This is a genomic window from Stenotrophomonas acidaminiphila (assembly GCF_001431595.1).
Classification (GTDB): domain Bacteria; phylum Pseudomonadota; class Gammaproteobacteria; order Xanthomonadales; family Xanthomonadaceae; genus Stenotrophomonas; species Stenotrophomonas acidaminiphila.
In genome coordinates this window covers 56274-98144 of sequence record NZ_LDJO01000007.1, presented here as the reverse complement: position 1 = coordinate 98144, position 41871 = coordinate 56274, and the positions used below count along the sequence as shown (strand labels likewise).

Annotated in this window: 40 protein-coding genes (1 of these 40 cut by a window edge); 15 read left to right on the top strand and 25 right to left on the bottom strand. The window is 69.9% G+C overall.

From position 1 onward, the window contains the following. Positions 1 to 188: 188 nt before the first annotated feature. A complete protein-coding gene (gene ubiE, locus ABB33_RS01710; RefSeq protein ID WP_054662867.1) occupies positions 189 to 953 on the bottom strand; it encodes a bifunctional demethylmenaquinone methyltransferase/2-methoxy-6-polyprenyl-1,4-benzoquinol methylase UbiE in 765 nt (254 codons plus the stop codon). 92 nt (positions 954 to 1045) lie between these two features. On the opposite strand from ubiE, the gene ABB33_RS01705 reads away from it, so the two are divergent. Then, the gene (locus ABB33_RS01705; RefSeq protein ID WP_054662863.1) at positions 1046 to 1498 is read left to right on the top strand and encodes a nucleoside deaminase; all 453 of its coding nucleotides are present in this window, start codon (positions 1046 to 1048) and stop codon (positions 1496 to 1498) included. Positions 1499 to 1627: 129 nt separating this feature from the next. Continuing rightward, positions 1628 to 1879, top strand: a complete 252-nt coding sequence (locus tag ABB33_RS01700) for a hypothetical protein (protein ID WP_054662860.1) — start codon at positions 1628 to 1630, stop codon at positions 1877 to 1879. A gap of 94 nt (positions 1880 to 1973) precedes the next feature. Here the strand turns inward: ABB33_RS01700 and smeE are convergent, their stop codons facing one another. Both smeE and ABB33_RS01690 read right to left on the bottom strand, forming a co-directional pair. Then, positions 1974 to 5120, bottom strand: coding sequence for a multidrug efflux RND transporter permease subunit SmeE (gene smeE, locus ABB33_RS01695; RefSeq protein WP_056930908.1), 3147 nt, complete (start codon positions 5118 to 5120; stop codon positions 1974 to 1976). A 12-nt stretch (positions 5121 to 5132) separates the two neighbouring features. Then, positions 5133 to 6305 (bottom strand): efflux RND transporter periplasmic adaptor subunit, encoded by a 1173-nt coding sequence (locus ABB33_RS01690; protein WP_056930907.1) that lies wholly within the window; start codon positions 6303 to 6305, stop codon positions 5133 to 5135. Positions 6306 to 6492: 187 nt separating this feature from the next. Between ABB33_RS01690 and ABB33_RS01685 the strand changes: the two genes are divergently transcribed. Next, entirely contained in the window at positions 6493 to 7191 is a 699-nt protein-coding gene (locus ABB33_RS01685) for a TetR family transcriptional regulator (RefSeq protein WP_269464880.1), read from the top strand. A gap of 65 nt (positions 7192 to 7256) precedes the next feature. On the opposite strand, the gene hslU is transcribed toward ABB33_RS01685, so the two are convergent. Beyond that, positions 7257 to 8633, bottom strand: coding sequence for an ATP-dependent protease ATPase subunit HslU (gene hslU / locus ABB33_RS01680; RefSeq protein ID WP_056930906.1), 1377 nt, complete (start codon positions 8631 to 8633; stop codon positions 7257 to 7259). A 129-nt stretch (positions 8634 to 8762) separates the two neighbouring features. Further along, positions 8763 to 9314, bottom strand: a complete 552-nt coding sequence (hslV, locus tag ABB33_RS01675) for an ATP-dependent protease subunit HslV (protein ID WP_054662847.1) — start codon at positions 9312 to 9314, stop codon at positions 8763 to 8765. Positions 9315 to 9431: 117 nt separating this feature from the next. On the opposite strand from hslV, the gene ABB33_RS01670 reads away from it, so the two are divergent. Then, the gene (locus ABB33_RS01670; protein ID WP_198421461.1) at positions 9432 to 9905 is read left to right on the top strand and encodes a CopD family copper resistance protein; all 474 of its coding nucleotides are present in this window, start codon (positions 9432 to 9434) and stop codon (positions 9903 to 9905) included. Here ABB33_RS01670 and ABB33_RS01665 read toward each other — a convergent pair. The 7 genes from ABB33_RS01665 to ABB33_RS01635 all read right to left on the bottom strand — a co-directional run bounded on the left by ABB33_RS01665 (position 9898) and on the right by ABB33_RS01635 (position 15683). Beyond that, positions 9898 to 10374: a DUF1203 domain-containing protein gene (locus ABB33_RS01665; protein WP_054662844.1), complete on the bottom strand. Its 477-nt coding sequence runs from the start codon at positions 10372 to 10374 to the stop codon at positions 9898 to 9900. The two genes, ABB33_RS01670 and ABB33_RS01665, sit on opposite strands and share 8 nt — an antisense overlap. 103 nt (positions 10375 to 10477) lie before the next feature. After that, entirely contained in the window at positions 10478 to 11368 is an 891-nt protein-coding gene (xerC, locus tag ABB33_RS01660) for a tyrosine recombinase XerC (protein ID WP_082594933.1), read from the bottom strand. 13 nt (positions 11369 to 11381) lie between these two features. Beyond that, positions 11382 to 12059 carry a DUF484 family protein gene (locus tag ABB33_RS01655; RefSeq protein ID WP_056930905.1) on the bottom strand — a complete coding sequence of 226 codons (678 nt, stop codon included), beginning with the start codon at positions 12057 to 12059 and terminating at the stop codon, positions 11382 to 11384. Then, a complete protein-coding gene (dapF, locus tag ABB33_RS01650) occupies positions 12056 to 12892 on the bottom strand; it encodes a diaminopimelate epimerase (RefSeq protein WP_380611232.1) in 837 nt (278 codons plus the stop codon). Before dapF ends, ABB33_RS01655 begins: the two co-directional genes overlap by 4 nt. A gap of 7 nt (positions 12893 to 12899) precedes the next feature. Continuing rightward, positions 12900 to 13100, bottom strand: coding sequence for an LPS translocon maturation chaperone LptM (gene lptM / locus ABB33_RS01645; RefSeq protein ID WP_054662835.1), 201 nt, complete (start codon positions 13098 to 13100; stop codon positions 12900 to 12902). Positions 13101 to 13155: 55 nt separating this feature from the next. Next, a complete protein-coding gene (locus ABB33_RS01640; protein WP_380611234.1) occupies positions 13156 to 13566 on the bottom strand; it encodes a YbaN family protein in 411 nt (136 codons plus the stop codon). An 8-nt stretch (positions 13567 to 13574) separates the two neighbouring features. Further along, positions 13575 to 15683: a S9 family peptidase gene (locus ABB33_RS01635; protein WP_056930903.1), complete on the bottom strand. Its 2109-nt coding sequence runs from the start codon at positions 15681 to 15683 to the stop codon at positions 13575 to 13577. 108 nt (positions 15684 to 15791) lie between these two features. Here ABB33_RS01635 and ABB33_RS01630 point away from each other — a divergent pair, with 108 nt between their 5' ends. Next, complete coding sequence (locus ABB33_RS01630; protein ID WP_192301417.1) at positions 15792 to 16985, top strand: pyridoxal phosphate-dependent aminotransferase; 1194 nt, start codon at positions 15792 to 15794, stop codon at positions 16983 to 16985. Positions 16986 to 17106: 121 nt separating this feature from the next. Here the strand turns inward: ABB33_RS01630 and ABB33_RS01625 are convergent, their stop codons facing one another. Together ABB33_RS01625 and ABB33_RS01620 are read right to left on the bottom strand one after the other, a co-directional pair. Then, positions 17107 to 19206: a prolyl oligopeptidase family serine peptidase gene (locus ABB33_RS01625; RefSeq protein ID WP_056930902.1), complete on the bottom strand. Its 2100-nt coding sequence runs from the start codon at positions 19204 to 19206 to the stop codon at positions 17107 to 17109. Between the two features lie 68 nt (positions 19207 to 19274). Continuing rightward, on the bottom strand, positions 19275 to 19583 hold the full coding sequence (locus ABB33_RS01620; protein ID WP_054662827.1) for a hypothetical protein: 309 nt from the start codon (positions 19581 to 19583) through the stop codon (positions 19275 to 19277). A gap of 131 nt (positions 19584 to 19714) precedes the next feature. Between ABB33_RS01620 and ABB33_RS01615 the strand changes: the two genes are divergently transcribed. From ABB33_RS01615 to ABB33_RS01595, 5 genes are all read left to right on the top strand, one after another. Further along, positions 19715 to 20314 carry a lipocalin family protein gene (locus ABB33_RS01615; RefSeq protein WP_056930901.1) on the top strand — a complete coding sequence of 200 codons (600 nt, stop codon included), beginning with the start codon at positions 19715 to 19717 and terminating at the stop codon, positions 20312 to 20314. A gap of 99 nt (positions 20315 to 20413) precedes the next feature. Further along, positions 20414 to 20902 carry a putative zinc-binding protein gene (locus ABB33_RS01610; RefSeq protein ID WP_269150100.1) on the top strand — a complete coding sequence of 163 codons (489 nt, stop codon included), beginning with the start codon at positions 20414 to 20416 and terminating at the stop codon, positions 20900 to 20902. Then, positions 20895 to 21746 (top strand): ubiquinone anaerobic biosynthesis accessory factor UbiT, encoded by an 852-nt coding sequence (gene ubiT, locus ABB33_RS01605; RefSeq protein WP_054662820.1) that lies wholly within the window; start codon positions 20895 to 20897, stop codon positions 21744 to 21746. The genes ABB33_RS01610 and ubiT overlap by 8 nt, the downstream gene beginning before the upstream one ends. 67 nt (positions 21747 to 21813) lie before the next feature. Continuing rightward, positions 21814 to 22842 (top strand): quinolinate synthase NadA, encoded by a 1029-nt coding sequence (nadA, locus tag ABB33_RS01600; protein WP_056930900.1) that lies wholly within the window; start codon positions 21814 to 21816, stop codon positions 22840 to 22842. Then, positions 22839 to 24257 (top strand): L-aspartate oxidase, encoded by a 1419-nt coding sequence (locus ABB33_RS01595; protein WP_056930899.1) that lies wholly within the window; start codon positions 22839 to 22841, stop codon positions 24255 to 24257. Before nadA ends, ABB33_RS01595 begins: the two co-directional genes overlap by 4 nt. 213 nt (positions 24258 to 24470) lie before the next feature. Here ABB33_RS01595 and ABB33_RS01590 read toward each other — a convergent pair whose 3' ends face one another. After that, positions 24471 to 25343: a U32 family peptidase gene (locus ABB33_RS01590; RefSeq protein WP_056930898.1), complete on the bottom strand. Its 873-nt coding sequence runs from the start codon at positions 25341 to 25343 to the stop codon at positions 24471 to 24473. Positions 25344 to 25353: 10 nt separating this feature from the next. Next, on the bottom strand, positions 25354 to 26352 hold the full coding sequence (gene ubiU / locus ABB33_RS01585; RefSeq protein WP_054662808.1) for a ubiquinone anaerobic biosynthesis protein UbiU: 999 nt from the start codon (positions 26350 to 26352) through the stop codon (positions 25354 to 25356). Positions 26353 to 26524: 172 nt separating this feature from the next. Between ubiU and ABB33_RS01580 the strand changes: the two genes are divergently transcribed. After that, the gene (locus ABB33_RS01580; protein ID WP_056930897.1) at positions 26525 to 27004 is read left to right on the top strand and encodes a hypothetical protein; all 480 of its coding nucleotides are present in this window, start codon (positions 26525 to 26527) and stop codon (positions 27002 to 27004) included. Here ABB33_RS01580 and ABB33_RS01575 read toward each other — a convergent pair whose 3' ends face one another. Beyond that, entirely contained in the window at positions 27005 to 28471 is a 1467-nt protein-coding gene (locus tag ABB33_RS01575; RefSeq protein ID WP_054668574.1) for a UbiD family decarboxylase, read from the bottom strand. A 99-nt stretch (positions 28472 to 28570) separates the two neighbouring features. Further along, positions 28571 to 29536, bottom strand: coding sequence for a helix-turn-helix transcriptional regulator (locus tag ABB33_RS01570; RefSeq protein WP_054662802.1), 966 nt, complete (start codon positions 29534 to 29536; stop codon positions 28571 to 28573). A gap of 161 nt (positions 29537 to 29697) precedes the next feature. On the opposite strand from ABB33_RS01570, the gene ABB33_RS01565 reads away from it, so the two are divergent. Continuing rightward, positions 29698 to 30474: a DUF481 domain-containing protein gene (locus tag ABB33_RS01565; RefSeq protein ID WP_054662799.1), complete on the top strand. Its 777-nt coding sequence runs from the start codon at positions 29698 to 29700 to the stop codon at positions 30472 to 30474. Positions 30475 to 30552: 78 nt separating this feature from the next. Here the strand turns inward: ABB33_RS01565 and hemC are convergent, their stop codons facing one another. The 5 genes from hemC to ABB33_RS01540 form a co-directional block, all read right to left on the bottom strand. Next, a complete protein-coding gene (gene hemC, locus ABB33_RS01560; RefSeq protein WP_054662796.1) occupies positions 30553 to 31461 on the bottom strand; it encodes a hydroxymethylbilane synthase in 909 nt (302 codons plus the stop codon). 22 nt (positions 31462 to 31483) lie between these two features. Next, the gene (locus tag ABB33_RS01555) at positions 31484 to 32209 is read right to left on the bottom strand and encodes a LytR/AlgR family response regulator transcription factor (RefSeq protein WP_056930896.1); all 726 of its coding nucleotides are present in this window, start codon (positions 32207 to 32209) and stop codon (positions 31484 to 31486) included. A 95-nt stretch (positions 32210 to 32304) separates the two neighbouring features. Further along, the gene (locus tag ABB33_RS01550) at positions 32305 to 32970 is read right to left on the bottom strand and encodes an alpha/beta hydrolase (RefSeq protein WP_056930895.1); all 666 of its coding nucleotides are present in this window, start codon (positions 32968 to 32970) and stop codon (positions 32305 to 32307) included. Positions 32971 to 33926: 956 nt separating this feature from the next. Beyond that, entirely contained in the window at positions 33927 to 35837 is a 1911-nt protein-coding gene (gene mdoH / locus ABB33_RS01545) for a glucans biosynthesis glucosyltransferase MdoH (RefSeq protein WP_056930915.1), read from the bottom strand. A 294-nt stretch (positions 35838 to 36131) separates the two neighbouring features. Beyond that, entirely contained in the window at positions 36132 to 36437 is a 306-nt protein-coding gene (locus tag ABB33_RS01540) for a DUF3817 domain-containing protein (RefSeq protein ID WP_056930894.1), read from the bottom strand. A gap of 210 nt (positions 36438 to 36647) precedes the next feature. Here ABB33_RS01540 and ABB33_RS01535 point away from each other — a divergent pair, with 210 nt between their 5' ends. Then, entirely contained in the window at positions 36648 to 38717 is a 2070-nt protein-coding gene (locus tag ABB33_RS01535) for a glycoside hydrolase family 99-like domain-containing protein (RefSeq protein WP_056930893.1), read from the top strand. A gap of 35 nt (positions 38718 to 38752) precedes the next feature. Here ABB33_RS01535 and ABB33_RS01530 read toward each other — a convergent pair whose 3' ends face one another. Next, positions 38753 to 39385 (bottom strand): CoA transferase subunit B, encoded by a 633-nt coding sequence (locus ABB33_RS01530; protein WP_056930892.1) that lies wholly within the window; start codon positions 39383 to 39385, stop codon positions 38753 to 38755. A gap of 1 nt (position 39386) precedes the next feature. Beyond that, on the bottom strand, positions 39387 to 40121 hold the full coding sequence (locus ABB33_RS01525) for a CoA transferase subunit A (protein ID WP_054662778.1): 735 nt from the start codon (positions 40119 to 40121) through the stop codon (positions 39387 to 39389). Positions 40122 to 40267: 146 nt separating this feature from the next. On the opposite strand from ABB33_RS01525, the gene ABB33_RS01520 reads away from it, so the two are divergent. Then, complete coding sequence (locus ABB33_RS01520) at positions 40268 to 41614, top strand: phosphohexomutase domain-containing protein (protein WP_056930891.1); 1347 nt, start codon at positions 40268 to 40270, stop codon at positions 41612 to 41614. Between the two features lie 9 nt (positions 41615 to 41623). After that, positions 41624 to 41871, top strand: the 5' end (the start) of a protein-coding gene (locus ABB33_RS01515; protein WP_056930890.1) for a mannose-1-phosphate guanylyltransferase/mannose-6-phosphate isomerase. The gene runs 1156 nt beyond the window's last position; only the first 248 of its 1404 coding nucleotides appear in the window; its start codon is at positions 41624 to 41626; its stop codon lies beyond the right edge, outside the window.

The following is a 41871-nucleotide window of genomic DNA, read 5'->3' as shown; positions in this document are numbered from 1 at the left end:
TTTCATCGTGGCTGCGGCTGACGGTGTTCACGGCGGCGAGCGCGACGGCCAGGGGCAGCATCAGGAAGGGTGAACGCATGGGATTACCTTTGCAGCGAAGGAGTGGGTGCAGCAGGCGAGGCGCGGAAGAAGGCGGGAACGCGGACCCGGGCAGCGCCCGTCCCCGGTACCCGGCCCCTCCCCCATGCCTAGATCTTGTAGCCGGAGTGGATGGCGACGATGCCGCCGCTGAGGTTCTTGTAATGGCAGCGGGCGAAGCCGGCCTCGGCCATCATCGCCTTGAGCTCTTCCTGCGGCGGATGCTTGCGGATGCTCTCGGCCAGGTACTGGTAGCTGTCGCCGTCGCCGCGCGCGAACAGCTTGCCGAGCCGCGGCAGCACCTTGAACGAATGGAAGTCGTAGATCGGCTTGAACCAGTCGGCGGTGACCTCGGAGAACTCCAGCACGCGGGCCTGGCCGCCGACCTTTAGCACGCGGTACATCTCGCGCAGCGCGGCGTCCTTGTCGGTGACGTTGCGCAGGCCGAAGGAAATGGTCACCAGGTCGAAGCTCTGGTCCGGGAACGGCAGCGCCTCGGCGTTGAGCTGCACCCACTCGAAGCCGGACACGTGGCCGCGGTTGGTCAGGCGGTCGCGGCCCACCGACAGCATGCCGGCGTTGATGTCGCCCAGCACCACGCTGCCTTCGGCGCCCAGCCGCTCCTTGAGCAGCACGGCGATGTCGCCGGTGCCGCCGGCCAGGTCGAGCACGCGGTCGCCCGGCTTCACCTGGGCGGTGGCCACGAAGTAACGCTTCCACAACCGATGGATGCCCAGGCTCATCAGGTCGTTCATCAGGTCGTAGTTGTCGGCCACCGACGTGAACACCTGGCCGACAAGCTTCTGCTTGTCCTTGGCCGGCACGTCGCGGAAGCCGAAGTGGGTGGTGCCGCTCTTGTAGGGGGATTCGCTCATGCGCCCGATTATCGCACTCCCGCGGCGGCGGCGTGCCGGGGCCCGGGAACGGGCCGTTATCATGGCCGGCCACCCGACGGATGCCCGCCCCGATGATCGCCACGCCCGACTACCGCGCCCTGCTCGACACCGCCATCGCCGAGGCCCGCCAGGGCCTGGCCGAGGGCGGCATCCCGATCGGCGCGGCGCTGTACCACAACGACGGCCGCCTGCTCGGCTGCGGCCACAACCGCCGGGTGCAGGAGGGCGACCCCTCCATCCACGGCGAAACCGACGCCTTCCGCAAGGCCGGCCGCCAGCGCGGCTACCGCGACACCATCATGGTCACCACCCTGGCCCCGTGCTGGTACTGCTCCGGGCTGGTGCGCCAGTTCAACATCGGCACCGTCGTGGTCGGCGAATCGGTCACCTTCGCCGGCGGCATCGACTGGCTGCGCGAGAACGGGGTCAGGGTCATCGACCTGAACGATGCCGGCTGCATCGAGATGATGCGCGGCTTCATCGCCGGCAATCCGGAAGTCTGGAACGAGGACATCGGCGAATAGGCCCGGCGCGCTGCCACCGGATGTGACGCGCTCCACATCCGCGCGATTCCGCCATCGCGCCGCCACCCCGGTGTCATCGGCACCGGCTATGCTCGGTCGTGCAGGGGGCACTGCCATCAAGGTGACGCGATGCAATTTTCGCCCGTACACGGACGCCATCGGGACTCGCTGCGCCAGGCCGGAGAACGCCTGCGCGCCCACTACGCCCGCCATCGCCGCTCCGCCGCCTTCTGGGACGCCTACCAGCAGATCCAGAACGAGCTGGCCGAGGCCTTCCCAGAACACCGCGCCGAACTGTGCAACCGCATGGCCGCCTTCGCCCAGCGCCTGGGTGCGGTGGAGGAGGCGCAGCTGGTGGATGCGGCGGTCCGCCCGGGCTGACCGCCAGGGCACATGACGACGACGCTGGGGCATGCCCCGGCGTCGCCATGCTGGCGGGGCGGCCGGCGCCACGCCGGCCCCCGCGGCACAGGGGTCACGCCTGCGGCGGTTCCCCATTCGCGGCCAGACGGCGGCGATTGAACAGGCGCTGCACCACCACGAAGAACAGCGGGATGAAGAACAGGCCGAGCACCGTGCCGGCGATCATGCCGCCCAGCACGCCGGTGCCGATGGCGCGCTGCGCACCGGAACCGGCGCCCGAGGCGATGGCCAGCGGCAGCACGCCCAGGCCGAACGCCAGCGAGGTCATCACGATCGGGCGCAGGCGGTCGCGTACCGCATGCATCGTCGCCTCGATCACGCCCGCGCCCTTCTCCAGGTGCTCCTTGGCGAACTCGACGATCAGGATCGCGTTCTTCGAGGTCAGGCCCACTGTGGTCAGCATCGCCACCTGGAAGTAGACGTCGCGTTCCATGCCGCGGAAGGTGTTGGCCAGCACCGCGCCGAGGATGCCCAGCGGCGCCACCAGCAGCACCGCGGTCGGCACGCTCCAGCTTTCGTACAGCGCGGCCAGGCACAGGAACACGATCAGCAGCGACAGGGTGTACAGCAGCGGCGTCTGCGAACCGGCCTCGCGCTCCTGGTAGGACACCGCGGTCCATTCGATGCTGAACCCCGGCGGCAACTGGCTGGCCAGCTTCTCCACCTCGGCCATGGCGTCGCCCGAGGCCACGCCCGGCGCCGCCTCGCCCTGGATCTCCAGCGCCGAAACGCCGTTGTAGCGCTCCAGGCGCGGCGAACCGTAGTCCCAGCGCTGGCTGGCGAAGGCCGAGAACGGCACCATCTGCCCGGCGCTGTTCTTCACCGTCCACAGGTTGAAGTCCTCCGGGTTCATGCGGAACCCGTCGTCGGCCTGCATGTACACGCGCTTGACCCGGCCGCGGTCGATGAAGTCATCGACGTAGCTCGAGCCCCATGCGGTGGCCAGGGTGCTGTTGATCGCATCCAGCGACAGCCCGTGCGCGCCGGCCTTGGCCACGTCGATGTCCAGCCGCAGCTGCGGGGTATCGTCCAGGCCGTTGGGACGGACGTTGGCCAGCTTGTCGCTGTTGCCGGCCATGCCCAGCAGCTGGTTGCGCGCGTTGACCAGCGCATCGTGGCCCTGCCCGGTGTTGTCCTTCAGGAAGAAGGTATAGCCCGAGGCGGTGCCCAGCTCCGGCATCGCCGGCGGCGGGAAGGCGAAGATGAACGCGTCCTTGATCTGCCCCAGCGCGGCCATCGCGCGCCCGGTGATCGGGCCCACGCCCTGGTCGGGGGTGCGCTCGTGCCAGTCCTTGAGCTTGACGAAGGCCATGCCCGAGTTCTGGCCCATGCCGGAGAAGCTGAAGCCCTGCACCGAGAACACCGATTCCACGGCGTCCTTCTCGTTCTGCAGGAAGTGGTCCTCCAGCTTGTAGATCGACTCCAGGGTGCGCTCCTGGGTGGCGCCCACCGGGGCCTGCACCAGCGCCATCAGGATGCCCTGGTCCTCGTTGGGCAGGAACGAGCTGGGCAGGCGCATGAACAGCACGCCCATGGCCACCGCCAGCGCCGCGAACACCGCCATGAAGCGCCACGGCCGCGCCAGGATGCCGCGCACGCCGCGCTGGTAGGTGCTGCTGGTGCGGTCGAAGCCGTTGTTGAAGCCATTGAAGAAGCGCCCGGCCAGGCCGCGGTGGGCGACGTGGTGCTCGCCCTTCTTCAGCGGCTTGAGCATGGTCGCGCACAGCGCCGGGGTCAGCACGATCGCCACCAGCACCGACAGCGCCATCGCCGAGACGATGGTCGCCGAGAACTGGCGGTAGATCACGCCGGTGGAGCCGCTCATGAACGCCATCGGCACGAACACCGCCGACAGCACCAGGCCGATGCCGACCAGCGCGCCGGTGATCTGGCCCATCGACTTGCGCGTGGCCTCCAGCGGCGACAGCCCTTCCTCGGACATGATGCGCTCGACGTTCTCCACCACCACGATGGCGTCGTCCACCAGCAGGCCGATCGCCAGCACCATGGCGAACATGGTCAGCATGTTGATCGAGAAGCCCAGCGCGGCCAGCACGCCGAAGGTACCCAGCAGCACCACCGGCACCGCGATCGTCGGGATCAGCGTGGCGCGGAAGTTCTGCAGGAACAGGTACATCACCAGGAACACCAGCACGATCGCCTCGAGCAGGGTCTTGACCACGCCCTTGATCGACACCTTCACGAACGGCGTGGTGTCGTACGGGATCACCGCCTTGAGCCCGTGCGGGTAGTTGGCCGCCAACTCGTCCAGGGTCTTGCGCACGCCCTCGGCGGTGGCCAGCGCGTTGGCGCCGGTGGCCAGGGTGACGGCCAGGCCCGAGGCCGGCTTGCCGTTGTACCGGGTGACGAAGTCATAGGTTTCCGCGCCCAGCTCCACGCGCGCCACGTCACCCAGCTTCAGCGTCGAGCCATCGGCCTCGGTGCGCAGCACGATGTCGCGGAACTGCTGCGGGGTCTGCAGCCGGTCCTGCGCGTTGATGGTGGCGTTGAGCTGCTGGCCCTTCACCGCCGGCGCACCGCCCAGCTGGCCCACGGCCACCTGCGCGTTCTGCGCGCGCACCGCCGCGGTCACCTCGTCCACCGAGACCCGGTAGGTCTGCAGCTTGTTCGGATCCAGCCAGATGCGCATGGCGTACTTGCCGCCGAACACCTGGATCGAGCCCACGCCCGGCACGCGGCTGAGCGGGTCGATCACGTTGGAACCGACGTAGTCGGAGATGTCGTGCTCGTCCATGCTGCCGTCCTCGGACACGAAGCCGATGACGTTGAGGAAGCCCGAGCTGGACTTGGCGACGTTGATGCCCTGCCGCTGCACTTCCTGCGGCAGCAGCGGCATGGCCAGCTGCAGCTTGTTCTGCACCTGCACCTGGGCGATGTCCGGGTTGGTGCCGCTCTCGAAGGTCAGGGTGATGCTCGTCTGGCCGTTGGAAGAGCTGTTGGACGAGAAGTAGATCAACCCGTCCAGGCCCTTCATGTTCTGCTCGATGATCTGCGTCACCGAGTCCTCGACCACCTTGGCCGAGGCACCCGGGTAGTTGGCCGAGATCGATACCGCCGGCGGTGCGACCTCCGGGTACATCGAAATCGGCAGCTTGAGCATCGCCAGCGCGCCGGCGAGCATGATGATGATGGCGATGACCCACGCGAAGATGGGCCGGTCGATGAAGAAGCGAGCCATGTGCGTCTCCGCTTACTGCTTGGCGGCCGGCGCGGACGGCGCGGCGGGCTTGGCGGGCGCGGCGCCCTTCTCGGTGGCCTGCACCGGCATGCCCGGGGCGATCTTCTGCAGGCCCTCGACGATGACCTTGTCGCCGGCCTTCAGGCCGTCCTCGACCAGCCACGCATCGCCGATGGCGCGGCTGACGGTGACCGCGCGCTGCGCGACCTTGCCCTCGGCGTCGACCACCATCGCGCTGGTGTTGCCGCGGGGATCGCGGGCAATGCCCTGCATCGGCACCAGCAACGCGTCCTGGCGCACGCCGCTGCCCAGCACCGCGCGCACGAACATGCCCGGCATCAGCACCTGGTCGGGGTTGTCCACCCGCACGCGCAGGCCATAGCTGCCGGTGCTGGGGTCGACGCTGACCTCGGAGAACTCCAGCGTGCCCTTGTGCGCGTAGGTGCTGCCGTCTTCGAGCACGATGTCCACCGGCAGCTCGGAAGCGCCCTGCAGGCGCCCGGCAGCCAGCTCGCGGCGCAGCTGCAGCAGCTCGGCCGAGGACTGGCTGACGTCGATGTAGATCGGGTCCAGCTGGTTGATCGTGGCCAGCGCTTCGGCCTGGCCGGCGCTGACCAGCGCGCCCTGGGTGACGCTGGACTTGCCGATCTGGCCGCTGATCGGCGCGGTGATGCGGGCGTAGCCCAGGGTCACGTTGGCCGCGTCCAGCGCGGCGCGGGCGGCGCCGACGTCGGCCTCGGCCTGCTTCCAGGCGGCCTGCGCGTTCTCGTCGTCCTGCACGCTGATGACCCTGCTCTTGACCAGCTCGCTGCTGCGGCGCGCGGCCAGGCGCGCGGCGTTGGCGCTGGCCTCGGCCCGTGCCAGCTGGGCGCGGGCACTGTTGGCCTGGGCGCGGTAGGCGGCGTCGTCGAGCTGGTACAGCGGCTGACCCTGCTTGACCACGCTGCCTTCGGTGAACAGGCGCTTGGCGACGATGCCGCTGACCTGCGGGCGCACCTCGGCGACCTGGTAGCCGGTGGCACGGCCGGCCAGTTCACGGGTCAGGGTGAGCGGCCCGGCCTTCAGGGTGACGACGGTGACCTGGCCGGGACCACCGCCCTGCTGCGGCGGCTGCCCGCCACAGGCGGCCAGCGCGGCGGCAACCAGCAGCGACAGGAGGGCGGGACGGAGAATCGATCGATTCATGGCGGGGAGACTCGGCAGTAGGTAAGGAAGCCACCCGACCGGGACGGCCCGCCCCGGAGGGCGGCCACCCGCGACGGTGCGCGGGGCGAACCTGCGCACGCGGCCGTGATCGGACGACGGGAAAAGAGCGCGGAAGAATACATACATGCACGTCTGTTTGTAAATTGGTAGAATTCAGACATGTTTCATGTCAGCTGTGAGCAACGGCAGTGCGATGGCGCGTAAGAGCAAAGAGGACGCGCAGGCGACCCGCGAGGGCATCCTCGACGCGGCGATCGCCTGTTTCCACGAACATGGGGTGGTCGGTACCACGCTGGCGATGATCGCCACCCGCGCCGGCTATACCCGCGGCGCGGTGTACTGGCACTTCAAGAACAAGACCGAAGTGCTGGAGGCGATGATCGAGCGCGACCGCATGCCGTTCGTGCAGCGCCTGCAGCGCACCTACGCGCCGCAGCGGCAGACCCCGATCCTGGACCTGCGCGAGGTCATCCGCGTCTCGCTCGCCGAGCTGGTCGGCGACCCGCGCCAGCGCAGCCTGATGGAGATCCTGTTGCGCAGCGAGCAGTCCAGCGAAAGCCTGAGCGTCCAGGCGATGCAGCGCCAGAACTCGCAGGAGGAGCTGGACATGGTCACCCGCACCCTGGAACGCGCGCGCGAGCTGGGGCAGCTGCGCCCGGGCGTCGATCCCGCCGCCGCCAGCCGCATGCTGCACATCAGCCTGACCGGCGCGCTGTACAACGCCATGGCGCAGCCGGAGCAGTACGACCTGGAACGCGACGGGCTGATGGTGATGGACGTGGTGCTGCTGGCCTACGTCCGCGACGGGGTGTTCCAGCCGGGCGTGTTCCCGGCCCAGGCCGACAGCGCCGGCTGGGACGCCTGATCCCGCGCCACCGGCACCAACGACAACGGCGCCCTCGGGGCGCCGTTGTCGCAATTGCGGCCTGCTTACAGGATGTAGCGGCTCAGGTCCGGGTCCTGCACCAGTTCGCCCAGGTGCCTGTCGACGTAAGCGGTGTCGATGGCGAGGGTCTCGCCGTCGCGATCCGGCGCCTCGTAGCTGAGCGTGTCCAGCAGCCGTTCCAGCACCGTGTGCAGGCGACGGGCACCGATGTTCTCCTGGCGCTCGTTGACCTGGAAGGCGATCTCGGCCAGGCGCTCGATGGCGTCGCCGGTGAAGCTCACCTTGACGCCCTCGGTGGCCAGCAGCGCCTCGTACTGCTTGGTCAGCGCCGCCTTCGGCTCGGTGAGGATGCGCACGAAGTCGTTCTTGCTCAGCGCACCCAGCTCCACGCGGATCGGGAAACGGCCCTGCAGTTCCGGGATCAGGTCGCTGGGCTTGGCCAGGTGGAACGCGCCGGAGGCGATGAACAGGATGTGGTCGGTCTTGACCGTGCCGTATTTGGTGGACACGTTGGAGCCTTCCACCAGCGGCAGCAGGTCGCGCTGCACGCCTTCGCGCGAGACGTCGCCACCGGACGCGTTCGAATCACCGCGCTTGGCGACCTTGTCGATCTCGTCGATGAACACGATGCCGTGCTGCTCGCAGGCCTCGATGGCCGCGCCGCGGATGTCGTCCTCGTTGACCAGCTTGCCGGCCTCCTCTTCCACCAGCAGCGGGCGCGCGGCCTTGATGGTCAGGGTGCGCTTGTTCGACTTGGCGTTGCCGAGGTTGGCGAACATCGAGCGCAGCTGCTGGCCCATTTCCTCCATGCCCGGCGGGGTCATGATGTCCATGCTGACGCTGGCGGACATCTCCAGTTCGATCTCGCGCTCGTCCAGCTCGCCGTTGCGCAGCATGCGCCGGAACTTGATGCGGGTCTCGCCGTCGGATGCCGACGGCTCGTTGCGCGCGGCCTCCGGATCGAAGCCGATGCCGACGCTGCGGCGCGGCAGCAGCGCGTCGAGGATGCGGTCCTCGGCCTTTTCCTCAGCCTGGGTGCGCACCCGCACCTTGGCCTGCTCGCGGTACAGCTTGACCGCCGTGTCGGCCAGGTCGCGGATGATCTGCTCAACGTCCTTGCCGACGTAGCCGACCTCGGTGAAGCGCGTGGCCTCGACCTTCACGAACGGCGCATTGGCCAGCGTGGCCAGGCGCCGGGCGATCTCGGTCTTGCCGACGCCGGTGGGGCCGATCATCAGGATGTTCTTGGGCATCACCTCGTTGCGCAGCTCGGCCGGCAGCTGCATGCGGCGCCAGCGGTTGCGCAGGGCGATGGCGACCGCGCGCTTGGCGTCGTGCTGGCCGACGATGTGGCGGTCAAGCTCCTGCACGATCTCGCGCGGGGTCATGGTGGCGGAGGACACTTCGATCTTGTGGTTCATGGCTTTACCTGGGAAACGATGGCGCCGGGGGTGGCGGGAGTCGCGGGCTGCACGGAACGCCGGAACCGATGAGCGCGGGGATGCCGCGCATCGGCCCCACCGGCTTCACGGGTGCATGCGGCACGTGCCTCAGAGTTCTTCGACCACCACGTTGGTATTGGTATAGATGCAGATGCCGCCGGCGATGCTGATCGCCTCGGTGGCCACCGCGCGCGCGTCCATCTGGGTATGCGCCAGCAGCGCGCGCGCCGCGCTCAGGGCATAGGAGCCGCCGGAGCCGATGGCGATGATGCCGTCTTCCGGTTCGATCACGTCGCCGGTACCGCTGATGATCAGCGAGGTTTCCCTGTCGGCCACGGCCAGCAGCGCCTCGAGCTTGCCCAGGCGGCGCTCGGTGCGCCAGTCCTTGGCCAGCTCCACCGCCGCACGGGTCAGCTGGCCGTGCTTTTCCAGCTTGGCTTCGAACAGCTCGAACAGGGTGAAAGCATCGGCGGCGGCACCGGCGAAGCCGGCCAGCACCTGGCCGTCGCGGCCGAGCCGGCGCACCTTGCGCGCATTGCCTTTCATCACCGTGTGGCCCAGCGTGACCTGGCCATCGCCGGCGATCGCCACGTGCTCGCCGCGGCGCACGCAGCAGATGGTGGTGGCATGGAAAACATTCGGGTTCTGGCTGGGATCCATTGGAGCCTCCGGGGTGTCCCGGCAACAATGGGGGCAGCAGCGGGCGGTTCAAGCATCCGCGCCCGGGCAGCCACTGCTTGATTCAGGTCAAGCAGCGCCCGCGGCGGCGGGACGATCATGGCGACGTGGCCCGGCCACCCGAGGAACACCGTGATCCCCTACCCGCTGCTGCTCATCGCCCACCTGTTCGCCGCATTGATGTTCGTCGGCGCGGTGTTCTTCGAGGTGCTGATCCTCGGCAACGCCCTGTCCCGGGTGTCGGCGGCGACCCGGCAGCGCATCGAGGCGGCCATTGCCCGCCGCGCGCGCCGGGTGATGCCCTGGGTACTGGCGGTGCTATACGCCAGCGGCCTGGGCATGGCCTGGCATTACCGCGTGGCGCTGGCGCAGCCGCTGGCCAGCAGCTTCGCGCTGATGCTCACGCTGAAGATCGCGCTGGCGCTGAGCGTGCTCGGCCATTTCGCCGTGGCGATGGCCACGCGCGGCCACGGCGAGCGCATCACCCGCCGCTTCCGGCGCATCCACCTCAGCGTGTTCTGCCACATGCTCGGCATCGTGCTGCTGGCAAAGGCGATGTTCTATCTCACCTGAGCGCGCGCGCGGCATGGCACAGGTAGCAGCCATGGCGGGCGCTGTGCAGGTGCGCATACGCGATGCCCGGGTCGTCCAGCTGGCTGCCCAGCCACGCCCCCACCTGCACGCCCTCCATCACCTCGGCGGCCACCAGGCAGTCGGCGTGGTCGTAGGCACGCACCGACACCAGCCGTTGCGCGACATACGGTGGCACCTCGTTGGCCGCCAACCGCGCCGGCATCGCGCCGCGGCGGATGAACACCGGCCCGCAGGCGCGGTACGGCGAAGCCGCGGGCTGGTGCCAGTACGGCACCAGCAGCAGTTCCTCGCCGACCGCGGCGTCACGCAGGCTGACGCGACAGGGGAAGCCGCGCGCGCTGTCGGCGATGCGGCGCACGGCATAGCGCGCCGCCAGCCCGGCGTCATCGAGATCGAACAGGGGCTGCAGCGATGCGGGATCGATGCCGGAAAGCACGAAGGCGGCCATGGCGGTCAACGGGAAGCGGGACAGGCACGCAGGATGCCGCCGCGATGGCGTGCCGGCCGGCCATATCCAGACCCGGCATTGCGTCCGCGCGCGGCCCCGCCGCTCAGTCCGACGGTGAGCTGCGCCGCTTGGCGCGCGGATGCGCCGCGTCGTAGACCTTGGCCAGGTGCTGGAAATCCAGGTGGGTGTAGATCTGGGTGGTGGCGATGTCGGCATGGCCAAGCAGCTCCTGCACGCCCCGCAGGTCGCCGGACGACTCCAGGATGTGGCTGGCGAAGCTGTGCCGCAGCATGTGCGGATGCACGTGCTTGAACAGCCCCTGGCGCTGCGCCAGCTGCTTGATCCGGATCTGCACCGCGCGCTGGCTGATCGCACCGCCGCCGCGGCCGGGGAACACCGGGCCGTCGTTGGCCCCGCCACTGTCCTTGCGCCACGCCAGCAGTGCCGCCATCGCGTGCGAGCCGACCGGCACGGTGCGCTCGCGGTTGCCCTTGCCATGCACCAGCACCATCGCGCTGGCCAGGTCGATATCGCGCCAGCGCAGCGCGCACAGCTCGCTTAGGCGCAGGCCCGAGGAATAGAACAGCTCCAGCAGCGCGCGGTCGCGCAGGCCCAGCGGCGCGTCGGTCGGCAGCTCGACCAGGCGCACCGCCTCGTCGGCATCGAGCACCTGTGGCAGCTTGCGCGGCGCCTTGGGCGCGCGCAGCCCGGCCGCCGGGCTGCTGCCGATCGTCCCGCGCTTGAGCAGCCAGGCGTAGAAGCTGCGGATCGCCGACAGGCGCCGCTGCAGGCTGCGCGGCGACAGGCCGCGGCGGTGCCCGGCGGCGATGAATGCGCGCAGTTGGTCGGTTGCCAGCGCCAGCGGTTCGCCGGCCCCCTGCGCATCGCACCACTGCGCCAGCGCCGCCAGATCACGCCGATACGCATCGAGCGTGTGCGCGGACATGCGCCGCTCGACCTGCAGGTAGGACAGGAAAGCTTCGACGGCGCCCATCGCCGCGGCCACCTCAGCCGGCGCGGAAGCGCTGCAGCGCCACCACCAGCGATTCGCCCATCATGCGCAGGAACAGCGTGCCCATGCCGGGATAGAAACGGTTGGAGTCGTGGCTGCCGACGGCGATCAGGCCGACGCCCGGCAGCGGCAGCAGCGCGGTGGACATCACCTCGCCGACCCGCTCGCCATACAGCACGTCGTTCTTCTCCGGCTGCAGGCGGCCGCAGATCGGCTCGCCATCCTGCAGGCAGTCGTGGAACGGCGCCAGCCGCGCATCACCGGCGGCGATGACCTGCAGCCACGGCGCCTGCTCCAGTTCCGCCACCGGCTGCAGGCTGACGATGCGCACCAGGTCGCCGGCGAAGTCCTCTTCCAGCGACGCGGCCATCGCGCGCAGGGTGTCGGCGGCAGTGCCCTGGCGCATCAGCGCCAGGGTCAACTGGTGGGTGCGGACCGCCAGGCGCTCGTTGACCTGCGCATTGGTGCCCAGCTCGGCCAGCCGCCGCGACAGCTCGCGATTCTTGTCGCGCAGCACTTCCAGCTGGTAGCTGGCCAGCGACGCGGTCGGGCCGTCGTCGCGCGGCACCACCAGCGTCAATGCCAGGTCGGGGAACTGCTTGAGGAAGGTCGGATGGCGCCGCAGCCAGGCCGCGACTTCGTGGGCGCCGATTTTCTCCAGGGTCTCGTTCATCCCATCCACTCTCCATCGAATACGAAGGCCGCCGGGCCGGACATCACGATCTGCGCATCGTCGGCCGGCCACTGGATGCGCAGGTCGCCACCGGGCAGCGAGATCACCGCATCGCGCGCCAACCGGCCGCGCTGCATCAGCACCGCCGCCGCCGCGCAGGCGCCACTGCCACAGGCCAGGGTCTCGCCGACGCCGCGCTCGAACACCCGCAGGCGCACGTGGCCGGGGCCCAGCACCTGGGCGAAACCGACGTTCACCGACTCCGGGAACGATGCATGCTGCTGCAGCAGCGGACCGATCCGCTCCACCGGGGCGGCATCGATCAGGCCCACTTCCAGCACCGCGTGCGGGTTGCCCATCGACACCGCGCCGAAGCGCACGTTCTCGCCCTGCAGCGGCATCACGTATTCCTCGCGCGCGCGCGGGAAGCCGATCAGCGGAATCCGCGCCGGCTCGAACTCGGGCCGGCCCATCGCCACCGCGTAATGCCCGGCGTCCAGCCGCCGCACGACATGCGTGCGCAGCGGGCTGTCGATCAGGAATTCATCCCCCTGCGCCGCGCCATCGCGTACCAGCCAGGCGCCCACGCAGCGCGCGCCGTTGCCGCACTGCTGGGAGGTGGAGCCGTCGGCGTTCCAGATCCGGTACGCGGCAACCGAGCCGGTGGTGCGCGGCGGCTCGATGGTCAGGATCTGGTCGCAGCCGACGCCACGGTGGCGGTCGGCCAGGCGCCCGGCAAGGTCGGCGTCGGGCGGCGGCGCGCCATCGCGCAGGTCCAGCACCACGAAATCGTTGCCGGCGCCATGCATCTTGGTGAAACGCAGGCGCGGCATGGCCGGCCTATTCATGGTCGTGGCCGTCGGCCTTCGCTTCCTGTGCGGGGCCGTCGGCCTGGGGTTGCGTGGCGGGTTTCACTTCCTGCTCTTCCACCGGCACCGGCTTCTGCGGCATCACCAGCGGCCCCTTGTTGCCGCAGGCGGTGAGGACCAGCAGCGCACAGGCGGCTGCAACGAGCATCGGAAGGCGGGACGTCTTGTTCATGGCCCGAGTATATCCACTCGCGGGTAAATGCAGCCGCGCCAGCGCACGTGCCGCCTCATCCCGGTGGCGGCAGCGGGCGCAGCCACAGCCAGGTGCAGACGCAGGCCATGCTGCCGATCGAAAACCACTTCACCCAGGCCGGCGGGACGCACCACAGCATGACCAGCGCGCACACCAGCATGGTGAGGGTGGCCATCCACTTGCCCCGGCGACTGACCGCGCCATGCGCCTGCCAGTCGGCGATGGCCTTGCCGAAGCGCGGATGCGACAGCAGCCAGCGGTGCAGCCGGTCGGAGCCATGCGAGGCGGCCCAGGCCGCGATCAGCACGAACACCGTGGTCGGCAACCCCGGCACGAAGATGCCGACGATGCCCACCCCGAGGCTGGCATAGGCCAGCAGCCACCACGCCCAGCGCAGGCGCGCCGGGCGTCGTCCGGGCGGTATGGGCGGCTCCGGCACGGGCACCGCTGCCGTCAGTGCGCCACGTCCAGCTGCGACAGCACGAACGCGTAGGACTCGGCCAGTTCGTGGTAGCGCTGGAAGCGGCCGGACTTGCCGCCATGGCCGGCTTCCATGTTGGTGCGGAACACGATGGGATGGGTGCCGGTGTTGACGTCGCGCAGGCGCGCCACCCACTTGGCCGGCTCCCAGTACTGCACCTGCGAATCCCACAGGCCGGTGCCCACGAACAGCGCCGGGTAGGCCTGCGCCCGCACGTTGTCGTAGGGCGAGTAGCCGAGCATGTAGTCGTAGTACGGCTTCTGCTCGGGGTTGCCCCACTCGTCGTACTCGTTGGTGGTCAGCGGGATGCTGGCGTCGAGCATGGTGGTGACCACGTCCACGAACGGCACCTGCGCCACCATCACCCGGTAGTCGCCCGGCGCCTGGTTGGCGACCGCGCCCATCAGCAGGCCGCCGGCGCTGCCACCGGACGCGGCCACCCGGTCCTTCGCCGCGTAGCCCTGCGCCACCAGCGCGCGGGTGACGTCGACGAAATCGTTGAAGGTGTTCTGCTTGTGCAGCAGCTTGCCGTCCTCGTACCAGTGGCGGCCCATTTCCTCGCCGCCGCGGATATGGGCGATGGCATAGACCACGCCGCGGTCCAGCAGGCTGACCACGCTCTGGTTGAAATACGGATCCATCGACATGCCGTAGCTGCCGTAGGCGTACTGGTACAGCGCGGCGCTGCCGTCCTTGCTGAAGCCCTTCCTGTAGACCAGCGACACCGGTACCCGGGCACCGTCGCGCGCGGTCACCCAGACACGCTCGGTCTGGTACAGCGACGGGTCGTAGCCGATCACCGGCTGCTGCTTGAGCTGGCGCCGCTCGCCGGTCTTCACGTTCAGTTCGTAGGTGGTGGCCGGCGTGGTCAGCGAGGTGTAGCTGTAGCGCAGCCAGTCGGTGTCCGGCTCGGCGTTGACCGACAGGCCCATCGAATACGCCGGCTCATCGGCCCTGACCAGCTCGCTGCGCCCATCGGCGAACAACAGGCGCACGCGTTCCAGCGCCTCGGCGCGTTCGGCGATGGCGGTATAGCCGTCGAACAGCTCGAAGCCTTCCACCAGCACCTGCGGATCGTGCTTCACCCAGTCCTGCCACTGCGCGCGCGAGGTGGCACCGTCCGGCGCGGTGACCAGCTTGAAGTTCTTCGCGCCGTCGGCATTGGTACGGATCACCCAGCGGCCGTCGAAATGGTCGGCGTCGTATTCCACGTCGCGCGCCCGCGGCGCCAGCACGGTGAAGGCCGCCGGGTCGTTGGCCGGCGCGTAGCGCAGCTCCGAGGACACGGTGCTGTCCACGCCGATGGTGATGTAGCGGTCGTCGCGGGTACGGCCCACGCCCATGTAGAAGCTGTCGTCGTCTTCCTCGTAGACCAGCGCGTCGCTGCTGGCCGGGGTGCCCAGCACGTGCTTCCTGACCCGCACCGTGAGCAGGGTTTCCGGGTCGTTCTCGACGTAGAACAGGGTACGGTTGTCGTCGGCCCACACCACGTTCGGCGATACCCCCTGGATCACGTCCGGCAGCAGCTGCCCGGTGGTGAGGTCCTTGAAGCGGATCACGTACTGGCGGCGGCCGACGTCATCCTCGGCCCAGGCCAGCAGGCGGTTGTCCTGGCTCACTTCCATGTCGTCGACGGCGAAGTAGCCCTTGCCCTCGGCCATGGCGTTCAGGTCCAGCAGCACCTCTTCCGGCGCCTGCATGTCGCCCTTGCGGCGGGCGTGGACCGGGTAGTCCTTGCCGGTCTCGTAGCGGGTGTAATACCAGTAGCCGCGCTCGCGGTACGGCACGCTGGCGTCGTCCTGCTTGATGCGGCCGACGATCTCGGCGTAGAGCGCGTCCTGCAGCGGCTTGAGCGGCGCCATCAGCGCATCGGTGTAGGCATTCTCGGCGTTGAGGTAGGCCAGCATCGCCGGGTCCTTGCGCTCATCGTCGCGCAGCCAGTAGTACACGTCCTCGCGCACCGCGCCGAACGGCGCCTTGACCTGGTGGGGGCGCTTTTCGGCATCGGGTGGAACGGGCGGGGAAGCGGTGGCGGTATTCATCATCAGGCTTGCGACCAACAGGCAGAGGGCGGGTTTCACGGTACGGGCTCCATGGACGGGCACGTTGCCGCCCGGGCGATGCCCGACAGTGTGCCATGGACCTTGCCGCAGGCACCGCCCGCCGCGCCGCGGCCTATGATGGCGGCGATGAACACCGCCGCCCCCACCCCGTCCGGCTACAGCCGGCGCAGCCACGAGATCGCCCCGTTCCACGTCATGTCCCTGCTGGCCCGCGCCAATGCGCTGGAGCAGGCCGGCTTCGACGTGATCCACCTGGAGATCGGCGAACCCGATTTCACCACCGCCGGACCGATCATCCGCGCCGGCCAGGCCGCGCTCGCCGCGGGCCATACCCGCTACACCGCCGCGCGCGGCCTGCCGGCGCTGCGCGAGGCCATCGCCGGCTTCTACCGCGGCCGCTACGGCCTGAAGATCGACCCGGAACGGATCCTGGTGACCCCGGGCGGATCGGGCGCGCTGCTGCTGGCCTCCAGCCTGCTGGTCGACCCGGGCCGGCACTGGCTGCTGGCCGACCCGGGCTATCCGTGCAACCGCCATTTCCTGCGCCTGGTCGAGGGCGCCGCGCAGCTGGTACCGGTTGGCCCGGACAGCGGCTACCAGCTGACCCCGGCGCTGGTCGAGCGGCACTGGAACGATGACAGCGTCGGCGCACTGGTCGCCTCGCCGGCCAATCCCACCGGCACCACGCTCGATGCCGCGCAACTGGCGGCGCTGTCGGCCACGCTCAAGGCGCGCGGCGGGAACCTGGTGGTGGACGAGATCTACCACGGCCTGACCTACGGTTTCGACGCCCCCAGCGTGCTGCAGGTGGACGACGATGCGTTCGTGCTGAACAGCTTCTCCAAGTATTTCGGCATGACCGGCTGGCGCCTGGGCTGGCTGGTCGCGCCACCGGCGGCGGTGCCCGAGCTCGAGAAGCTGGCGCAGAACCTGTACATCAGCGCGCCGTCGATGGCCCAGCACGCGGCGCTGGCCTGCTTCGAGCCGGAAACCATCGCCATCTTCGAGCAGCGCCGCGAACAGTTCCGCCAGCGCCGCGATTACCTGCTGCCGGCGCTGCGCAGCCTCGGCTTCCGCATCGACGTGGAGCCGCAGGGCGCGTTCTACCTGTACTGCGACGTCAGTGGGTTCACCGACGACACACAGGCGTTCTGCGCGCACTTCCTGGAGACCGAGCACGTGGCGTTCACCCCGGGGCTGGACTTCGGCCACCACCGCGCCCACCAGCACGTGCGCATCGCCTATACCCAGGACGTGGCGCGGCTGCAGGAAGCGGTGACGCGGATCCGGCGCGGGCTGGAAAGCTGGCGCGGGGCATAGCCGCGCCGCACACACCACGGGCGCAGGCCGCGCCGCCAGTGGAAACGCCGGAAACGACGACGCCACCGTTGCGGTGGCGTCGTCGTTTCATCCAGGCACGAAGCGGTTCATCCGCAGCGGATCATTTCCCGCCCAGCTGCTCCCACAGGAAGCTGTAGGCCAGCGCCGACATGTGCGCAGCCTGCGCATTGTTGGCTGCGCCGCCGTGGCCACCTTCGATGTTCTCGTAGTAGGTCACGTTCTTGCCGGCGTCGATCATCCTGGCCGCCATCTTGCGGGCATGGCCCGGGTGCACGCGGTCGTCGCGGGTGGAGGTGGTGAACAGCACCGGCGGGTAGTCCTTCGCCGGGTCGAACAGGTGGTACGGCGAGAATGTCTTGATGAACTCCCAGTCCGCGGTGTCCGGGTTGCCGTACTCGGCCATCCACGAGGCGCCGGCCAGCAGGTGGCTGTAACGCTTCATGTCCAGCAGCGGCACCTGCACCACCACCGCACCGAACAGCTCCGGATACTGGGTGAGCATGTTGCCGGTGAGCAGGCCGCCGTTGCTGCCGCCCTGCACGCCCAGGTGCCTGGCGCTGGTGATCCTGCGGCTGACCAGGTCCTGCGCCACCGCCGCCATGTCCTCATAGGCCTTGTGGCGGTTCTGCTTCAGCGCCGCCTGGTGCCAACGCGGGCCGTACTCGCCGCCGCCGCGGATGTTGGCCACGACATACACGCCGCCCTTGTCCAGCCATGCGCGGCCCATGCCACCGGAATAGGACGGGGTCAGCGAGATCTCGAAACCGCCGTAGCCGTACAGCAGGGTCGGGTTGGAGCCGTCCAGCTTCATGTCCTTGCCGTGCACCACGAAGTACGGCACGCGGGTGCCGTCCTTGCTGGTGGCGAAGTGCTGTTCGATCACCTTGCCGCTGGCGTCGAAGAACGCCGGCATGGTCTTGAGCACTTCCGGCTGCTGGCCGATCTGCGCCAGCGACAGCGTGGTCGGGGTCAGGTAGTCGGTGACGGTCATCCACACCGCGTCGCTTTCGTCCGGATCGACGGCGCCGACCCCGATGGTGCCGAAGGCCGGGGCGCCGACGAAATCGCTGCTGCTCCAGCCGTCCTTGCCGTGGGTCAGCACCTTCAGGCGGTTCTTGACGTCATCGAGCACGTTGAGCACGACATGGTTGCGGGTCCATGCCGCGCCGGCCAGCGAGGTGGTGTCGGTCGGTGCGAACAGCACGTCGAACTCGCGCTTGCCGGCCATGAAGTCGTCGAACTTCGTCGCCAGCAGCGAGCCGGCGGCGTAGGTCTTGCCGCCCACGGTCCACGGCTCGCGCAGTTCCAGCGTCAGCCACTCGCGGCGCACGCCCTTCTCGGCCGAATTGGGCGCGTCGACCTTGGTCAGCGCGCCGTCGGCGCCGATCAGGAACAGCTCGTTGTTGTAGAAGGCGATGGTGCGGCTGACGAAGTCGCGCTCGAAGCCCGGGGTGTCGTCATGCATCGCCGCGATGTACATGTCCTGCGGCGTGCCCTCGTACACCGGGGTGGCCGCCGACATCGGCGTGCCGCGCTTCCAGCGCTTGACCACGCGCGGATAGCCGGAAGTGGTCATCGTGCCGTCGCCGAAATCGGTGTAGACGAACACGTTGTCCTGGTCGATCCAGCCCAACCCGCCCTTGGCCTCCGGACGGAAGAAGCCGTCCTTGATCCATTCCTTCCTGGCGACGTCGAACTCGCGGGTGACGTCGGCGTCGGCACCGCCGCGCGACAGCGCGATCAGGCAGCGCGTGTACTGCGGGCGCAGGCAGTTGGCGCCATGCCACACCCAGTTCTCGCCCTCGGCCTTGTTCAGCGCGTCCAGGTCCAGCACGGTTTCCCACAGTGGTTCGGCCTTGCGGTACTCAACCAGCGTGGTGCGGCGCCAGACGCCGCGCTCGTGCTGCTTGTCCTTCCAGAAGTTGTAGTAGTAATCGCCGATCTTCTCGACGCCGGGGATCTTGGCGTCCGAATCCAGCACCGCGCGGATGCCGGCCTCCATCTCCTTGAACTGCGGGCTCTGCGCCAGCCGTGCCTCGGCCTTGGCGTTCTGTTCCTTTACCCATGCCAGTGGCTTGTCGCCGGTGACGTCCTCCAGCCAGGCATACGTGTCCTTGCCTTCATCGGCAGCCATGACGGCTCCGGACAGGCTGGCGGAAATCAGGCCCGCGGCGAGGCAGGCGGAAGTGAGTCGGGACATGATGGCTCCATGCGGTCATAAGCCGCGCACGCTAGCACAGCCGCCCTGCCGCGTTCCCCTGTCGAAGGTCAGGCCGCCCGCACCGCGCCGACTCGGCGCGCCCGGCGCAGGCGCCGCGCCTGCGGCCGCTGCCGGCCGCCCGCATGCTGGCGCCGGTTGCGCCAGGCCGCGGGCAGGCGGAACCGGTACAGCGCCCACCACGCACTCAACGGCATGCCCAGCAGCCACAACGGCAGCCAGCCGATCCAGGCGTTGCTGCCGCGCATGGCCGGCCACACCAGTACCAGGGCCAGCCCCGCAAGCGCGGCCTGCCTGACGCAGCGCAGCACGCGCGGATCGGGATGTTCGACGGCAGTGCGGCGGGACGACTCGGTCATGACACGCTCCGGTAACGGGTTGGGGCACATGCTGCCGGGCATCCATCTCAGAGGTTGCGACCGGGCATTGACGCATCCATCGCCGCCCATCGAACATGCTTGTGTCACCCACCATGGCGCTCCACTCCGCAATGCGACCCATTCCCGCGTTCCTGTCCGCTTTGTTGCTGAGCCTGACCCTGCCGCTGGCGCCGGCCCTCGCACAGGACGCCACCGCGGCCGCCCCCCAGGCCGAGGGCATCGCCGAAGGCCCGATCGACCTGCAGCGCTTCATGGGGCGCTGGTACGTGATCGGACGGGTGCCGAATTTCGTCGAGCGCGGCCATGTCGCCAGCGTCAACACCTACACCCTGCGCGGTGGCGACCGGGTGTCGATCCGCTACCAGTTCCGCGACGGCTTCAATGCGCCTGAAGAAGAGCTCGACCTGCGCGCGCGCGTGGACGAGGACAGCGGCAACCGCCGCTGGCGCACCTGGTTCTACAAGGTGGTGCCCACCCACACCCGCGTGCTGGAAGTGGCGCCGGATTATTCCTGGGCGCTGATCGGCTACCCGGGCCGCGAAATGGCGTGGATCTTCGCGCGCGAGCCGGACATGGACGCCACGCTTTACCGGCAGCTGGCATTGCGCCTGCGCGACCGCTACGAGGTCAACACCGACAAGCTCAAGCGCGTGCCGCAGCACCCGGCGCAGGTCGGCAAGCTCGGCTTCGAGGTCCCCAACCGCGACTGAGCGGCCCCGCCGAAGCCGGTGGGTTTGACCTGCGTCAATGGCCGCGCGCCTGCCGCGGCCTAGCATGGGTGTCCTTCGATCGGGACAACGCCATGACCGATGCTCCTGCCCGTCCTTCCGCTCCCCGGCCTGCGCGGCGACGATGAACGCGCGGCGGCAACGGCCGGCAGCACGCCGGCATTCCCGCAACCGGCGGGTGGCGGCATGAGCCGCTCGCGGCCGCTGGTGTATTCGTGTTCGGGCTGCTCCAGCGCGGCGCAGATGGCCAACCACCTGGCACTGCGGCTGGACCGTGCCGGCCAGGCGGAGATGTCCTGCATCGCCGGGGTCGGGGGCGGCGTTGCCGGGCTGGTACGCACCGCGCGCAGCCGGCGCCCCATCCTCGCCCTGGACGGCTGCGTGCTGCATTGCGTTTCCGCCTGCCTGGCGAACGCGGGCGTGGTCGCCGACACCCACCTCGTCCTGTCCGATTACGGGGTGAAGAAGCTCAAGCATGCCGATTTCGATGCCACCGAGGCCGAAGCGGTCTACGCCACGCAGGTGCTGCCGGCCGTGCAGGCGCTCAACCAGGAAAAAACGCATGGCTGAACAGGCACGCGGGCTGGCACCGGTGCGGCTGGCCATCGACGGCGTGGATGACGGGCTGGTGCTGCTGCTGGCCACGCGCAAGCGGCTGGCACGGCTGGCCGGGCGCATCAAGGCCCATGCGGGCGTCCAGGGCCGCGATGGCGCGCGCGAACAGCGCGTGCGCCATCGGGCCGAGCGCCTGGCCTCGGTGCTGGGGGTACCGCCGGAGACCGCCAGCGGCGTGCTGGCACTGGCCATCGGCGACGCCTGCCGCACGCAAGGGCTTGAACCTGATCTGGATCAAGGAGCAATCGCGGGCAATGCCCCGATCATCGCCCCCATGATGCACACCCATGACGCTTACCCGCCGACACCGGCGCAGACCCTGCTGCGGCTGCTGCCGCCGCCCCGCCGCATCGCCCCGCTGCTGCGGGTGATGCCGCCGCCGGTGCACAAGCGCCTGCTGGAACGGGCGATGGCCCGGGTACTGGCCGCGCCGCTGCGCGACGGCACGCTGGATTTCATGGCCGGCCGCCGGCTGGGCATCGAGGTCAGCGACCTTGGCCTGCGCTGGGTGGTGGAGCTGCAGGGCCAGCGCCTGGCAGCGGTCGACGCCGCTGCCGAAGCCACCGTGCGCGGCAGCGCCACCGACCTGCTGCTGCTGGCCGGGCGGCTGGAAGACGCCGACACCCTGTTCTTCCAGCGGCGACTGGTGCTCACCGGCGACGTCGAGCTGGGCCTGACCGCACGCAACCTGCTGGACCGGCTGCCGTGGGAAAGCGTGCCGCTGGGGTTGCGCATCGCGCTCAACCGCGGCGCACGCCTGGCCCGCGCGGCACGCAGCGCGCACCAGGCACGGGCCTGAGCAGCGGCGCGCCTCCGATGCCCGCGCCGGCACCGCGCGGGAGCCCTCCCTCCCATCCCGGTACCGCATGAACGCCTCCACCACGCCCGCCTGGCACCCCGAGCTCGAAGTGCGCTACGCACCGCTGGTCGACACCCTGGAACGGCTGATCCCGTGCCTGGAGGTTCCGCTGCACCTGCCCTGGATCGACGCCATCGGCGAACTCAAGCGCCAGCGCGGCGCGGTGATCATGGCGCACAGTTACCAGTCGCCCGAGATCTTCCACGGCGTGGCCGACGTCACCGGCGATTCGCTGGCGCTGGCGCAGGCGGCGGCCGACTGCGACAGCGGGCTGATCGTGCTGTGCGGCGTCCACTTCATGGCCGAAAGCGCCAAGATCCTGGCCCCGGGCAAGACCGTGCTGATCCCCGACCCGGACGCCGGCTGCTCGCTGGCCGCCTCGATCACCGCCGACGACGTGCGCGCCCTGCGCGCGCAGCATCCGGGCATACCGGTGGTGAGCTACGTCAACACCAGCGCGGCGGTGAAGGCCGAATCCGACGCCTGCTGCACCTCGGCCAACGCGGCGCAGGTGGTCGAAGCCATTGCCGCCGAGTTCGGCACCGGCAAGGTGATCTTCCTGCCCGACCGCTACCTCGGCGCCTGGGTCGCACAGCAGACCGGTGTCGAACTGGTGCTGTGGAACGGCCAGTGCGAGGTGCACGAGAAGTTCACCGCGATCGAAGCCCGGCACACCCGCGAGCGCTTCGACGCGAAGATCGTGGCGCACCCGGAATGCCCGCCGGACGTGCTGGCCGAAGCCGATTTCGTCGGCTCGACCAGCGCGATGGGACGCTGGCTGGCGCAGGAAAAGCCGGCGCGGGTGGCGATGATCACCGAGTGCTCGATGGCCGACAACCTGCGCAACCAGTTCCCGCAGGTCGAGTTCATCAAGCCCTGCAACCTGTGCCCGCACATGAAGCGGATCACCCTGCCCAACATCCATGCCTGCCTGCGCGAGCTGCGCCACGAGGTCATGGTGCCGGACGACATCGCCCGGCGCGCGCGCACGGCACTGCAGCGCATGTTGGCGGTGGGCCGTCGCGACGCGGTGTGAACGCGCCCATCCTCATCGTCGGCGGGGGCATCGCCGGGCTGGCGACGGCGCTGGCCGCCGCGCCAACGCCGGTACTGCTGCTCACCCGTGCGCGTGAAGGCAATGATGTGGCCAGCACGCTGGCGCAGGGCGGCATCGCCGCGCCGGTCGGCGATGGCGACACCGCACAGGCCCATGCGCACGACACCTGCGTGGCCGGCAGCCAGCACAACGACCTTGCCGCGGTCGAGCGGCTGACCGGCGACGCGGTGGCCGCGGTCGAATGGCTGCAGCACCAGGGCGTCGCCTTCGACCGCGACCCCGGGGGTGCGCTGCAGCTCGGCCGCGAGGGTGGCCATGACCGCGCGCGCATCGTCCATGCAGGCGGCGATGCCACCGGCGCGAAAGTGATGCAGGCCCTGGTCACGGCCGCGCGCCGCGCGCCGCACATCCATCGCTGCGCGGGCCTGGATGTCACCGGCCTGCTGCTGCGCGATGGCCACGCCTGTGGCGTCCATGCGCTCGATGCCTTTAGCCATGCCGAGCGGATCCACGGGTGCGCGGTGGTGCTCGCCACCGGCGGCATCGGCGGGCTGTTCGCCCGGACCAGCAACCCGGCCGATGCCGACGGCAACGGGCTGGCGCTGGCCCTGGCCGCGGGCGCCGCGCTGCGCGACCTGGAGTTCGTGCAGTTCCATCCCACCGCGCTTGCCGTGCCCGGGCTGCACAGCCTGCCGCTGGTCACCGAGGCGCTGCGCGGCGCCGGCGCGCGGCTGCTCGACGCCGAAGGCCGGCCATTGATGGACGGCGTGCATCCGCTGGCCGATCTGGCGCCGCGCGATGTCGTCGCGCGGCAGGTCTGGCAGGCCTGCCGCGAGGGCGGCGCATGGCTGGATGCGCGCGGCATCGGCACGACTTTTCCCGCGCGCTTCCCCACGGTGTTCGCAGCCTGCATGCAGCACGACATCGACCCGCGCCTGCAGCCGATCCCGGTAACGCCGGCCGCGCATTTCCACATGGGCGGCATCGCCGTCGATACCGATGGCCGCAGCTCGCTGCCCGGCCTGTACGCGGTGGGCGAAGCAGCCTGCAACGGCGTGCACGGGGCCAACCGCCTGGCCAGCAACTCCCTGCTGGAAGGCGTGGTCTTCGGCCGCAGGCTGGGGACGCTGCTGGGTGCACTGCCGGGCACCGGCGCAAGGCACGGCGGATGCACGCTGGTGCGGCGCGGCCCATCGCTCGATGCCATACGCATTGCCGGCCTGCGCGAAACGATGATGCAGGCCATGGGGCCGGTGCGCAGCGGCAAGGCCCTGCAGGCCGCCCTGCGCCAGTACCAGGCAGCGGACGGGTGGCAGGGCGAACTGGCGCGCACGCTGCTGGCGGCGGCGCTGCGCCGCACGCAGAGCCTGGGCGCGCACTTCCTGGCCGACTGAACCCGTCGCGGCATGCCGGCTGCCCATGGCTGGCGGCAGCGGGACCGAACCACGCATGCAGTGGCGGCCGGGTTGGCTGACGCGACCATCGCGCCCCCGCATTCCAGATCCGCGCGCACTCATGGCCGGAACACTGCCCATTCAGGCCGGTAGGCGCGGCCTGTGGGCCGCATTTCCGCACCGCGGTGCGGCAACGCGACCGCGGGTGCCCGCTCAGGCCTGCATGCGCATGCCCGGCTCGCCGTGCCAGTAGCCGTTGCGCTGGCCCAGCCGCGGCGGCACCGTCGCACTGGTGCGTGCCTCGTCGAAATGCCGCACCACCGCTTCCATGCCTTCGGCCTGCGGATACAGGCGCAGGATGTCCACGCCCAGCGTGCGCAGCTCCGGCAGTTCGGGCCCAAGGTCGGTGGTTTCCTCGCCCTGCACCGAGATGCCGTTGATGCGCAGGAACGGACGGCCCTCGCGGGTGGCCAGCGGCATGCCGTCGGGATGGTCGATGCAGCGGAAGCCGCACTGGTCCTTGGGCACGTCCAGCGCGCGCGCGGTGAAGCAGCGCGCCGAGTACGACAGCGGCAACCGGCCCCAGGCGGTCACTTCCAGTTCCGGCATCGCGCCGCCGGCGGCGACGAAGGCCTGCTTGAGTTCGCCGATCAGCGTGCGCCCCTGCTCGACGCCGGGCACCCAGCGGCGCATGCCGTCCTCGGCCAGCATCGCCAGCGCGCGATGGTTGTAGACGTTGAGCGAAGGCCCGGCCACGAACGGCCGGCCCTTCTCCCGGCACAGTTGCACCGCGGACAGGTCGTTGGCCTCTATCCAGAAGCCGCCGTGCGACACCTGGCGGTCAAGCACGCCCAGTTCCGACTCGGCCTCGATCAGCGCCAGCGTCGACAGCACGATCTGCTTGCCGGAAGCGGCCAGCTCCTCGGCGAGCGCCAGCCAGTCGGCAGTGCGCAGTTCGCGGCGTTTGCTGCACACGGTCTCGCCCAGGTAGACCACGTCCAGCGGCCAGTGGATCGCCTCGCGATAGAACGCCAGCGTGCGCTCGCGCGGCCAGAAGTACTGCAGCGGGCCAAGGCTGATCTTCATCGTCGCTCCTTCAATGCCAGGCGCGGTGGTACGGGCCGAGCGTGGTCTGGTGGCCTTCGGCGTGGCGCGCCAGTTCGGCCTGCCACTCGGGCCGTGCCTGCCAGTGCGCGGGATCGGCGGCGAGCTGGTCGATGGCCCTGCGCCAGGTGCGCGTGACCGAACCGACGTAGGCCACGCCACGCTGGCGGCCCTCGATCTTCAGTGCGGCCACGCCGATCTGCTTGAGCCGCGGAAGCAGCTCCATGGTGTTGAGGCTGGTCGGCTCTTCCAGTGCATGGAAAACCTCGTCGCCGACCTCGAAGCGGCCCTTGCACACGGTCGGGTAGCCGGCCGGCTCGTCCGGCTTGAACGCGTCGATCAGCACGTCGTTGAGGCGCACGCTGCGGCTGCCGTCGGTGTGCTCGTCCCAGCGCACGAATTTGGCCGGGGAACACACGCCATGGCGGTTCGGCGAGGCACCGGTAACGTAGCTGGACAGCTGGCAGCGGCCTTCGACCATGATGCACAGGCTGCCGAAGGCGAACACCTCCAGTGCGACCGGCGACCTTTCGCACAGGCGTTCGACCTGCTGGATGGACAACACCCGCGGCAATACCGCGCGGCTGATGCCGAAGCGCTCGTACGCATAGCGCAGCGCCGGCGCAGTGGTGGCCGAGCCCTGCACCGACAGATGGCGCGGCAGCCGCGGGTGCGTGCGCATGGCGTAATCAAGCACCGCCATCTCCGCAGCGATGATGGCGTCGGCGCCAAGCGCGGCGGCCTTGTCCACGGCCGCGTACCAGTCGCCCAGGCGCGCGCTGTCGGGATAGGTGTTCAATGCCAGGTAGACGGATGCGCCGTGCGCATGCGCATAGCGGATGCCGGCACGCAGTTCGTCGTCCGAGAAGTTCAGGCCGGGGAATGCACGTGCATTGGTCTGGTCGCGGAAGCCCGCGTACACCGCGTTGGCCCCGGCATCCACCGCCGCCTGCAGGGCCGGCAGGTTGCCGGCGGGACATACCAGTTGCATGCGGAGGCTCCGGCCCGGGGGAGCCGGCATGATCCTGCGGGCAGCCACATGCGTCCTTGACGTGGGTCAAGCGCCGCGCCCGCACGCCGTTGACGTGGATCATGGGCACCGGCGCGCCTGCATGTGATGCTGCGGCACGGATGGGCATGGGCCCATCGTTCCGGAGAACACCATGTTACGCACGACCCTGCTTTGCGCCCCGCTGCTCATCCTCGCGGGCGCGCTTTCCTCCGCGACCGCCGCCGCACAGTCAGCCCACGAGGGGCATGCCGCGCATGCGCCGACCACCGCGACGGCGACGGCACCCGCGCAGCGCTGGGCCAGCGACGCGCCGCTGCGCGAGGGCATGCGTTCCATCCGCGTGGCGGTGCAGGCGCTGGAGCACTACGAGCACGGCCACATGGGCATCGCCCAGGCGAGCAGCACGGTGGCGCTGATCGATACCGCGGTCAACGACATCTTCGCCAACTGCAGGCTCGAGCCCGAAGCCGACGTGGCACTGCATGGCCTGCTGGCACGGTTCCTGGCCGGTGCCGAGGCGGTGCGCACGTCGCAGCAGGTGCCGGTGGCGGAGATCGCCGCCATGCGCGCGGCGCTGGCACGCTACCCGCAGCTGTTCGACGACCCGGCATGGGATGCCGCCACCGACTGATCAGTGCGCGATCACCGCGCGCCACAGCGCGTCGACGCGGCGCTCCACCTCCGGGTCGGGCTGGATCGGCCGGCTCCAGGTGCGGGAGGTTTCCGCCGGCCATTTGTGGGTGGCATCCAGTCCCAGCTTGGACCCCAGGTTCGGGGTCGGGCTGGAGAAGTCCAGGTAATCGATGGGCGTGTTCTCCACCAGCATGCTGTCGCGCGCCGGGTCCACCCGCGTCGAGATCGCCCAGATCACCTGCGACCAGTCGCGCACGTCGATGTCGTCGTCGGTGACGATCACGAACTTGGTGTAGGTGAACTGGCGCAGGTAGGACCAGATGCCCATCATGATCCGCCGCGCGTGGCCCGCGTACTGCTTGCGGATGCTCACCACCGCGATCCGGTACGAACATGCCTCAGGTGGCAGGTAGAAATCCACGATCTCGGGGAACACCTTGCGCAGGATCGGCACGAACACGTCGTTCAGCGCCATCGACAGCACCGAGGGCTCGTCGTACGGGGCGCGCCCCATGTAGCTGCCGTGGTAGATCGCGCCGGTGCGCATGCGCATGCGTTCGACGGTGAGCACCGGGAAGGTGTCCTGCGCGTTGTAGTAGCCGGTGTGGTCGCCGAACGGACCTTCCAGCGCGGTGTCACCGGGGTGGATGAAGCCCTCCAGCAGGATCTCCGCGCCGGCCGGTGCGTCCAGCCCGGTCAGGGCGCTGCGCCACAGCCGGGTGCGCGATGCACGCAGCAGCCCCGCGAACTCGTATTCGGACAGCGTGTCGGGTACCGGCGCCACCGCGGCCAGCAGGGTCGCCGGGTCGGCGCCGATCGCCACCAGCACCGGGAACGGCCTGCCCGGGTGCGCGGCCTGCCAGTCGGCGAAGTCCAGCGCGCCACCGCGGTGCGGCAGCCAGCGCATGATCACCCGGTTGCGGCCGATCACCTGCTGGCGGTAGATGGCCACGTTCTGCCGTGGCTGGCGGGTGCCGCGGGTGACCACCAGGCCGAAGGTGATCAGCTTGCCCGCGTCCTGCGGCCAGCAGCGCTGCACCGGCAGCACGCCCAGATCGACGTCCTCGCCGCTGCGCACGTCCGCGTCGAACGCGGCCTCGTCCACCCGGCGCGGCGCCACGTGCGCCAGCTGCGCCAGTTCCGGCCAGTGCGCCAGCGCCTGGCGCAGGTTGCCGGGCCAGCGCGGCTCCTTGACCGCGGCCAGCAGTTCGCCGAGTTCGCGCAGCGAGGCCAGCGGGCGCCCGGCCAGGGCCAGCTCGATCCGGCGGCTGTGCCCGAACAGGTTGCCCAGCAGCGGGTGCGCCGAGCCGGTTGCCGGCATCAGCAGCGCCGGCCCCTGCGCCCGCAGCGCGCGCAGGCACAGCGCGGTGCTTTCCAGTTCCGGATCCACCGGCACGGCGAGTTCGCGCAGCTGGCCGCAGGCACCCAGGTGCTGCAGGAAACCGCGCAGATCGTGGAAGGCCATGCGGCGGCTCCGGGCCATCGGGGACACCGATTCTGGCGACGCGGCCGGCATCGCCCCATGACCTGGGTCAAGCGCGCCGCCTTTGCGGCGCGGGCCGGGTCAGTCGTAGTTGCTCAGCGCCAGCGACAGCAGCGCCTTGGCCTGCTCGCGCAGCGACTGCGGCTCGACGATCTCGGCGTCCGAGCCGTAATGCAGCACATCCATCAGCAGTTCCCGCGACACGCTGTACGGCACCTTCAGCTCATAGCGGCCGTCGGCCAGGAAGCGGCCCTGCTGCCTGGAGTGCCAGTGCTCGTCGGCCACCCAGCGCGCCGCCTTGGCGCTGAACACGATGGTCGCCCAGCCCTTGGGCGCGCCGGAGAAGATGCCGTAGCCGGCGCCCAGCTGCGCGTCCAGTTCGCTGTCATCGATGTCGCGCGCGGCCTGGTCGATCACCCGCGCCTTGTGGATGCGGTCCACGGCGAAGCTGCGCAGCGCCTCGCGACCATGGTCCCAGGCATCCAGGTACCAGTTGTCGCGGTAATGGGTGATGCGCTGCGGCGAGACCGTGCGCCGGGTGACCTCGTCGGTGGAACGCGCCCGGTAATCGAAGGACAGCTGGCGGCGCTCGAGCACGCCCGAAGCCACCGTGCGGAAGCTGGCCTCGTCGAGCTTGCGGCCGCGATGCGGGATCACCCGCACCCGCTCCACCGGCCACGTCGACGCACCGGCCTGGGCCGCCAGCAGGCTTTCGATGCGCTGCTGCAGCGGTGCCAGCACCGAGGACAGCACGCCGCCGCCGGTGCGTGCCAGCAGGTGCTGGGACGCCAGCAGCGCATGCAGCTCCTCCGAGCTCAGCCACAGCCCGGGCAGCTCGAAACGGTCGCTTTCCCCGCTCTGGTAGCGGAAACCCGCCTCGCCGTCGCCCTCCACCGGCGCCATCAGGGCGTCGCGCAGGAAGGCCAGGTCGCGGTAGACCGTGGCCCGTGAACAGCCCAGTTCCTCCTGCAGGCGCGCCACCGTGATCGGGTAGCGCGCGGACTTGAGCAGGCGATGCAGTGCGTTGATGCGTTCATAGCGGTCCATGGCCCGATTATGTCCGACTCGGAGGTGAATGGCGCGCGGCGGGCATGGCGCCAGGCTTAACCGTGGGCCAAGCGCCGCCCGGCGGGCGCAGCGGGCGCGGCGGGGTCATCCGGTATCATGAAAACGGTTCCCGTTCCCGCCTTCTCCCTGGAGACTTCCCGATGTCCCTGCGTGTTTCCCTGCTCCTGCCGCTGCTGTTGTGCGCCCCGATGGCGTGGGCGGACGATGCTTCCGACCCTGCCGCGATGACCTCGCCCTGGAGCGGCAGCGGCGGCGAGCTCGGGTTCGCCTCGGCGCGTGGCAACAGCTCCACCGAAAGCCTCAATGGCCGCCTCAAGCTGCGCTACACCGACGACGACTGGGTGCACAGCATGGACCTGTTCGGCCTGCGCTCCAGCGCCGAGTACAAGCAGACCGACGACAACGGCAACACCTACCGCGAGCGCCAGACCACCGCCAACCGCTATACCGCGGGCGCCGGCAGCGCCCTGCAGCTGGGCGAACACCGCCAGCTGACCGCCACGGTGCGCTACGAAAGCGATGATTTCGCGACCTACGACCGCCAGGGCAGCTTCGGTCTCGGCTACGGTACCCGGCTGATCGACGGCGAGCGCCTGGTGCTGGACACCCAGATCGGCCCCGGCGTGCGCCGCTCGCACAACTCCGAGACCGACGAGAACCGCACCGGGCTGATCGGCCGCGGCCTGTTCGACCTGAAGTTCGGCCTCACCGACAACACCGACCTGGTGAACACCCTGCTGGTCGAATCCGGCTCGTACAACACCTTCGCGCAGAACGATTTCGGCGTCTCGGTGGCGATGAACCGCCATTTCGCGCTCAAGGCCGGCTGGCAGGCCCGCTACAACAGCGACGTGGCCGAGGACAAGCGCAAGACCGACACCCTGGCCACGATGAACGTGGTCTACAGCTTCAAGTAAGCGAGCACGACGCGGGGGTGGCCCGGGCCGGCGGCTGACCGCCGGCGGCGGGCCGCCGTTCCCGCCGGCGCCGCGGTCTCAGCGCAGCAGTTCGCCGGCGCCGCCGTCCAGCAGCTGGCGCGCGACATCCCGGCCCAGCGCTTCCGGATCATTGCCCGGGCCCTGGGCCTGCGCGCGCACCGCGCGCCCGTCGGCGACACCGCCGACCAGCCCCTGCAGCCACAGGTCCTCGCCGCGCCATTGCGCCAGCCCGGCCACCGGCACGTGGCAGCTTCCGTCCAGCGCGCGGTTCATCGCCCGCTCGGCCTCCACGCAGGCGCGGGTACCGGCATGGTCCAGCACCGCCAGCAGCGCGATCACGTCGGCCGCATCGGCGCGGCATTCCACCGCCACCGCTGCCTGCGCCGGCGCCGGCAGCCACTGCGGTGCGCGCAGGCGGTCGCGGATCCGCGTACCCAGCTCCAGGCGCTCGAGCCCGGCGCAGGCCAGGATGATGGCGTCGTAATCGCCGGCGTCGAGCTTGGCCAGGCGGGTATTGACGTTGCCGCGCAGGTCGCGCGCCTGCAGGTCCGGGCGCAGCGCGCGCAACTGCGCCTGGCGGCGCAACGACGAGGTGCCCACCACCGCGCCGTGCGGCAGCGCGTCCAGGGTGGCATGGCGGTTGGAAACGAAGGCATCGGCCGGATCGGCGCGTTCCAGGATCGCCGGCAGCGCGAACGGCGCATCCAGTTCCATCGGCACGTCCTTGAGCGAGTGCACCGCGCAGTCGGCCTCCCCGCGCAGCATCGCCAGTTCCAGCTCCTTGAGGAACAGGCCCTTGCCACCGATGGCGGCCAGCGAGCGGTCCAGGACCTCGTCGCCGCGCGTGCTCATCGGCACCAGTTCGACCGACAGGCCCGGGTGCGCCTGGCGCAGGCGGGCGGCGACGTGTTCGCTCTGCCACAGGGCGAGCGGGCTCTTGCGGGTGGCGATGCGCAGCATGTTCATGGCGCCATTATCGGCGCAGGACTCACGTGCCGGCCAGTTCCGCCTTCAACGCCGCCACGCAGCGGCGGCTGACCTCCAGCGGCTGCGCCACCCCGCGCAGCACCGCCTGCACCTGCCCGGCCGCGGTCCGCCGCAGTTCCTGTAGGCGTTCACGCGAGACCAGGCAATTGCGGTGGATGCGCACGAAGCGGGTGCCGAACTCCTCCTCCAGCGAGCGCAGCGATTCCTCGATCAGGTCCTCGCCGTGCACATGGTGGACCACCACGTACTTCTCCTCGGCCTGCAGGTAGAACACGTCCTCCAGCGGGATCACCCGCAGGTTGCCGCGCAGCCGCGCGCACAGCACCCGGCGTCCGCCCGCGGCGGGGGCCGCCCCCCCGACCCGTCCGGCCAGGAAGGTACGGGCCCGCTCCAGCGCGGCCGCCAGCCGTTCGGCACGCACCGGCTTCATCAGGTAATCGATGGCCGCCGCCTCGAACGCCGACAGCGCATGCGACTCGTAGGCGGTGCAGAACACCACCGCCGGGCGCGGTTCGAGCCGCGCCAGGTGCCGCGCCACGTCCAGGCCGTCGATGCCCGGCATGGCGATGTCCAGCAGCACCACGTCCGGCTGCGCGCGCGCGCAGGCTTGGAGCGTCGCCTGGCCATCGCCGGCCTCGGCCACCACCGCCACGTCACCGTGCGCGGACAACAGCATGCGCAGGCGTTCGCGCGCCAGCGGCTCGTCATCGGCAATGAGTACCTTCATCGCCACTCCCCTGCCCTGCATTGCTCCCCGGATGACGCATGTTAGCCAACCCCGGCACGCTCCGGCAGCCACCACCCGCCCCGCCAGCCACGGATTCAGCCCGCTGCGAAGCGCGCCTGCAGCCAGTCGCCAAGGGCCTGGATTTCCTCGGCGCAGACCTGGTGCGCCATCGCATAGCGGTGCCATTCCACCCCGAACCCCAGTTTCCGGAGCACCTGCAGGCTGTGCTCGGCGACCTGTACCGGGATCACCGGGTCACCGCTGCCGTGGGCCATGAATACCGGCTGCGCGGTGGCGCCTGCTGCCAGCTGCGCGGCGGCGGCATCCACTTCCGGCAGGTAGGTGGACAGCGCGACCAGCCCGGCCAGCGGCGACTGCTGCCGCAGGCCGGTGGACAGGGTGATGGCGCCGCCCTGCGAAAAGCCGGCCAGCAGGATGCGTTCGCGCGGCGTGCCACGGGCCTGTTCGCGGGCGATCAACGCCTCCACCTGGGCCACGGATTCGGCCACGCCGCTGGCGTCGGCACGGCTGCGGAAGTCCAGGCTGACGATGTCGTACCACGCGCGCATCGGCATGCCGTTGTTGATGCTGACCGGACGCTTGGGCGCATGCGGGAACACGAAGCGGATCGCCGGCCAGTGCGGCCGCACCAGCTCCGGCACGATCGGCGCGAAGTCATGGCCATCGGCACCCAGCCCGTGCAGCCAGATCACCGACCATTCCGGCGCCGCGCCGGTTTCCTGTTCCACTGTTTCCAGCATTGCATGCGACTCCAAGGGACCGGGACGCATTATGCCTGCGCAGGCAGGCGGCCAAGCCATTGCGGTTGCGGTTGCGGTTGCGGTTGCTCCCAGCTTTTGACTCCCTCTGGCCGTAGAGCGAGCCGAGCACCGCAGCGGGCCGAGGGGTAAAGAGGCGCGCGTGTCTGAGCGAAGCGAGTTGTGCGCCGCCCCCTCGGCACGCGAGGCGCGCAGGGGACCGATGCGGCGCAGCCGCATCGGCTTGCGGCCCGGCCCCTGCTTTCTCTTGGTTACTTCTCTTTGCACGAGCAAAGAGAAGTAACTTGCTCCTGCGAAGCAGGGGCGAAAGCTCTGCTTTCAAGCCTTTCCCATGGCCTTGCCCGTTTTTGGCTAGCTGGTTCTCCTCCTGCACCTCCTCTTGCTTCTGAACCTCAAGGAATCGAGGTCGACAAAAGCAGGATCAAAGGCTTTCGCTCCCCTTCGAGGAGCGAGCCATCTTTCTTTGCTCGTGCAAAGAAACGTGGCCCAAAGAGGCGCTTTTCAACAGCCGAATGGCGAGTCAACACGCCCCTGCCTCCGCGCCCTCCGTGCCTGCGGCACTCCGGGTCCACTCCGCCGCCGGGATTTTTCGACGAGACATCCCTGTCTCATCGAAAAACGGCGTGCCCGCCCGCTTCGCTGCCGAGTCCGGGGCAGGCGCCGTGCGGCGCCCGCCCGTCCGGCGGGGCGAAGCAGTGCTTCGCCTATTTCCGCCGAACCCATGCACGCCGCCCTTCGGGTTACTCCCGCCGGCTCCGTCGCTACAGAAGGGGACCCGGAAATCAAAAGCGCAGAAGCAAAAGCACGAGCAACCGCGAAAGCGAAAGCGAAGGCGAAGGCGAAGGCGAAGGCATCTTCACCCCTCGAACCGTTTCACACCCGATCCGTTCTGCAGCCGAAACCAGAAGCCGGTCGTCAGCAGAACGGGGACCGCCCTGCTACTCCACGGAAAGCGGCGTCTGCATCGCCGCCGCACGCAGTTCCGCCGCACGCACCAGCACCGGCGGCGGCGCACTCTCCTCGGGAATGGACAGCAACCGGTGCCGGCGCAGCCAGTCGCCGATCTTGCGCGAGGAGGTCAGCCCCACCACCGGCACCGCCAGCACCATGCCGATCACTACCGGCGCCATCCACGCCGCCAGCGACGGCGACACGGCGTAGGCCATCGCCCCCATCACCAAGCCGAACACGCTCAGCCCGCCGTAGCTGCGCAGCAAGGCGATCCATGACACCCGGCCGTCGTCGCGCTGCTGCGCGTCCCAGCCCGAGTCCTTGCCGGCCAGCACCTCGGCCACGCCGCGCGACTGTACGTACATCACCACCGGCGCCATCAGTGCCGCCAGCAGCGTTTCCAGCAGCATCGAGACGAAAGCGCGCAGCGCGCCGCCGCAGCCCTGCCGCTCGCTGCGCGCGCTGAGCATGGCCACGTAGCCCATCGCCTTGGGCGCCAGCAGCACGCCCATGGTGACCGCGAACACCCACAGCACGCCCTGCTGGTCCAGCCCGCGCCAGTAGTGCGCCGGCGACAACCGCAGGTGCAGCTCCTCGGCCAGGTCGATGCCACCATGGATCAGCGGGATCGCCATGCCGATCAGCATCAGCATCGCCCACATCGGTGCGGTGAAGTAGTGGCCGATGCCGACCAGCATGTGCACCCGGCTGATCCAGTGCAGGCCGGCGGCGGTGACCACCTTGGAGTGCTGCAGGTTGCCCTGGCACCAGCGGCGGTCGCGGATGAGCAGGTCGGTCAGCGTCGGCGGCCCTTCCTCGTAGCTGCCCTGGAGGTAGGGCACCATGTGCGCCGCCCAGCCGCCACGGCGCATCAGCGCGGCCTCGACGAAATCGTGGCTGAGCACGTGCCCGCCGAACGGCTTGCGCCCGGGCAGCTCCGGCAACCCGGCCTGTTCGGCGAAGGCGCGGGTACGGATCACCGCATTGTGGCCCCAGTAGTTGCTCTCGGCGCCGTGCCACCAGGCCACGCCGTAGGCCATCACCGGGCCATAGACGCGGCCACCGAACTGCTGCATGCGCGCGAACGCGGTACGCCCGCCGACCACCGCCGGCAGCGACTGGATCAGGCCGACGTCGGGGTGTTTTTCCATGGCCGAGGCCAGACGCACGATCACTTCGCCGGTCATCAGGCTGTCCGCGTCCAGGATCAGCATCTGCGGATAGGCGCCGCCGAAGCGGCGTACCCAGTCGGCGATGTTGCCGGCCTTGCGCCCGGCGTTGTCGGCGCGGCGCCGGTAGAACAATCGGCCACGGCCGCCGGTGGTCTCGACCAGGCGCGCGAACACCTGCTCCTCGGCGCGGCCGATGGCATCGCGGGTGGTATCGCTGAGCACGAAGAAATCGAAACGGTCGAGCTGGCCGGTGGCCGCCACCGATTCGTAGATGGCCTGCAGCCCGGCCATCATCCGCCGCGGATCCTCGTTGTAGGTGGGCATCAGCAGCGCGGTGCGGCTGTGCAGCGTGGGCAGCGGCGCGTCCGGGTGGATGCCCAGCTTGCGCCGTCCGCGCAGCAGCGCCTGCAGGCCGGCCAGGCTGCTGACGAAGGAAAATGCGATCCAGGCGAACAACAGCACGAACAGGGCCAGCAGGCAGGCTTCGAGCACGTTGATGCCGCCGTTGGCCAGGACCCGCGCCATCATCCACGTCGCCACCGCGGTCATTGCCGCGGTGCTGCCGAACACGTACAGGCGGCGCAGCACGATGTTCGGCGGCGACGTGTCCTGCCGCCGCCCGTGCAGGCGCCCCTCGCGCAGCGACTGCACGGGCATGGGCAGCGGGCTTTCCGGCGGCAGTACGGCGATGCCGGCATCGCGCGCGGCAACGGGTGTACCGGTCATGGAATCCACCGCGCGCCGGGCCGCGCCGGGCAACAGGCAGGCGCCGCCGCCGGCAGGCGGGCGGAAACGGCGGCAACAGGGGGTGCGTGGTGCACGGGGCTCTCCGGGGGGCAGACAGGCGCCAAAGCTAGAAGATCGAACCTAAACAGGCTGCGAACATGCCCGGTGCCGGCGGCCGGTCGCGCCCGCCGGGACACTGGGGCCCGGGGCCCGGCCCGCGGACCCGGCATCATCGTAGTGGCCGCCGCGCCCTTGGGCCACACCGCCGCGGGTCGGCCAGGCCCTGCGCCCGGCTCAGCGCAGCGGCGACAGCAGCCCGCGACGCCGGAACCACCACTCCAGCGGCACCGTGACCAGCGGCGGCACCGCCGCCAGCAGGGCCAGCAGCAGCGCCCACGACGGCCAGCGCTGGCGCACCCCGACGTACACGCTGGCGACCACGTAGAACAGGAACGCCAGCCCGTGCAGGCGCCCGAACAGCCATACGCCCAGCTCGGTCGTCTGCGTGCCGTACTTGAGCAGCATGCCGACCAGCAACCCGGCCCAGGTCGCGCCCTCGACCAGGGCGGCGACGGCGAACAGCTTTCCAGCGGCGGACATCGGGTTTGCAGGCATCAGCACATCGTCATCGAACGGAAGGACGCGGATTGTAGGCGATGTGCCGATGGCAGCGGCTGGAGGGTGCGCCGGAGTGGCGTGGCGGCGGGCCGGTGGCGCATTGGCCTAGAATCCCCGATGGCGGTGGTGAAGGCAGGCGCTGCGTCCCCACACCACCGCGCCCCGTTCCCGTCGCCGGCGATGCCTCGATCGATGCCTTTCCCTTCCCTGCACCAGGCGCTTCACCAGCTGCTGCGACAGGCGTTCCGCGCCCTTCCGATCTCCGACGCCCGCCGCGACAGGTGGCGCAACCGCCTGCTGGAGCGTTTTGGCGGGCTGTTGCCGCCGCCGCCACGCGGGCATGCGCCGGAAGCGGGAGCCTCGCCACGCATCATCCGGCCCATGCACCGCGCCGATGAGCCGGCGATCGGCCATGTACCCTACTCTAGGGCGGCCCTGCCCAGCCCGCTGCCGGCCACGCTGGTGGCGTTCTACCTGCCGCAGTTCCATGCGTTCGCCGAGAACGACGCCTGGTGGGGCAAAGGGTTCACCGAGTGGCGCAACGTCACCCGGGCACTGCCGCAGTTCGAAGGCCATGCGCAGCCGCGGCTGCCGGCGGACCTGGGCTTCTACGACCTGCGCAACCCGCAGGTGATGCGCGACCAGGCGCGCCTGGCCGCGGAGTACGGCATTGGCGCGTTCTGCTTCTACTACTACTGGTTCAGCGGCCGCACCCTGATGGAGGATCCGCTGCGGCAATGGCTGGCCGACGACGACATCGACCTGCCGTTCTGCCTGTGCTGGGCCAACGAGAACTGGACCCGGCGCTGGGACGGGCGCGACGGCGAGATCCTGATAGGACAGCAGCACAGCGCCGCGGACGACCTGGCCTTCATCGCCCACGTCGCCCCCTACCTGCGCGACCGCCGCGCGCTGAAGGTCGACGGCCGGCCGATGCTGCTGGTCTACCGCCCGCACCTGCTGCCCGACCCGCGCGCCACCGCGCAGCGCTGGCGCCAGTGGTGCCGCGACAACGGCATCGGCGAGCTGCACCTGGCCTATGTGCAGGGCTTCGAACGCCCCGATCCGCGCGAGATCGGCTTCGACGCAGCGGTCGAGTTCCCGCCGAACATGAGCAACCCACGCTCACTGGCCGCCGAACAGTGGCTGATCAACCCGGACTTCGCCGGCGACGTGCGCGACTGGCGCGAGCTCGCACGCGAGGCGGCGGCACGGCCGCTGCCCGCCTATACGCTGTATCCCGGGGTGAACCCCGGCTGGGACAACGAGCCGCGGCGCCCGGGCGCGGGACGCATCTTCGTGCATGCCTCGCCGCGCGGTTACCGCGACTGGCTGCGCACGACCGTGCACGAGCGCCTGGCCACGGTGCCCACCGAGCGGCGCCTGGTGTTCGTCAACGCATGGAACGAATGGGCCGAAGGGGCGGTGCTGGAACCCGATGCGCGGCTGGGCCACGCCTGGCTGGAGGCCACGCGGCAGGCGCTGGCGCCATGCGACGCCCCGCGGGCCGGCACCCGCCCGTGCGCGGTCATCCATGCCTGGTACCCGGACGTCTTCGACGCGTTGCTGCAGGCCCTGCAATCCAGTGGCCTGAGCTGGCGGGTCGTGGCCACCACGCCGCCGGAGCGGAAGGGCGAGATCGAACGCATCGCGCGCGCGCGCGGCATGCAGGTGGAGGTGCACGCCTTCGCCAACCGCGGCCGCGACATCCTGCCGTTCCTGCACGTCGCCGGGCGCCTGCTCGACGAGGGCGAGGACGTGGTGCTCAAGCTGCATACCAAGCGCTCCACGCACCGCCAGGACGGCGAGCAGTGGCGCAACGAGCTGATCGGGCGCCTGCTGGCGCCGGACAGGGCGGCGGCCATCGTGCGTGCGTTCGGCGAGCAGCCCGGCCTCGGGCTGGTCGCACCGGAAGGCCATGTGCAGCCACTGCATTTCTACTGGGGCGCCAACCAGGGCAACGTGCGCGCCCTGCTCGGCCGCCTGGGCATTGCGCAGCCTGACCTCGAGCGCGACACGTTCATTGCCGGCAGCATGTTCTGGGTACGCCTTCCGGCACTGCGCCCGCTGCTAGACGGTCACCTGCAGCCATCGCAGTTCGAGGCCGAGGCCGCGCAGGTGGACGGCACGCTGGCGCACGCGATCGAGCGGATCTTCACCCTGGCCGCGCGCGATGCGGGCTTCCGCCAGGCCACGGCCGCCGAACTGCTCGGCCTGCCCGTGGATGCGGCGGCGCCCTACGCCTACGCCCGCCGCCACTGAGCAGGCGGGGCCACGTGGTGGCCCCGCGGCATGGTTCAGGCGTGCGCGAACGGCACGCCGGTGCGGGCCTTCAGCTCTTCCATGTCCACCCCGGGAGCGGCTTCGACCAAGGCGAGCCCGGCATCGGTGACGTCGAACACCGCCAGGTCGGTGATGATGCGGTCGACCACGCCCACGCCGGTCAGCGGCAGCGTGCATTCGGGCAGGATCTTGTGCTCGCCGTTCTTGGCGGTGTGCTCCATCAGCACCACCACGCGCTGCACGCCGGCCACCAGGTCCATTGCGCCGCCCATGCCCTTGACCATCTTGCCGGGCACCATCCAGTTGGCCAGGTCGCCCTTGGCGGTGACCTGCATGGCGCCGAGGATGGCCAGGTCGATATGGCCGCCGCGGATCATCGCGAACGAATCGTGGCTGCCGAAGTAGCTGGCGCCGGCGCGGGCCGTCACGGTCTGCTTGCCGGCGTTGATCAGGTCGGCGTCGACTTCGGCTTCGGTCGGGAACGGGCCGATGCCCAGCAGGCCGTTCTCCGACTGCAGCCACACGTCCATGCCCTCGGGAATGTGGTTGGCCACCAGCGTCGGCAGGCCGATGCCCAGGTTCACGTACGCGCCGTCGGTCAGTTCGCGCGCGGCGCGCTGCGCCATCTCGTCACGGGTCCAGGCCATTTCAGTTCTCCTCCTGACGCACGGTGCGCTGTTCGATGCGCTTCTCCGGCGTGGCGTTCAACACGATGCGGTCGACGTAGATGCCCGGCAGGTGCACCTGGTCCGGGTCGATCGCGCCCACCGGCACGATCTCCTCCACTTCGACCACGCAGACCCTGCCGGCCATGGCGCAGGCCGGATTGAAGTTGCGCGCGGTCTTGCGGAACACCAGGTTTCCGGCCGCGTCGGCCTTCCACGCCTTGACCAGCGAGACATCGGCCTTGAGCGCGGTCTCCATCACGTAGTGCTTGCCGTCGAACTCGCGGGTTTCCTTGCCCTCGGCCACCACGGTGCCGTAGCCGGTGGCAGTGAAGAACGCCGGGATGCCCGCGCCGCCGGCGCGCAGGCGCTCGGCCAGGGTGCCCTGCGGGTTGAACTCCAGCTCGAGCTCACCGGCCAGGAACTGCCGCTCGAACTCCTTGTTCTCGCCCACGTAGGACGAAATCATCTTGCGGATCTGGCGGGTTTCCAGCAGCTGGCCGAGGCCGAAGCCGTCGACGCCGGCGTTGTTGGAGATCACGGTCAGGCCGGTCACGCCGGAATCGCGCAGCGCCGCGATCAGCGCCTCGGGAATTCCGCACAGGCCGAAGCCACCGACCGCCAGGGTCTGGCCGTCGGCGACCACGCCGTCCAGCGCCAGGGCCGCGCTGGCCACCACCTTGCCGCGCCGCCCGTCCAGGGTTGAAGGATCGCTCATCGCATCATGCCCACAGTCATAAGGATGGCGGCATTCTAGCCCCAGTCCAGCGGCGGCCCTCTTGGACCTTCGTCCAGCCGCGAACGGCCCGCTAACCGCCAAGCGACTAAACTGGGCGCCTTTCCACGCTTCGACAGGTTGCCCGCATGCCATTACCCGCGTTCAAGGCCTACGACATCCGCGGCCGCGTGCCCGAGGAACTCAACGAGGACCTCGCGCGCAGGATCGGCAAGGCCTTGTCGGCCCGGCTCGAAGACGGTCCGGTGGTGCTGGGCCACGACGTGCGCCTGACCAGCCCGGGCCTGCAGGACGCGCTGGCCGCCGGACTGCGCGGCGAGGGCCGCGAGGTGATCGACATCGGCCTGTGCGGCACCGAGGAGGTCTATTTCCAGACCGACCACCTGGGCGCGGCTGGCGGGGTGATGGTCACTGCCAGCCACAACCCGATGGACTACAACGGCATGAAGCTGGTCAAGGCGCAGGCGCGGCCGATCAGCTCGGATACCGGCCTGTTCGCCATTTCCGACGCGGTGGCAGCCGATGCCGCACCGGCGCAGGCGCCACGCGCCGGGCAGGTGCAACGGCACGACAAGAGCGCCTACATCGCGCACCTGCTGTCCTATGTGGACGTGGCCACGCTGCGGCCGCTGAAGCTGGTGGTCAATGCCGGCAACGGCGGCGCCGGCGCCATCATCGACCTGCTTGCCCCGCACCTGCCGCTGGAATTCGTGCGCATCTGCCACGAACCCGATGGCAGCTTCCCCAACGGCATCCCCAATCCGCTGCTGCCGGAGAACCGCGCCGCCACCGCCGACGCGGTGCGCGCGCATGGCGCCGATTTCGGCATTGCCTGGGACGGCGACTTCGACCGCTGCTTCTTCTTCGACCACAACGGCCGCTTCATCGAGGGTTACTACCTGGTCGGCCTGCTCGCCAAGGCGATCCTGGCGCGCAATCCCGGCGGCAGGGTCGTGCATGATCCGCGCCTGGTCTGGAACACCGTGGAAATGGTGGAGGCCGCCGGCGGCGTGCCGGTGCTGTGCAAGAGCGGCCACGCCTTCATCAAGGAGAAGATGCGCGCGGAGAACGCCGTCTACGGCGGCGAAATGAGTGCGCACCACTATTTCCGCGCGTTCGCCTATGCCGATTCGGGCATGATTCCATGGCTGCTGATCGCGCAGCTGGTTTCCACCAGCGGCCAGTCGCTGGCCGAACTGGTCGAGGACCGCATGGCCGCCTATCCCTGCAGCGGCGAGATCAACTTCAAGGTGGCAGACGCCAAGGCCTCGGTCGAGCGGGTGATGCGCCACTTCGCCCCGCTGGCGCCGGCGCTGGACCACACCGATGGCGTCAGCGCCGATTTCGGCGACTGGCGCTTCAACCTGCGCAGTTCCAACACCGAGCCGCTGCTGCGGCTCAATGTCGAGACGCGCGGCGATGCGGCGCTGCTGCAGGCGCGTACCGACGAGATATCCACCCTGCTTTCGGCCTGAGGCTTCAACATGAGCAACATCACGCCCGTCATCCTGTCCGGCGGCTCCGGCACCCGCTTGTGGCCGCTCTCGCGCGAGACCTACCCCAAACAGTTCCTGCCACTGACCGGCACGCAGACCATGCTGCAGGCGACCTGGCACCGGGTCGCGGCCGTCGCGGCGCGCGGCCCGCTGGTGATCGCCAACGAGGCGCACCGCTTCGTCGCCGCCGAGCAGCTGCAGCAGGTCGGCGCGGAGCCGCAGGCGATCATCCTCGA

What these genes read in the sequence shown, in the direction of transcription:
- ubiE (WP_054662867.1), bottom strand. Translation starts at nt 953, where the DNA reads ATGAGCGAATCCCCCTACAAGAGCGGCACCACCCACTTCGGCTTCCGC.
- ABB33_RS01705 (WP_054662863.1), top strand. Translation starts at nt 1,046, where the DNA reads ATGATCGCCACGCCCGACTACCGCGCCCTGCTCGACACCGCCATCGCC.
- ABB33_RS01700 (WP_054662860.1), top strand. Translation starts at nt 1,628, where the DNA reads ATGCAATTTTCGCCCGTACACGGACGCCATCGGGACTCGCTGCGCCAG.
- smeE (WP_056930908.1), bottom strand. Translation starts at nt 5,120, where the DNA reads ATGGCTCGCTTCTTCATCGACCGGCCCATCTTCGCGTGGGTCATCGCC.
- ABB33_RS01690 (WP_056930907.1), bottom strand. Translation starts at nt 6,305, where the DNA reads ATGAATCGATCGATTCTCCGTCCCGCCCTCCTGTCGCTGCTGGTTGCC.
- ABB33_RS01685 (WP_269464880.1), top strand. Translation starts at nt 6,493, where the DNA reads ATGTCAGCTGTGAGCAACGGCAGTGCGATGGCGCGTAAGAGCAAAGAG.
- hslU (WP_056930906.1), bottom strand. Translation starts at nt 8,633, where the DNA reads ATGAACCACAAGATCGAAGTGTCCTCCGCCACCATGACCCCGCGCGAG.
- hslV (WP_054662847.1), bottom strand. Translation starts at nt 9,314, where the DNA reads ATGGATCCCAGCCAGAACCCGAATGTTTTCCATGCCACCACCATCTGC.
- ABB33_RS01670 (WP_198421461.1), top strand. Translation starts at nt 9,432, where the DNA reads ATGGCGACGTGGCCCGGCCACCCGAGGAACACCGTGATCCCCTACCCG.
- ABB33_RS01665 (WP_054662844.1), bottom strand. Translation starts at nt 10,374, where the DNA reads ATGGCCGCCTTCGTGCTTTCCGGCATCGATCCCGCATCGCTGCAGCCC.
- xerC (WP_082594933.1), bottom strand. Translation starts at nt 11,368, where the DNA reads ATGGGCGCCGTCGAAGCTTTCCTGTCCTACCTGCAGGTCGAGCGGCGC.
- ABB33_RS01655 (WP_056930905.1), bottom strand. Translation starts at nt 12,059, where the DNA reads ATGAACGAGACCCTGGAGAAAATCGGCGCCCACGAAGTCGCGGCCTGG.
- dapF (WP_380611232.1), bottom strand. Translation starts at nt 12,892, where the DNA reads ATGCCGCGCCTGCGTTTCACCAAGATGCATGGCGCCGGCAACGATTTC.
- lptM (WP_054662835.1), bottom strand. Translation starts at nt 13,100, where the DNA reads ATGAACAAGACGTCCCGCCTTCCGATGCTCGTTGCAGCCGCCTGTGCG.
- ABB33_RS01630 (WP_192301417.1), top strand. Translation starts at nt 15,792, where the DNA reads ATGAACACCGCCGCCCCCACCCCGTCCGGCTACAGCCGGCGCAGCCAC.
- ABB33_RS01625 (WP_056930902.1), bottom strand. Translation starts at nt 19,206, where the DNA reads ATGTCCCGACTCACTTCCGCCTGCCTCGCCGCGGGCCTGATTTCCGCC.
- ABB33_RS01620 (WP_054662827.1), bottom strand. Translation starts at nt 19,583, where the DNA reads ATGACCGAGTCGTCCCGCCGCACTGCCGTCGAACATCCCGATCCGCGC.
- ABB33_RS01615 (WP_056930901.1), top strand. Translation starts at nt 19,715, where the DNA reads ATGCGACCCATTCCCGCGTTCCTGTCCGCTTTGTTGCTGAGCCTGACC.
- ABB33_RS01610 (WP_269150100.1), top strand. Translation starts at nt 20,414, where the DNA reads ATGCTCCTGCCCGTCCTTCCGCTCCCCGGCCTGCGCGGCGACGATGAA.
- ubiT (WP_054662820.1), top strand. Translation starts at nt 20,895, where the DNA reads ATGGCTGAACAGGCACGCGGGCTGGCACCGGTGCGGCTGGCCATCGAC.
- nadA (WP_056930900.1), top strand. Translation starts at nt 21,814, where the DNA reads ATGAACGCCTCCACCACGCCCGCCTGGCACCCCGAGCTCGAAGTGCGC.
- ABB33_RS01590 (WP_056930898.1), bottom strand. Translation starts at nt 25,343, where the DNA reads ATGAAGATCAGCCTTGGCCCGCTGCAGTACTTCTGGCCGCGCGAGCGC.
- ubiU (WP_054662808.1), bottom strand. Translation starts at nt 26,352, where the DNA reads ATGCAACTGGTATGTCCCGCCGGCAACCTGCCGGCCCTGCAGGCGGCG.
- ABB33_RS01580 (WP_056930897.1), top strand. Translation starts at nt 26,525, where the DNA reads ATGTTACGCACGACCCTGCTTTGCGCCCCGCTGCTCATCCTCGCGGGC.
- ABB33_RS01575 (WP_054668574.1), bottom strand. Translation starts at nt 28,471, where the DNA reads ATGGCCTTCCACGATCTGCGCGGTTTCCTGCAGCACCTGGGTGCCTGC.
- ABB33_RS01570 (WP_054662802.1), bottom strand. Translation starts at nt 29,536, where the DNA reads ATGGACCGCTATGAACGCATCAACGCACTGCATCGCCTGCTCAAGTCC.
- ABB33_RS01565 (WP_054662799.1), top strand. Translation starts at nt 29,698, where the DNA reads ATGTCCCTGCGTGTTTCCCTGCTCCTGCCGCTGCTGTTGTGCGCCCCG.
- hemC (WP_054662796.1), bottom strand. Translation starts at nt 31,461, where the DNA reads ATGAACATGCTGCGCATCGCCACCCGCAAGAGCCCGCTCGCCCTGTGG.
- ABB33_RS01555 (WP_056930896.1), bottom strand. Translation starts at nt 32,209, where the DNA reads ATGAAGGTACTCATTGCCGATGACGAGCCGCTGGCGCGCGAACGCCTG.
- ABB33_RS01550 (WP_056930895.1), bottom strand. Translation starts at nt 32,970, where the DNA reads ATGCTGGAAACAGTGGAACAGGAAACCGGCGCGGCGCCGGAATGGTCG.
- mdoH (WP_056930915.1), bottom strand. Translation starts at nt 35,837, where the DNA reads ATGACCGGTACACCCGTTGCCGCGCGCGATGCCGGCATCGCCGTACTG.
- ABB33_RS01540 (WP_056930894.1), bottom strand. Translation starts at nt 36,437, where the DNA reads ATGTCCGCCGCTGGAAAGCTGTTCGCCGTCGCCGCCCTGGTCGAGGGC.
- ABB33_RS01535 (WP_056930893.1), top strand. Translation starts at nt 36,648, where the DNA reads ATGCCTTTCCCTTCCCTGCACCAGGCGCTTCACCAGCTGCTGCGACAG.
- ABB33_RS01530 (WP_056930892.1), bottom strand. Translation starts at nt 39,385, where the DNA reads ATGGCCTGGACCCGTGACGAGATGGCGCAGCGCGCCGCGCGCGAACTG.
- ABB33_RS01525 (WP_054662778.1), bottom strand. Translation starts at nt 40,121, where the DNA reads ATGAGCGATCCTTCAACCCTGGACGGGCGGCGCGGCAAGGTGGTGGCC.
- ABB33_RS01520 (WP_056930891.1), top strand. Translation starts at nt 40,268, where the DNA reads ATGCCATTACCCGCGTTCAAGGCCTACGACATCCGCGGCCGCGTGCCC.